Below are 52,519 nucleotides of genomic sequence, written 5' to 3' on the forward strand. Positions count from 1 at the left end.
CGCCCACGGCGACGACGGCGACGACAGCGTTCACGGGCGCGGCCGCGCGGGAGGCGCGCGCCGGTGACGGTACGCGCGCCGTACGCGCCGGGCTCCCGGAGCCCGTGAAGTACGAGCCGACGCTCCCCGGCCCCGTCTTCGCCGCGCACTACCACCTGCCGGGGGAGCCCACGGGCCCGTACACCTACGGCCGCGACGAGAACCCCACCTGGACGCGGCTGGAGCGCGCCATCGGTGAGCTCGAACGTCCGGAGGGCCGGGAGGAGGACGTGGAGACGCTGGTCTTCGCCTCCGGGATGGCCGCGATCTCCGCGGTGCTCTTCTCCCAGCTCCGCGCCGGTGACGCCGTGGTTCTGCCGGACGACGGCTACCAGGCGCTGCCCCTGGTCCGCGAGCAGCTCACGGCGTACGGCATCGAGGTACGCACCGCGCCCACCGCCGGTGACGCGCAGCTCGGCGTGCTCGACGGCGCCCAACTGCTCTGGCTGGAGACGCCGTCGAACCCGGGCCTCGACGTCTGCGACGTCCGCCGTCTCGCCGACGCGGCGCACGCGCGGGGCGCCCTGGTCGCCGTCGACAACACCCTCGCCACGCCCCTCGGCCAGCTCCCGCTCGACCTCGGCGCCGACTTCTCCGTCGCCAGTGGCACCAAGCAGCTCACCGGCCACGGCGACCTCCTGCTCGGCTACGTGGCCTGCCGTGACGCCGGGCGTGCCGCCGCCGTCCGGCGCTGGCGCAAGATCGTCGGAGCGATTCCCGGGCCCATGGAGGCCTGGCTGGCGCACCGCTCGCTCGCGACCCTCCAGTTGCGCGTCGACCGGCAGGACGCGAACGCCCTGGCCGTCGCCGAGGCGCTTCGAGGCCGTGCCGAGGTGACAGGACTGCGGTATCCGGGGCTGCCGGACGACCCCTCGTACGGGATCGCCGCGCGGCAGATGCGGCGCTTCGGGTGCGTGGTGTCGTTCGCGCTGCCGTCACGCGCGCGTGCGGAGCGCTTCCTCGACGCGCTGCGGCTCGTGGACGACGCGACGAGCTTCGGCGGCGTACGCTCCACGGCCGAGCGGCGCGGCCGCTGGGGCGGGGACGCGGTTCCGGAAGGGTTCATCCGCTTCTCGGCCGGGGCGGAGGACGCCGAGGACCTGGTGGCGGATGTGCTGCGCGCGCTGGACGAGACGGCCGGCTGACTTCTGCGCCCCACGAGGAGGCAGAACCGCCGCGCGCGCCCGGGCCCCTCGTACGCGGCTACGCACAACGGACGGTCCGAGCCTCCCCCCTCGTGGCTCGGACCGTCCTCGGTTCCCTGCGTGAAGAACCGCGCGAACAAGGCTAGTTGACTCTGTGTCAGTGTCCAATCACGGTAGCGACAGCAACCTATCGACAAATTTATAGTGGGGATGCGCCGGGGGCCGACACGGAGGAAGGGTGAGGACATGGATCTGGCCCTGCTGCGCACATTCGTCACGGTGCACCGGGCTGGGTCCTTCACGCGTGCCGCCGCCCTCCTGGGACTCTCCCAGCCCGCGGTGACGTCCCAGATCCGCACGCTGGAGCGCCAGTTGGGCCGTCCGCTCTTCCTGCGCCAGGCCCGCGGAGTCACCCCGACGACCATGGGCGACGAGCTCGCCCACAAGGCCGCGCCGCACCTCGACGCCCTGGTGGAGATCGCCGAGGCCGGCATCGACGAGGACTCGTCGGTCCGTACGCTGCACCTCGCGGGGCCACCGGAGTTCACGGCGGAGCGCGCTCTCCCCTCCCTCACCTCGCTGGCCGGGGGCGACGGCCAGCGCATCGCGCTGCGCGCCTCCTTCGGCAACGCCGAGGAGGTTCTGGAGGGGCTCGCCGCCGGACACCACGACCTGGCCATCACCACGGCCCGCCCCCGCGGGGCTCTGCTCACCGCGACGCCGCTGTGCGACGAGGAGCTCGTGCTGGTGGCGGCGCCGCGCTGGGCGTCCCTCATCGGGCCCGGCAAGCTGCGCCGCAAGGGTGCTCTCACCGTGGAGAACCTGCCGGTGGTGGAGGTCCACGAGTCGCTGCCGTTCGTCTCCCGCTACTGGGCCGCGGTCTTCGACTCCCGCCCGGCCGCGGCCGGCGCCGTCATCGTGCCGGATCTGCGCGCCGTCCTGGCCTGTGTGATCCAGGGCGCCGGGCTCGCCGTCCTGCCTCGCTATCTGTGCGCGTCCGCCCTGGAGCGGGGCGAGATCGCGGCGCTGCTCGACCCCGCGGTGCCGCCCCTGCGCACGTACTTCCTCGTCGTACGCACCGGCACACTCGCCATGCCCCCCATCGCGCGGGCGCACGCGTGGCTGCTGCGTGCTGCGGTCGGCTGGACGTAGGGCTGTACCCGGCCGGTTCGCGATGTTTCACGTGGAACAGTGCGGGCCACATTTCCCCCATGACCGTCCGACCCGTGGTCAAGCGCACCGCACGTGCCGTCCTTCTGGACGGAGACGACCTGATCCTCATCAAGCGGACCAAGCCCGGCGTGGATCCGTACTGGCTCACTCCGGGCGGCGGGGTGGAGCCGGAGGACGCGACCGTGGTGGACGCGCTCCACCGCGAGGTGCACGAGGAGCTCGGGGCGAAGATCACCGACGTGGTGCCGTGCTTCGTGGACACCCTTGAGCACATCGGCGAGGACGGCGGCGCCACCGGGGTGAAGGTGCAGCACTTCTTCGTCTGCCGCCTGGAGTCCATGGACCCGGCGCAGCGGCACGGCCCCGAGGTCGAGGACCCCTGCGGCGAGTACGAGATCGTCCGGGTGCCCTTCACCCGCGTCGGGATCGCCTCCGTCCATCTCGTACCGCTGTCCCTGCGGCACTACCTGGACGGCAACATCGAGGGCGTACGGGCCATGCACGCGCCGGACCTGGGCTGAGGACCACCTCGCCAGGGGCCCGAACCGAACCCGCCGTCAGTCCCCCGCCACCACGAGTTCCTCCACCGCGTCGTGCCTGATCCTGCCCGCCGGTATGCCCGCTCGCCGCAGCGTGTCCACGCCGCTGCGGATCATCCCGGGCGGGCCCGACAGGTACGCGTCGTACTCGTTCCACGGACCGTACGCGCGCACGGCGTCGGGGAGCTGGGCGCGGTTGTCCACGACCGGGCGGACGGCCAGCCAGGGGTGGGAGCGCTGCAGCCGCAGCATGGTGTCGATGTCGTACAGGTCGTGGTCGGTGCGGGCGCCGTAGAAGACCTCGACGGGCCTGCGCCTGCCGTGCTCGGCGACGTCCTCCACGAGGGCCTTGATGGGGGCGATGCCAGTGCCGCCGCCGACACAGAGGAGGCCGCTGTCGGTGCTGTGGTCGACGGTCATGGAGCCCGTCGGCGGACCGAGCCGCAGCACGTCACCGGGCCGGGCGCGGTGCACCAGCGCGTTCGAGACCCAGCCCGCCGGGACCGCCTTGACGTGGAACGAGAGCAGCCCGTCGGAGCGTGGCGCCGACGCGAAGGAGTAGTGCCGCCAGATCCGCGGCCACCAGGGGGTCTCCAGGCTCGTGTACTGCCCGGCCAGGAACGGGTACGGCTGGTCCGGGCGGACGGTGATGACGGCGATGTCGGAGGTCCGCGGGTCGTGCGAGACGACCTCCGCGTACCACCACGCGGGCGCGCGCAGCTCGTCCTCGGCAGCCGCGTCGATCATGATCTGCGAGATCGTCGTGTACGTCCTGACCCACGCGGCCTCGGTCTCGTCGTCCCAGCTCGCGCTCGCGTACCGGGTGAGCGCCCCGATCAGGCACTCCCCGACGGCGGGGTAGTGGACGGACCTCGTGCCGTACTTGCGGTGTCCGCGGCCGAGGTGGCCCAGGTGCTCGGCGAGTGCGTCGCCGTCGTCGATGTGTTCCGCCGCCGTCAGCAGGGCCGCCAGGAGGCGGTCCCGCTGGGTGTCCATCGCCGCGGGGAACAGCCCGCGCAGGTCGGGGTGGCGGGTGAAGAGCAACGCGTAGAAGTACGAGGTGACCTTGTCGGCGATGGGCGCGATCTCGGCCATCGTGCGCCGGACGAGGACGGCGTCGGGGGACGGGGTGCCGAGGGACGCGGCCTTGGGGGACGCGGCCTTGGGTGGCGCGGCCTTGGGTGGCGCGGCCTCGGGGGACGCGGCATCGGAAGGCGCGGCACGGGAGGACAGGGCGCCCGAAGGCGTGGCGCCGGGTGGCGCCGGACTGCCCGGCGGCGCGGCTGCCGTACGAGGCGGGCTTTGGGCGGCGGGCTGCTGGTGGGCTGCCGGGGCCGTCGCCGGGATGCGCTGAGCCGTCGCCGGGGTGTCCGGAGGCGTCGCCGCGGTGTCCGGAGCCGTCGCCGCGGTGTCCGGAGCCGTCGCCGCGGTGTCTGGAGCGGTCGTCGGCCCGGCGGAGGAGGCAGGTGCTATTCGCCCCGACACATCATCGGTGTCGGGGGCCCCGGCCGTCCGTCCGGCCGGGGGGCCGATCGCTGCCGCGCGCCGTCCTGGCGGTGCCGGACACGGGCTGCTCGTGGGTTTATGCGGGGCGGGGCCCGTCGTCTCCGCTCCGTCCCCGCCGCCGGAGGCCGACTGCTCCTCCTCCGGCTGCTCCTGCGGTTTCCGTGGCGTGAACCAGCCGCTGCCGCTGTTCCCGGAAGTGCCCTTGCCCGCCGACGTGGTGGTCGGAGCGTCCATCCTGTGCCTCGCCTCGAACATCTCTCAGTCGGTCCGCGCACTTCCTCGCCGGGAGGTGCTTGCTTCCCCGCCTTGCCTCGGCAGCCGTTGTCGATCACATTGAACCCGGCGTCCTACGCCTTACGGACAAGTAGGGCACCAATGTGATGTGGGTCGCAGTCACCTCAGCGGCAGCATGGCATCGGTGTTCTGTGCCTGGCGCGTATAGCCGGAAGAAGGGGTTCTCGATCTCCCTACCCCGTTAAGCTCTGTCGATCTGTGTGCGTGCCTTCCCGTCACGCCTTCCGGCCGCCCGGGGACGCGCAGCGGAACGCGGCGGCGTGCACTCTCCCCGACCCTACTGGCACTCGTCGAACACACAAGTGCCGCTGCTTCACTCGAAGTTCCGGGATCCTCACACTTCTCCTGCCTCCCTTACCGGCGTGTGCACCAGTTCGTACGCCTTCCGCAGATCCCGGCCGACGTAGGAGTGGGTGGCCAGGTCCGCCAGCCGCGCGTCCGCGTTCACGGCCACCGAAACGGGCACCGCAGCGAACAGCTCCAGGTCGGACAGCGAGTCGCCGTAGGCGACGCAGTCGGCCTGAGCGACATCGAACTCTTCACAGAGCCGGTTCGCGATCTTCACCTTCGCCGCCCCGTTGAGGATGCCCGCGGGATCCACCGGTCCGGAGAACGGCACGGCGGGGAACCGGGAACCGTACGCGGCGTGTGCGCCCCAGCCGAGCAGCCGCTCCACGAAGAAGGAGGGCGAGAGGGAGATGACAGCGCAGTAGTCGCCGCCCGCACGGATCTCGGACCAGGTCTCCTGGATGCCCGACAGCCAGGGCGCCCCGTCGAAAGCAGCCGCCACATGGGCCTCGGTGAGCTCTGCCCACAGCGTGTGCACCCGTACCGCGTACTGCATCGAGTCGGTGTGCCCCGCCACGAAGTCCGCCTCGAGCGCGGCGATCTCTCGCTCCAAACCCAGTTGCCGGGATATCTCCACGGGTGCCGCGGTGCCGTACAGCAGGGTCCCGTCCAGGTCGAAGAGGTGAAGGCGCGCCATGTACGCCGAGGCTAGTACCCGGGGTTACTCCCGCTGTCAGACGCTGGGGCCCGCCTCCCCCGGCACGGTGTTTCACGTGAAACTACGCCGCCCCGCTCGCCGGGCCACCCTCGTTGTCCATGTCGCCGCCTCGGCCGGCTGGCTCGGGCTCACCCTCGGGCTCGTCGCCCTCGCCACGACCGCGCTCGCCACCGCGTCCCATCCCACCGTCGAGGCCTCCGTCCGCGCGATGAAGGTCTTCACCGACTGGCTCGTCCTGCCCCTGGCGTTCCTCACCTTGCTGAGCGGCCTGCTGCTCTCGCTCGGAACGTCCTGGGGGCTCGCACGTCACCGCTGGGTCTACACGAAGTTCTGGCTGACGCTGGTGACGACCACCGCGTCCGTCTTCGCGCTGCGCCCAGGGATCGACGAAGCTGTCGGCACCGTGGCCGCGGGCCGTCCGCTCCCGAGTACGTCCGACCTCATCGCGGGCCCCCTCGTCTCCCTCGGCGCCTACCTGTTCATGACGGCGGTCTCCGTCCTCAAGCCCTGGGGCCCGACCCGGCGCGGCCGTCGCCTGCGTACCGCTCAGCAGCGGGAGCAGCGGCAAGTTGGCCAAAAGCAGCGTGCTTCTCCCCACAAAGAGGTGGACGCCGAGGCGATGCGTCAGACAGCCTGACCCGCGTGTCGACACCTACCCTCTCCGCACTGCCCATCCGCAGGCTCACGCCCCGCGACCTCACCGCCTGCGCCGATCTGTCCGAGGACCGCGGCTGGCCCCGCGAGGAACACAAGTGGGGCCTGCTGCTCTCGGCCGGGACGGGCTACGGCATCGATGACCCCGACGGCGACGGACTGATCGCCGCGTGCGTCGTGACCCGGTACGGGGCGTACGAGAACCCAGAGCTCTCGGCGATCGGCATGGTGCTGGTCGCCGAACGGCACGCCCGCCAGGGCATCGGCCGTCGGCTGATGCGTTCCGTCATCGAGGCGGCGGGCACCACTCCGCTCACCCTGCACGCGACGCCGCACGGCCGCCCTCTGTACGAGCAGCTCGGCTTCAAGACGACGGGCCGGGCAGAGATGGTCCGCGGCCGCTTCGACGCCGATGCCGGGGAGGCGCCGACCTCAGGCATCACCACCCGCGCGGCGACCGCCGAGGACCTGCCCGTCCTGGTCCGGCTGGACACCGAGGTCTTCGGCCTGGACCGCACCCCGATCGTCACGCGCCTGCCTGCCTTCACCGACCAGCTCCGGGTCGCGGAGGCGGACGGCGAGATCATCGGCTACGCGGGGGCCTGGCCGAACATGGAGACCCATGTCGTCGGCCCGCTCATCGCCCGGGACACGGACACGGCCAAGGCGCTCATCACCTCCCTGGGCGCCCGTACCGACCGGCCGCTGCGTACGGACATCGACGTACGCCACGAGGAGTTGCTCACGTGGGTCAAGGCGCGCGGCCTGGAGTCCGTCGCCTTCAACGCCGTCATGACGTACGGCGTTCCGGAGCTGCCCGGTGACTGGACACGCCGGTTCGCTCCGCTGACGGTGGCGGCGGGCTGAGGCACCACGAACCCGGGGCCGCGGCGGCCTGCGGACAGGCCGAAGCCCGCGCTCACCTGCCGTGGTACGTCCGGCGGTGAGGGCGGGCTGTTCGCTGGGCCCGGTCCGGCGGCCCCTGCGCGGGGTGGGCGAAGGGGTCAGGTGAGCCCCGGACCGGGTGGCGGTGGAGCGAGGGTCAGGCGAGGGCCTGCACCGCCGCGGTCGCGAAGCCGTGATCCTGCTCCGGGGCGCCGCCGCCGACGCCGATAGCGCCGATGAGCCGGCCGTCACGGTGGACGGGTACGCCGCCCGCGATGAACAGCAGCGGCCGGTCGAGGGCCGTCGGCAGCGTGTGGAAGAGGCCGCCGGGCTGGACGGCGTCCACCAGGTCGGCGGTCGGGGTGTTGAGCTGGAGCGCGGTGTACGCCTTGCGGGTGCTGGTCTCGCCGGAGATCAGCACGGCCCGGTCGTCACGCCGGAAGGCCAGGAGGTGGCCGCCGGCGTCGAGGACGGTGACGCTGACGGTGACCCCGGCGGCCTCGGCGGCACGGCGGGCTGTGGTCACGAGGGCCTCGGCGTCGGTGATGGTCAGCGGCGCGACGGCGGTGGGGGCGGGGGTGGTGCTCATGAGGGGTGTGTCTCCTTGGGGAACGGTGTTTCAGTGGTGGACGGCCTGCGCGCGCTCGGCCACGGGGGTGGCACCCGCGATGACCGGGGAGGGCGCGGCGGACCGGCGTTCGAGGGCGGCCGACAGGACGGCCAGGACGAGGGCGGACCCGGCGAGCAGGGCACCGACCCAGTTCGGGGCGGTGTAGCCGAGGCCCGCGGAGATGACCACGCCGCCGAGCCAGGCCGACAGGGCGTTGCCGAGGTTGAAGGCGCCGATGTTGACGGCGGAGGCGAGCGTCGGCGCCCCTGAGGCCTGGTCGAGGACCCGCTTCTGCAGCGGCGGCACGGTCGCGAAACCCAGGGCGCCGATGAGGGCGATGGTGACCACCGAGGCGATCTGGTTGTGCGCGGTGAGGGTGAAGACGGCGAGCACCAGGGCCAGGCCGCCGAGCGAGACGTACAGCATGGGCATCAGCGCGCGGTCGGCGAACCGGCCGCCGATCAGGTTGCCGCCGACCATGCCGAGGCCGAACAGGACGAGCAGCCACGTCACGGAGGAGTCGGAGTAGCCGGCGACCTCGGTCATCATGGGCGTGATGTAGGTGATGGCCGCGAAGACGCCGCCGAAGCCGAGGACGGTCATCGCCATGGCGAGCAGGACCTGCACGTTGCGGAAGGCGCCGACCTCGTCGCGCAGCCGTACGCCCTCGGGCTTGGGCAGGTCCGGTACGAGCTTGGCGACACCGGCGAGGCCGAGCACGCCCAGGGCGGCGACGATGACGAAGGTGACCCGCCAGCCGACAGCCTGGCCGACGAACGTGCCGAGGGGTACACCGACCACGTTGGCCACGGTGAGGCCCGAGAACATGGTGGCGATGGCGCCGGCCTTCTTCTCGGGCGCGACCAGCTCGGCCGCGACGACGGAACCGATGCCGAAGAAGGCCCCGTGGGCGAGCGAGGCGACGATGCGGCCGGCGAGCATGACGCCGAACGCCGGCGCCACGGCCGAGAGCAGATTGCCCGCGATGAACAGGCCCATCAGCAGCATGAGCATCCGCTTGCGCGAGATGCGGGTGCCGAGCGCGGTCATCAGCGGGGCGCCGAGGACGACGCCGAGGGCGTAGCCGGTCACGAGGAACCCCGCGGTGGGGATGGAGACGTCGAAGTCACCCGCGACCTCGGGAAGCAACCCCATGATCACGAATTCCGTGGTTCCGATTCCGAAGGCCCCGATCGCGAGGGCCAGAAGCGCGAGAGGCATGGAGGTATACCTTCCAAACGGTTGCGGGAGCGCTTAACGTGCGTCCACAATAGTTGCATGCGCGGGATATTTGCAAGCGCTGGATATTGCGGTGGTGGACTATCCTGGACGCAGCAGCTCCGGGACGCAGGAAGACGGAGGAACAGGTATGACGGCGACCGACCCCGCACTCACCGCGCTCGCCCAGGGCTGGTGCGCGCTCTCCCTGCTCCACGGGAAGATCGAGTCCCATGTGGAGCGGGCCCTCCAGGCCAAGCACGGCCTGAGCGTGCGGGAGTACAGCCTTCTCGACGTCCTCAGCCGCCAGCACGACGGCGAAGGCGGGCACCTGCAGATGAAGCAGGTCGCCGACGCCGTCGTCCTCAGCCAGAGCGCCACCACGCGCCTGGTGACCCGCCTCGAGGAGCGGGGTCTGCTCTCGCGGTACCTGTGCCCGACCGACCGGCGCGGCATCTACACAAACGTCAGCGAGAGCGGTGCCGAGCTCCTCGCCCAGGCCCGGCCCACCAATGACGCCGCCCTGCGCGAGGCCCTGGACGAAGCCGCGAAGAACCCTGAGCTCGCCCCGCTGGTCCGGGCGGTGGAAGCGGTGCACGCACCGGCGTAGGCCGCAGGCCACCGGGGCAGGACTCGCGCTCTGTCCCGGTGGCTCTCAGGGGTCTGTCCCCGGTGGCCCGGTCCGCAGGGGCTCGCTGTCGGCGATGCGGCGCGCAGCCGGTCGGGGCCGCAGCCCGCCGCCGCTCGCAGCCGCGCTCCGCAGCCGGTCGGGGCCGCGGCTCCGCAGGCGCTCCGGCCGCATCAGTCGCGGTCCCGGAGCGCGGGACCCGGGTATGGTCCCGGGGCGCGGGCCCCGAGTGCGGTCCAAGAGCGCGGTCCCGGGGTGCCTTCAGCCGACGCCGCCCGGAGAGGGGGCTCCCGTAGGCTGCGGCCATGGGAGATCTTGAAATACGCCCGGCCGTCGCCGAGGACATCCCCGCGATCGTGGCCATGCTCGCGGACGATCCGCTGGGCGCACAGCGCGAGTCACCGGACGACCTCAGCCCGTACGGCCCCGCGTTCGAGCGGTTGGCCCAGGATCCGAACCAGCACCTGACCGTCGCCGTCCGCGAGGGCCGCGTGATCGGCACGCTGCAGCTCACGGTCATCCCGGGCCTGTCCCGGAAGGGCGCCACGCGCTCGATCATCGAAGCCGTACGGGTGCACGCCGACGAACGCGGCAGCGGTCTCGGCACCCAGCTCATCGAGTGGGCCGTGGCGGAGTCGCGGCGGCTCGGCTGCCACTTGGTGCAGCTCACGTCGGATGCCAGCCGCACCGACGCGCACCGCTTCTACGAGCGCCTGGGCTTCACGGCATCGCACGTGGGCTTCAAGCGGCAGCTCTGACGCGGGCCGACACGGGCGAGCGCGTGCAGGCACTGAGCTGAGGTCAGGTCGTCCTGCTCACGGTTTCACGTGAAACAGGACGGCCTGGCCCGTGCTCTGCTCAGGCGAGGCCTCGCCAGCCCTCGGGGTCCACCCCGCCCGGCACGGGGGCGTTCTTGTCATACGGCTCGCGCGTGAAGACGAATGACCCGACGTCCAGGTGGCTCACTGTGCCGTCCGCCCTCCGGACGGCACGCAGCCGCTCCCCGGCGTAGTAGCCGTCGAGCCCTGTCCACGTCCCGTCCCCGTTCGGCCCGAAGCGTGAGCCACGGCCACCGCCCGTGAGGGGGCCCAGCCGGACCTCGCCACCCGCCGCCAGACGCAGCCCCTGCACGCTCGTCCCCCAGTACCAAGGGCCGACCAGCTCCAGGAGCGACGGGTCCACGTCGGGCAGAGGCCGCCACGGCTCCGGGATACGCGGCTCCGCTTCCGCCACGATCCGCACGAGCTCGGCCGCCACGGTCGCCACCGCCGGTCCGGAGGTGCAGTTGGCCAGGACGATCGTCGCGATGTCCTCCTCCTCACAGGTCCACAGACTGGCGAGGAAGCCGGGGAGCGAGCCGGTGTGGCCCACGAGCGCACCACCGCCGTACCGCACGATGCCGAGGCCGAGCCCGTAGGTCTGCTCCGCGTCCCCGAACTCCGCGACGGCCGCAGGCATCTTCATCTCACGGACCGATTCCGCACAGAGCACACGGTCGTCGCCTCGCATCAGGAACACGGCGAAGCGCGCCAGGTCCGCCGTCGTCGACCACAGTTGCCCGGCCGGAGCCATGAGCCCCAGGTCCTCCAGGGGTTCGGGCAGCAACACGTCGGCCCACGGGTGCACCGCCCAGCCACCCGCGTGCGGAGCCATCGGCTGGCCGCTCGTACGGTGCAGGCCGAGCGGTTCCAGGACCTCCCGGCGCAGGACGTCCTCCCACGGGGCACCGCGCAGCGCCTCGATGAGCGAACCGAGCAGCGTGTAACCCGGGTTCGAGTAGTGGAAGCGGCGCCCGGCCGGATGCCTGAAGGGCTTCTCGCCGAGTACGTCGCGCAGTTCCGGCCGCAGTGACGCAGAACTGCGCTCCCACCACTCTCCAGGCGTCTCGGCCGCGAGCCCGCCCCGGTGGGCGAGGAGCTCGGCGATGGTGACCTCGCCGACGCCGGTGTCCGGCAGATGCTTCTCCAGCGGGTCGGACAGATCGAGGAGTCCCTCGTCGCGCAGGCGCATCACGAGCACGGCCGTGAACGTCTTGGTGATCGATCCGATGCGGTACTGCACGTTCTGATCCGGTGCATGGCCGTCGACGGACGTACGCGCACCTGTCCACACCAGCTCGCCCCCACGCACGACAGCAGCGACCAGGGACGGGGCGCGTCCTTCGGTCTGCGCGGTCGCGATCCGGTGCAGCAGGGCCCGGCGCGTCGAGGGAAGCAGCTCTTGTTTCGTCATGGAGCAAGTTCATACGGGCAAAGGCGCAGCGTCGAGTCAATTCCTTTGACACACGGGCACCTCTGGTGCACGTCGCGCGTCAAGGGGTCGGTTCGGTTCCGAACAGGGCTGCGCCATGTTTCACGTGAAACACTCCTTGCCCGGTCGGCGAGTCCGCGTTCTGCCCACGGTTAAGATCCGCCCGTTCCCGGCTTGGTGATCACTACAGTCCCGTCCCATGACGACGATGACGACGCGTACGGTCGAGTATCCGGCCGACGGCTTGACGATGATCGGGCACCTTGCGCTCCCTGCCGGTGTCGACCGGCGGCCCGCGGTGCTGCTCGGACCAGAGGGCATCGGGCTCAGCGACGTCGAGCGCCGCCGGGCCGATGCTCTCGCCGAACTCGGATATATAGCGCTGGCCTTCGACCTCCACGGCGGGCGCTATTTGGGCGACCCCGAGGAGATGCTGGCCCGGTGCCTTCCGCTGCTCGCGGACCCCGACCGGATGCGGGGCATCGGCCACGCGGCACTCGATGTGCTGCGCGCCGAACCACGGACCGACCCCGATCGCATCGCCGCCATCGGTTACGGCACCGGGGGCGCCATCGCGCTGGAACTCGGACGCGACGGCGTCGATCTGCGCGCGATCGGAACGGTCAACGCACTCACCACGGGCCGCCCGGGCGAGGCAGCACGCATCCGCTGCCCCGTGTGGGCCGGGGTCGGCTCGGAGGACCCCATCATGGCCGCCGAGCAGAGGGACGCCTTCGCCGCGGAGATGCAGGCCGCGGGCGTCGACTGGCGCATGGTGGTCTACGGCGGCGCCCTGCACGCCTTCCACCATCCGCCGGTCGACCACACCGTGCGCCCCGGCGTCGGCCACCACCCGCGGCATGCCGAGCGGGCCTGGCGCGACGTCGTCGACCTGCTCACCGAGTGCCTGCCCGTGGCGGAGGCGGTCTGAGCGGCGGCTGCCGCCCGCGGTTCTGAGCGGCGCCGCCGAAAGGCCGACATCGCCGGGCGCAGGCCTGAGAGCGAGCGCTCGTCACGTCCGGCCGCGAGGCGAGCTTCGTAGCGCCAGGCCCCGGATTGAGCCTTCGTAACGCCCAGCCTCAGCGCGATCCCAGGTAGAGCACGGCCTCAGCGCGAGCCCTCGTAACGGGTGACGAGCGCGGCGGCACGGTCCCGCAGGGCGGTGCGCAACGACTGCGGGGACAGCGCTTCCGCGTCCATGCCGAGCTGCCACAGCGCCCATTCGGCATGTCGTGCGTCCTGGAAGGTCACCTCCAGCCGCAGCCAGCCGTCCGCGTCGGGCTCCTCCGCGCGCACGGCAAGCGCGGTGTCCAGCAGCTCCTCCCGCCGCTCCGGGGCCACCCGGAGCAGCACGGTGGCGTGGTCGCCGCCGGAGAGGAACCGTGCCGAGCGTTCCCGCCAGATCCCGTCCAGGTCGACCCGGGGCGGTCGCTGGGTCTTCTCGGCGAGCTCCTCGGCGGCCAGCACCCGCGACAGGCGGTAGGTGCGGTCCTCGCCGGATCTGATCGCCAGCAAGTAGCCCCGGTCGCGCACGGTGACCAGGCCGACCGGGTCCACCGTGCGCCACCGCGCTGCCTGGCCGGTGGCCGCGTAGTGGATGCGCAGCTTGTGCCCGGTGAGCACCGCGCGCCGGACCGCGATCATGGTGGCGTCGGGGACTTCCTCAGTCATCAGCCGGCGTGCCAGCAGGTCGGTCTCCGGGTCGACGAGGAAGCGCTGCGCCGCGTCGCTCGCGGTGGCCCGGTGGGTCTCGGGCAGCGCGTCGAGCACCTTGCGCATCGCCGACGTGAACGCCGAGCCGAGGCCGAAGACCTGCTCCCCGCGGGCCGCTCCGGCGGTCAGCAGGGCGAGGGCCTCGTCGTGGTTCAGACCGGTGAGCTCGGTGCGGAACCCGGGCGCCAACGCGAACCCGCCGTAGCGGCCACGCTCGGCGTAGACCGGGACACCGGCCGCCGACAGCGCCTCGATGTCACGGAGCACGGTGCGGGTGGACACCTCCAGCTCGCGGGCCAGCGTGTCCGCAGTCAGCCGACCGCGCTGACGCAGCAGCAGCACCAGCGAGACCAAGCGGTCGGCACGCATGCGAAAACTCTATCGATATACGTGACGGGAGATGTCACGTTTCGCTGCGAGGCTCGTCGCCACGACGTCGAAGCCACGGTTGCGGAGCCGGTGGCCGGCGTACTCCCTCTGCAGCGAACGGAGCTGGCATGGCGATGGAACGAACAGCGGTCAACCCGGTGGCATGGTCCCTGGGGATGGGCTTCAACCAGGGCGAGGTCGTCTCCGGGCACACCCGGACCTTGTACATCTCGGGCCAGACGGCGCTGAACGGCGACGGCAAGCCCCAACACGACGGTGACATGGCGGCGCAACTGGCGCTGAGCCTCGACAACCTGGTGGCCGTGCTGGAGGAGGCCGACATGACGCTCGCCGACCTGGTCCGGCTCAACGTCTACACGACCGATGTCGACCTGCTCCTCCAGCACTACGGCGTCCTGGCCGCACGGTTGGGCGCCGCCGGGGTGGCGCCCACCACCACGATGCTCGGGGTGGCACGGCTGGCGATCCCCGGTCAGATGGTCGAGCTGGAGGGCACCGCCGTCGCGTGACGCGACCACGCCGCCACCACCGCACCGGGCCCCGGCACCGGCCGGCACCGCCCCCACGACACCCCGGCCAGGCGGACGTACGGCGAAGGCGAGCAGATCACGTCTGCGCCATGTCCACGAACCGGGAGTAGTGGCCCTGGAAGGCGACCGTGATCGTGGCCGTCGGACCGTTACGGTGCTTGGCCACGATCAGGTCCGCCTCGCCCGCGCGCGGCGACTCCTTCTCGTACGCGTCCTCGCGGTGCAGCAGGATCACCATGTCCGCGTCCTGCTCGATGGAGCCCGACTCACGCAGGTCGGACACCATCGGCTTCTTGTCCGTGCGCTGCTCGGGACCTCGGTTGAGCTGGGAGAGCGCGATGACCGGGATCTCCAGCTCCTTCGCCAGCAGCTTCAGGTTTCGCGACATGTCCGAGACCTCCTGCTGACGGCTCTCGGCGCGCTTCGAACCGCCGGACTGCATGAGCTGGAGGTAGTCGATGACCACGAGCCGCAGGTCGTTGCGCTGCTTCAGGCGGCGGCACTTCGCCCGGATCTCCATCATCGACAGGTTCGGGGAGTCGTCGATGTACAGCGGGGCGGCCGAGACCTCGGGCATGCGACGAGCCAGTCGCGTCCAGTCCTCGTCCGTCATCGTGCCGGAGCGCATGTGGTGCAGGGCCACGCGCGCCTCGGCCGAGAGGAGGCGCATCGCGATCTCATTGCGGCCCATCTCGAGCGAGAAGATGACGCTCGGCAGATTGTTCTTGATCGACGCGGCCCGCGCGAAGTCGAGGGCCAGGGTGGACTTACCCATGGCGGGCCGGGCCGCGATGACGATCATCTGGCCGGGGTGCAGGCCGTTGGTGAGCGAGTCGAAGTCGGTGAAGCCGGTGGGCACACCGGTCATCTCGCCGCTGCGCGAGCCGATCGCCTCGATCTCGTCGAGGGCGCCCTCCATGATGTCGCCGAGGGGCAGGTAGTCCTCGCTGGTGCGCTGCTCGGTGACGGCGTAGATCTCGGCCTGGGCGCTGTTGACGATCTCGTCGACGTCGCCGTCCGCCGCGTATCCCATCTGCGTGATGCGCGTGCCCGCCTCGACCAGGCGGCGCAGGACCGCGCGCTCGTGCACGATCTCCGCGTAGTACTCCGCGTTGGCCGCGGTCGGCACCGTCTGGACCAGCGAGTGCAGATACGAGGGGCCACCGACCTTGGTGATCTCGCCGCGCTTGGTGAGCTCGGCGGCGACCGTGATCGGGTCGGCGGGCTCGCCCTTGGCGTACAGGTCAAGGATCGCGGTGTAGATCGTCTCGTGGGCGGGCCGGTAGAAGTCGTGGCCCTTGAGCACCTCGACGACGTCGGCGATGGCGTCCTTCGACAGCAGCATGCCGCCGAGCACGGACTGCTCCGCGTCCAGGTCCTGCGGTGGCACGCGCTCGAAGGAGGGGCCGCCGCCGTCCCAGCCGCGCTCGTGCTGCTCCTCGCGGCCGCGGTCGCCGTCACGGCGCGGGCGGGACACGGGCAGCCGATCCCCCGGTCCGCTGTCGGCCCACGGGTCGTCCAAGGGCTCGGAGATGCTCACCGGGCCGCCTCCTCCCGTCCGCCGCGCGGACCTCGCCGTGCCCTCTTTCCTAAGGCACGACACTGACAAATAAGGGGGCCCGGCTCCGGTTCTGACGCGTCGGATTTGCGGGGTTTCCGCGGTGGCAGGACGAGGCGGGCGCCGCACAACGGTAGGCCCGCGGGCACCGTCAGCCAATCTGGTTATCCACAGGCGGTGTGGATGAACGGCCCGATGCTGTGGAGAACCCCGGGAAACCTGTGCACGGGCCGGTGGACAGCCCTGTGAACAAGCCCTCAAGGCACTTTTCGTGACCGCCCTGACCTGCGGTTTTCCCGTCCACCGGCTGTGCAGAAGAAAAACTTCCCCAGTCGGCCCAAGAACCTGTCGAACGACGCCCGATCCACCGGCCGACCCCAGACCAAGTAAGGGTCCTAAGTCAATTGCATCTCTTACCTGTGGAAGATTAGATTGGTGCTCATGACACAGGCTCCCGCGGCACCCGAGGCCGTCCGGCGACGACACGACCGAGAGATCGTCGCACTCGCCGTCCCCGCCTTCGGCGCCCTCGTGGCCGAACCCCTCTTCGTCATGGCCGACAGCGCCATCGTCGGCCACCTCGGCACCGCGCAGCTCGCCGGTCTCGGCATCGCCTCGGCCCTTCTGACAACCGCCGTCAGCGTCTTCGTCTTCCTCGCGTACGCCACCACGGCCGCCGTGGCCCGGCGCGTCGGCGCCGGCGACCTGCCCGCCGCCATCCGGCAGGGCATGGACGGGATCTGGCTCGCCCTGCTGCTCGGCGTCGCCGTCATCGCCGTCGCCCTGCCCACCGCCCCGGCGCTCGTGGACCTCTTCGGCGCCTCGGCCGCGGCCGCACCGCAGGCGGTCACCTACCTGCGGATCTCCGTCCTCGGCATCCCCGCGATGCTCGCCGTCCTCGCCGCCACCGGTGTGCTGCGCGGCCTCCAGGACACCAAGACTCCGCTGTACGTCGCCGTGGGCGGCTTCATCGCCAACGGTCTGCTCAACGTGCTCCTCGTCTACGGATGCGACCTCGGCATCGCCGGCTCCGCCTGGGGCACCGTCCTCGCCCAGTGCGCCATGGCCGTCGTCTATCTCGCCGTCGTCGTCCGCGGTGCCCGGCGCCACGGTGCTTCCCTGCGCCCGGACGCCGCAGGGATCAGAGCCTGCGCGCAGGCAGGCGTTCCGCTCCTGGCCCGCACGCTCTCCCTCAAGGCGATCACCATCATCGCCACCGCCGTGGCCGCCCGACTCGGCGATGCCGACATAGCGGCCCACCAGATCGTCCTGTCCCTGTGGAGCCTGCTGTCCTTCGCCCTCGACGCCATCGCGATCGCCGGGCAGGCCATCATCGGTCGCTATCTGGGAGCCGGTGATCCACAGGGCGCCCGCGACGCCTGCCGCCGCATGGTCCAGTGGGGATTCGTCTCGGGCATCGTCCTCGGACTGCTGGTCGTCGTGGCACGGCCGGTGTTCGTCCCGCTCTTCACCAGCGACGCCGCCGTCCAGGACGCGGCGCTGCCCGCCCTGATCGTGATAGCCCTCGCCCAGCCGATCTGCGGCATCGTCTACGTACTGGACGGCGTCCTCATGGGCGCGGGGGACGGGCCGTACCTGGCCTGGGCGATGCTCATCACCCTCGCGGTCTTCGCTCCCGCCGCCCTGCTCGTCCCCACTCTCGGCGGAGCGCTGACCGCCCTGTGGGTCGCGATGACGCTCATGATGACCGTGCGCCTGATCACCCTGTGGCTGCGCTCCCGCTCGGGCCGCTGGATCGTCACGGGAGCCACGCGCTGAGGCAGGTACCTCTGCCAGGAGCTGCGCCGCCCTGAGCTTGCTGGGCGGACCATCCCGCACCCTCGCGATGTTTCACGTGAAACAGGGGCCCGCCACACGGCAAGCGCGGCCCTGCACAGCAAGGGAGCCGCTGCACCACAAAAGCAGCCTCCCTCTACCGCGCAGGCCCCACCACACGGCAAAGGGGCCGCACCCAGTGGGTGCGGCCCCTTCACTCAGTCCTGCGAGCGCAACGCTCAGGCAGCGACGACCTCGACGTTGACCTTCGCGGCAACCTCGGGGTGCAGACGCACGGACGTCGTGTGGGCGCCCAGCGTCTTGATCGGCGCGCCCAGCTCGACACGGCGCTTGTCGACCTTCGGGCCACCGGCGGCCTGGATCGCCGAAGCGATGTCAGCCGGGGTGACGGAACCGAAGAGACGACCGGCGTCGCCGGAGCGGACGGCCAGGCGGACCTTGACGCCCTCGAGCTGGGCCTTGATCTCGTTGGCCTGCTCGATGGTCGCGATCTCGTGAATCTTGCGAGCACGACGGATCTGCTCGACGTCCTTCTCGCCACCCTTGGTCCAGCGGATCGCGAAGTTCCGCGGGATCAGGTAGTTGCGAGCGTAACCGTCCTTGACGTCGACGACGTCGCCGGCGCCACCGAGGCCGGAGACCTCGTGGGTGAGGATGATCTTCATATGTCGGTCACCCTTCCCTTATCGCGCGGTGGACGTGTAGGGCAGCAGCGCCATCTCACGGCTGTTCTTCACAGCCGTGGCGACGTCACGCTGGTGCTGGGTGCAGTTGCCGGTCACGCGGCGGGCACGGATCTTGCCGCGGTCGGAAATGAACTTCCGCAGCATGTTCGTGTCCTTGTAGTCCACGTACGTGACCTTGTCCTTGCAGAAAGCGCAGACCTTCTTCTTCGGCTTGCGCACAGGCGGCTTCGCCATGGTGATTCTCCTGTGTGATCAAGAAGTGTGGGTACGACCCGCCTTCTCGCTCCCGAGGCCGTGGCCCGGGGCCTAGAAGGGGGGTTCGTCCGAGTAGCCGCCACCGGAGCCGCCGGAGCTTCCGCCCCAGCCGCCACCGCCGCCGCCCTGCTGGCCGCCGCCGGCCGGCGCGCCGGTCGCCCACGGGTCGTCGGCGGGAGCACCGCCGCCACCCTGCTGGCCACCGCCGGGGCCACCACCCCAGCCGCCGCCCTGCTGGCCGCCGCCACCGCCGCCGTATCCGCCCTGGCCACCGCGGCCCGAGGTCTTGGTGACCTTGGCCGTGGCGTTCTTCAGGCTGGCACCGACCTCGTCGACGTCCAGCTCGTAGACCGTGCGCTTGATGCCCTCACGGTCCTCGTAGGACCGCTGCTTCAGCCGGCCCTGCACGATGACGCGCATGCCTCGCTGGAGCGACTCGGCGACGTTCTCCGCCGCCTGACGCCAGACCGAGCAGGTCAGGAACAGGCTCTCGCCGTCCTTCCACTCGTTGGTCTGCCGGTCGAAGGTGCGGGGGGTGGACGCGACGCGGAACTTCGCGACCGCCGCACCGGACGGGGTGAAGCGCAGCTCGGGGTCGTCGACAAGATTGCCGACGACCGTGATGACGGTCTCGCCTGCCATTGGGGGAACCTCTCGGCGGGTTTGCTGCTGGCTGCTGGTGCTGCTACTCGGATCCCGAGTGCCGTCGAGCCCGGGGGCTCAACGGATCTGAGCCGGGGCTCAGTGGGTCTCGGGACGGAGGACCTTGGTCCGGAGGACCGACTCGTTCAGGTTCATCTGGCGGTCGAGCTCCTTGACGACCGCAGGCTCGGCCTGCAGGTCGATGACCGAGTAGATGCCCTCGGGCTTCTTCTTGATCTCGTACGAGAGACGACGACGGCCCCAGGTGTCGACCTTCTCGACCTTTCCGTTGCCCTCACGGACGACGGAGAGGAAGTTCTCGATCAGCGGGGAGACAGCGCGCTCCTCGAGATCGGGGTCGAGGATGACCATCACCTCGTAGTGACGCATGTGGAACCCACCTCCTTTGGACTCAGCGGCCACGGTCGTTCCGTGGCAGGAGGGTCGTGATGCGTACGCAACGGTATCGGCCGCCACTGACAATCGCGTCCCCCGAGCGGACGTCCGAGGGGGGAGGCGTGTCCTGTGGCCGTACCAGTCGGGGACTGGTCTGGGCAGACACCGGTGCAGACGGTACAGAGTACCCGCACGGAGGCTTCCGGTTGAAATCCGGCGGCGGAGGGGGAGAATCTGTACACATCGGGTGTGTAGGGCGCTACGATGCGCTGCTCTCCGCAGGAGGTGCCTCCATGGCACAGACAATGCGACGTGACGCCGCCGGTTCCCTCTTCGCCACCGACGGCAAGCCTCATCCGCTCCAGGACACACTGCTCGGCGTGACGCTGGTGCTCGGCGCCATCGCCTTCGTGACCGCGATGTTCCACCACCTCCACCTGCTGAGTTCCTGGACCGGCCTGGTGGGGATCTGCACCGGCGCGTACGGACAGTTCATCTCGGTGACGACGCGGGAGCGCTTCTTCCTGATCGTCGGCCTTGGCGCCAGCGCGGTCGGCTTCCTCCTGGGCATGGCACACGGCGGCCTCTTCGGCGGCCTCTGGTGACCGGCGGCGGCCGCGGCTGACCGCGGCCGGGCCGCACGGCACGATCCGGACCGGCGACCGACCGGTCCGCACCACCCCTGGTCGGACACCGGCCAGGGGCGAAGGTGCGACAGGCCCAGACGACGCGCTCGCGGGGCGCAGTAGGCTTCGGCGCTAGAGCCGGAGCCCCTGTACCCATGGGGACACACCAGCCCGAGGAGCGCCGCGAATGAGCCTGACCCTGAGGACCATCAGCCGAGAGCAACATCTGGCGTACATCCAGAGCCTGCCGTCGGCGAGCCATTGCCAGGTCCCCGCATGGGCAGACGTGAAGAGTGAGTGGCGTTCGGAGAACCTCGGCTGGTTCGACGACCGGACCGGTCACCTGGTGGGCGTGGGCCTGGTGCTCTACCGCCAACTGCCCAAGGTCAAGCGCTATCTCGCGTACCTCCCCGAGGGCCCGGTCATCAACTGGTACGCCCCGAACCTGGACGACTGGCTCCAGCCGATGCTCGCGCATCTGAAGAAGCAGGGCGCCTTCTCCGTGAAGATGGGCCCGCCGGTCGTCATCCGCCGCTGGAACGCCCCCGCGATCAAGGCGGGCATCCAGAACCCGGACGTGAAGCGGCTGCGCGACATCGAGCCCACGACCATCGAGCCGCGCGCCTTCGAGGTCTCCGACAAGCTGCGCCGCATGGGCTGGCAGCAGGGCGAGGACGGCGGCGCCGGCTTCGGTGACGTCCAGCCCCGCTACGTCTTCCAGGTCCCGCTGGCCAACCGCTCGCTGGACGAGGTCCTCAAGAACTTCAACCAGCTCTGGCGCCGCAACATCAAGAAGGCGGAGAAGGCCGGCGTCGAGGTCGTCCAGGGCGGCTACAACGACCTGCCCGAGTGGCAGCGGCTGTACGAGATCACGGCGATCCGCGACAAGTTCCGGCCGCGGCCGCTGAGCTACTTCCAGCAGCAGTGGCGGGCCCTCAACTCCGAGGACCCCAACCGCATGCGGCTGTACTTCGCGCGCCACAACGGCGTGAACCTTTCGGCGGCGACGATGCTCGTCGTGGGCGGGCACGTCTGGTACTCCTACGGGGCGTCCGACAACATCGGCCGCGAGGTCCGGCCCTCGAACGCGATGCAGTGGCGGATGCTGCGCGACGCCTACGCGCTCGGCGCCACCGTCTACGACCTGCGCGGCATCTCCGACTCGCTGGACGAGACCGACCACCTCTTCGGCCTGATCCAGTTCAAGGTCGGCACCGGTGGCGAGGCCGTCGAGTACGTCGGTGAGTGGGACTTCCCGCTGAACAAGCTGCTGCACAAGGCGCTCGACATCTACATGTCGCGTCGCTGAGCACGCAGTTCCTGTCTCCATTCCTTCCATACCTCTGTTACACCGCTGCCACGAGAAAGGTTCCGGGACCAGCCATGGCGCTCACGCTCTATGTCGACACCGCGCGCTGGCGGGCACACCAGAAGCACGTGCTTGACCAGTTCCCAGGCATCGTCCCGGTCTGCAAGGGCAACGGCTACGGCTTCGGCCACGAGCGCCTCGCGGAGGAGGTCACGCGGTTCGGCGCGGACATCCTCGCCGTGGGCACGACGTACGAAGCGGCACGGATCAAGGACTGGTTCAGCGGCGACCTGCTGGTCCTCACGCCGTTCCGGCGGGGCGAGGAGCCCGTACCGCTGCCCGACCGCGTCATCCGCTCCGTGTCGTCCCTGGACGGCGTGCACGGGCTCGTGGGCGCCCGTGTCGTCATCGAGGTCATGTCCTCCATGAAGCGGCACGGCGTCAGCGAGCAGGACCTGCCGCACCTGCACGCCGCGATCGAGGACGTGCGCCTGGAGGGCTTCGCGATCCACCTGCCCCTCGACCGTCCCGACGGCTCGGACGCCGTCGAGGAGGTCGCCGCGTGGATGGACCGCCTGCGCGCGGCGCGCCTGCCGCTGCACACCATGTTCGTCAGCCACCTCAAGGCGGACGAACTGGCCCGGCTGCAGCAGCAGTTCCCGCAGACCCGTTTCCGCGCGCGCATCGGCACGCACCTGTGGCTGGGCGACCACCACGCGACCGAGTACCGCGGCGCCATCCTGGACGTCACGCGCGTCGCCAAGGGGGACCGTTTCGGCTACCGCCAGCAGAAGACGGCGTCCGACGGCTGGCTGGTCGTCGTGGCGGGCGGCACCTCGCACGGCGTCGGCCTGGAGGCGCCCAAGGCGCTGCACGGGATGATGCCGCGCGCGAAGGGCGTCGCCCGTGCGGGCCTCGCGACGGTCAACCGCAACCTGTCGCCGTTCGTCTGGGGCGGCAAGCAGCGCTGGTTCGCCGAGCCGCCGCACATGCAGGTGTCGATCCTCTTCGTGCCGTCGGACGCGCCGGAGCCGCACGTGGGCGAGGAACTGGTGGCGCACCTGCGGCACACCACCACGCAGTTCGACCGCATCGTCGACTACTGAGCACACGCGGCACTTGTGCCGAAGGGCCGGACGCGAGACCCCTCGCATCCGGCCCTTCGCCGTTCCCCGCCGCCTTCGGCGCCCAGGCCCTGCGGCGTTCCGCCCCTGCGGCATACCGACCCGAGGCGTGTTCGCTCAGGGCGAACGGTCTCCCGAGGACCCCCACTTCACATACGCCCCTTCGTGGTCAGGCGTTCCGGACCGCGAGGAGTCCGCAGCAGGGCCGAGGACGAACACGTCCGGTGCCCCGTCGAGGACTCCGCCCCCGGGGTCGTCCTCCCCGGTCCGCCGCACCACGTCGCGCTCCGGCATGAGGATGTCCCGTACGACGACCGCGCACAGGTACAGCGTCCCCAGCAGATGGACGGCGATGGCCACCTGGTAGCCCTCGGTCGGGAGGCCCCTGTGGGCGTCGCCGCTCGTCGTGTACGCGAGGTACATCCAGATGCCCAGGAAGTACGCGACCTCGCACGCCTGCCAGACGAGGAAGTCCCGCCAGCGCGGCCGGGCCAGTGCGGCCAGCGGCACGAGCCACAGCACGTACTGCGGCGAGTAGACCTTGTTGGTGAGGATGAAGGCGGCGACGACCAGGAACGCGAGCTGGGCGAAGCGCGGGCGCCGGGGCGCGGTGAGGCCGAGCACGGCGACGCCGAGGCAGGCGAGCAGCATGAGGGCCATCGCCAGCTTGTTCACGGTGTCCGTGGTCGGCGGGTCGTCCATGCGCTGGGAGAGGATGAGCCAGAACGAGCCGAAGTCGACGCCCCGCTCCCGGCTGAAGCTGTAGAACTTCGCCCAGCCGTCCGGCGCGAGCAGCATCACCGGCAGGTTCACCACCAGCCAGGCGGCGGCCGTACCGGCGCACGCGGCCACGGCCTCCCGCCACTTGCCCGCCCGCCAGCACAGGACGAGCAGTGGTCCGAGGAGCAGGACGGGATAGAGCTTCGCGGCCGTCGCCAGCCCCAGGAGGAGGCCGAAGGCCACCACTCGTCCGCGCGACCACATCAGCATCGCGGCGGCCGTGAGGGCGACGGCGAACAGGTCCCAGTTGATGGTGGCCGTCAGGGCGAAGGCGGGGGCCAGGGCGACCAGCAGGGCGTCCCAGGGGCGGCGCCGGTGGATGCGGGACACGCAGACGGTGATGACGGCCGTGCAGACCATCAGCATCCCCGCGTTGACCATCCAGTAGACCTTCTCCTGGTGCTGGAGGCTGCCGCTGCCCGGCGTCAGCCAGGCGGCCACCTCCATGAAGAGCCCCGTCAGCACCGGGTACTCCAGGTACCGCATGTCGCCGGGCAGCTTGTCGAAGTACGGCACGAGTCCGTCGGCGAAGCCACGGCCCTGGTAGAGGTGGGGGATGTCGGAGTAGCACGCGTGGGTGTACTGCGAGCTCGCGCCGACGAACCAGGCGCCGTTGTAGCAGGGCGCCTTCTGCACCATGCCGAGGGCGAACATGCCGAGGGCGACCAGGGCGATGACGCGCACGGGCGTCCACCAGGTCGTCAGGAGGAGCGCTCTGCGGCCGACGGGCCCGCCGATCAGCTCGCTGCCGGCGGCGGCGACCTCGTCCTGCCGCGAGGGCAGCGCGGGCTGCGGCTCGCGCTCGCTCGCGGAGGGGTGAGCGCGTGTGGGGGGCGTCTTCTCTGCGCTGGGCATGGCGCACATCCTGCCGTACGGACCCTGCCGGGCCCCGGAACCAGACGGCGTCGGGTTCCGCGGGCGGCCACGCTGGGGCGGCAGCCCTGGAGCCCTCTGAGCGGCCGAAACCCCTGACCAACCCGAGACAGGGCCAGCAACCCCGCGGACACGGCTCCAGGGCCGTCTGGAGGCTCGGACACGGGCAAGGCCGCCGCACCCGTCAGGTGCGGCGGCCTTGTTTCACGTGAAACACACGCGGCGAGCGTCAGTCGTCGTCCCCGCCGGTCGGCCCGGCGAAGATGCCCCCTCCGTTGTCGCTGTGACCGTTGCCGCCATTGCTGCCGTTGCCGTTTCCGTTTCCGTTGCCACCGTTGGCATCACCTGTGGGTGGTGGTGTCTCACCGCCCGGGTCTCCGATGACGCCACCGTTGTCGTTCCCGCCGTCCGTGGCCCCGCCGTCGTCGTCCCCACAGGCGGGGTCCGACTCCTTGCAGGTCTCGGTCGGGTCGGGGGAATCCGACGGGGTCGGCGTCTTGGACGGTGACTTGGTGGGGGTGGGCGTCGGGGTCGTGCTCGGCTCCGGCTCCTCCTCCGTCTGCGTCGGCTTGGGAACGACCGGCTGGCCGACGACCCTGCCGATGGGCTCGGGCGTCGGGAACGTCAGCACGGGCTCACCCTTGAGCGCCTGGGACATGTAGTCGTGCCAGATCTCCGCGGGGAACGAGGCACCGTGGATCTTCTGCTGCCCGCCCGTGCCGAACATCTCCAGGAACTGGCGCTTCTTGTTGGACTCGTCGTCGTCCATCCGGTACATGCTGATCGCCGTGGACAACTGCGGGGTGTAGCCGACGAACCAGGCGGACTTGTTGCCATCGGTCGTACCGGTCTTGCCCGCCACCTGGCGGCCCGGCAGCCGTGCCGACTTGCCCGTGCCGTCCTCGACCACGGTCCGCAGCACGTCCGTGACGTTGTCCGCGACCTCGGGGGAGAAGGCGACCTTCGTCTTGGTCGGGTGGCGGTAGATCGAGTCGCCTTCCTTCTCCACCTCCTTGACCGAGAACGGGTCGTTCTGCTTGCCGCTGGCCGCGAAGGTGGCGTAGGCGCCGGCCATGCGGATGGCGCTCGGCGAGGAGGTCCCGAGGGAGAACGACGGGTACGTGGCGCCCGCCATGGAGTCGTCGTCCTTGAGGCCCGCGTCTATGGCGGCGGCCTTCACCTTGTCGAGCCCGACGTCCATGCCGAGCTGGACATAGGCCGAGTTGACCGACTCCCGCATCGCCTCCCGCAGGTCGATCCGGTAGGAGGGCGGGTTGTAGGACTGCTGGCCGTCGTTGGCCTGCAGCCACTCCTTGCCGTCCTTGTCGGTCCAGACCGTGCCGTCGTAGTTCTTGATCTTGAGCTTGTTCTTGCCGCTGTACAGGCTCTTCGGGTTGATGATGATGCGCTGGGCGTCGCTCTGCTCCGCCGGGCCGGTCTTGTCGCGGATGCCGTTCTTGAAGGCCGCCGCCAGCACGAAGGGCTTGTACGTGGAGCCGACCTGGGCACCGGTCGTGTCGGCGTTGTTGGTGAAGTGCTTGGTGGCGTCCTCACCGCCGTAGATGGCCTCGATCGCGCCGGTCTTCGGGTTCACCGAGGCACCGCCGAACTGGACGTGCGTGTCCTTCTCGGGGCGCAGCTTCGGCTTGATGTTCTCCTTGCGGACCTTCTGCACGGCCTTCTCGAGCTTCGTGACCTTCTTCTTGTCGAAGGTCGTGTGGATCTCGTAGCCGCCCTGCTCCAGTTGCTGGCTGGTGATGTTGGTGTTGTTGATGATGTACGCCTTGGCGAGCGAGACCAGGTAACCGATCTGGCCGCTCAGCTTGACGTTCGAACGAGGGTTCTCAAGCTTCGGGAACTCGGTGTACTTCTCCCGTTCGGACGCCTCCATCCGGCCGTCCTTGACCTCCTCGTCGAGGATCCACGCCCAGCGCTTCTTGGCCCGCTCGCTGTTCGCCTTCTGGTTCGCCGCGGGGTCGATCTCCGGGTAGCCCGCCGGGTCGTAGTACGTGGCACCCTTGAGCACCGTCGCGAGCAGCGCGCACTGGCTGGGGTCCAGGTCCTGCGCGTCCTTGCCGAAGTAGGCGCGCGCGGCGGCCTGGATGCCGTAGGCGTTGCGGCCGTAGTAGGCGGTGTTGAGGTACCCCGCCATGATCTCTTCCTTGGGGACGGTCCGGCCGACCTTTATGGAGATGAAGAGCTCTTTGAACTTCCGGCTGAACGTCTGCGACTGGTCGTCGAGCCGGGCGTTCTTCACGTACTGCTGCGTGATGGTCGAGCCGCCCTGGGTCTGACCGCCCTTGGCCATGTTGACCATGGCGCGGGCGATGCCCATCGGGTCGACGCCCTTGTCCTTCTCGAACGTCTTGTTCTCCGCCGAGATGACGGCGTTGCGCATCGCCTCGGGGATGTCCTCGTACTTGATGATCTGACGGTTGGTCTCACCGCCGGTCGCGACCATCTGCGAGCCGTCGGCCCAGTAGTAGACGTTGTTCTGGGCCTTGGCCGCGTCGGCGACGTTCGGCACCTCCACGAGGGCGTAGGCGATGCCCGCGACCGCCAGCAGGCTGCCGAAGAAGCCGACGATCAGGCTGGCGACCAGCCGCCACGACGGGATCCAGCGCCGTGCTCCGCTCCGGCCCGCGCGCGGGTAGTCGATGAAGCGCTTCTTGACCGGGTAGGCGCGCGCCCGGCCGCGACCCGCACCACCGTCCGCCGGTGGCCGACGCCTGCCACCGCCCACGGCCCCGTTGCGGGCAGCGCGCCTGGCCTCGGCGCGCCCCCCGTAGGGCCGCTCACCCCCCTCGGACGCCCCAGCCCCGTACGACGCGGGCCCGTGCGGCGAGGACGGTGATCCTGTGGCGTCACGTGGTGCTGCGCGGCGGCCGGACGGCGTGCCGGACGCACCTCGCCTGGCCGCTGCACGTCCGCCACCCTGCGGCGGTTTGCGACGGTGCTCGCTCATCGAACGATTACTCCTCGGGCAGGCGCGGTGGTCCGCACCTGGAAACGGCAGCTGGTTTCCGGTCCCCCCGATGCGCGGAAGAGTTCATTCCGGAACTCGCCCGCACAGCACCGGGGACGGTGACGCCACCCCGCGTCACATGGTTCCCGGCGGTATGCATGGCGCACAGACTACGCACCGTCAAAACCCTCTTAGGACCGAAGTTCACCCCAAATCAGGCAAGTTACATCCTACGAATCGGTGATGTGACGCCGTTCACCGTTCCCCCTCTTGTCGCAGCAGGCACGCCGCCCTATCGTCGTGATGTATCGAGTCGATACATCAGCTCGGCATAAGGGCCGCGGCGGGCAGACCAGGACAGACGGGAGGAGACCATGAGCAGGCGCTCCGGCATCCTCGAGTTCGCGGTCCTCGGCTTGCTCCGCGAGTCCCCGATGCACGGCTATGAGCTGCGCAAACGGCTCAACACATCGCTGGGTGTGTTCCGCGCCTTCAGCTACGGGTCGCTGTACCCCTGCCTGAAGACCCTGGTCGCCAACGGCTGGTTGATCGAGGAGTCGGGCACGGCCTCCACGGAGGCCATGACTCCACTCTCCGGGCGCCGCGCCAAGATCGTCTACCGGCTGACCGCGGAAGGTAAGGAACACTTCGAGGAACTGCTCTCGCAGACCGGCCCCGACGCGTACGAGGACGAGCACTTCGCCGCCCGCTTCGCCTTCTTCGGGCAGACCTCGCGGGACGTGCGGATGCGGGTGCTCGAAGGGCGCCGCAGCCGCCTGGAGGAGCGCCTCGAGAAGATGCGCGCCTCCCTGGCCCGCACCAGGGAGCGCCTCGACGACTACACGCTTGAGCTGCAGCGCCACGGGATGGAGTCCGTGGAGCGCGAAGTGCGCTGGCTGAACGAGCTCATCGAGAGCGAGCGCGCGGGGCGCGACCAGCGGTCCGGCCCCGCGAGCTCCGCACAGCAGAACAGCACATCTGGGGAGTCGGACGTCCTGCCCCGGCGGCGGGGGGACAACCCGCCGCCGGATACGTCCGACGACACCGCCAAGTGACGCCCCGCACTCCGCGGGGTGTCATCCGGAATACCGAGATCACACAGGGAGCAACCGGAATGGGTTCGGTTCGCGTAGCCATCGTCGGCGTGGGCAACTGCGCCGCCTCGCTGGTCCAGGGCGTCGAGTACTACAAGGACGCCGACCCGGACACCAAGGTCCCGGGCCTGATGCACGTCCAGTTCGGTGACTACCACGTCAAGGACGTCGAGTTCGTGGCCGCCTTCGACGTGGACGCGAAGAAGGTCGGCCTGGACCTCGCGGACGCCATCGGTGCCAGCGAGAACAACACCATCAAGATCTGCGACGTGCCCCACACGGGCGTGCAGGTCCAGCGCGGCCACACCCACGACGGTCTGGGCAAGTACTACCGCGAGACCATCGAGGAGTCCGCCGAGGCCCCCGTCGACGTCGTCCAGGTCCTCAAGGACAAGCAGGTCGACGTCCTCGTCTGCTACCTGCCCGTCGGTTCCGAGGACGCGGCGAAGTTCTACGCCCAGTGCGCCATCGACGCCAAGGTCGCCTTCGTCAACGCCCTCCCGGTGTTCATCGCCGGCACCAAGGAGTGGGCGGACAAGTTCACCGAGGCCGGCGTCCCGATCGTCGGTGACGACATCAAGTCGCAGGTCGGCGCCACCATCACGCACCGCGTCATGGCGAAGCTGTTCGAGGACCGCGGTGTCCGTCTTGAGCGCACGATGCAGCTCAACGTCGGCGGCAACATGGACTTCAAGAACATGCTGGAGCGCGACCGCCTCGAGTCGAAGAAGATCTCGAAGACGCAGGCCGTCACCTCGCAGATCCCCGACCGCGAGCTGGGCGAGAAGAACGTCCACATCGGCCCGTCCGACTACGTGGCGTGGCTCGACGACCGCAAGTGGGCCTACGTCCGCCTCGAGGGCCGCGCCTTCGGCGACGTCCCGCTGAACCTGGAGTACAAGCTCGAGGTCTGGGACTCCCCGAACTCGGCCGGTGTCATCATCGACGCCCTGCGCGCCGCGAAGATCGCCAAGGACCGCGGCATCGGCGGCCCGATCCTGTCGGCGTCCTCGTACTTCATGAAGTCCCCGCCGGTCCAGTACTTCGACGACGAGGCCTACGAGAACGTCGAGAAGTTCATCAAGGGCGAGGTCGAGCGCTGAGCGCCCTCGACCCGCGGTGAGTAGGGGTCCCCGGACGAACGCGTCCGGGGGCCCTCGCCGTATGTGAGGCTGTCCCCCATGGCTGTCGTCGGTGACCTGCGCGTTCTGCTGCGCTTCCGCGACTTCCGGCGGCTGCTGGCCGTACGGCTCCTGTCACAGGGCGCGGACGGCGTCTACCAGGTCGCGCTCGCCACGTACGTGGTCTTCTCGCCGGAGAAGCAGACGTCGCCCGCGGCGATCGCGTCGGCGATGGCGGTGCTGCTGCTCCCGTACTCGCTCGTCGGCCCCTTCGCCGGTGTGCTGCTCGACCGCTGGCGGCGGCGCCAGGTCCTGGTCCACGGCAACGTGCTGCGGGCCGCGCTGGCATCCCTGACGGCCGTCCTGATGTTCAGCGGCGCCCCGGACTGGCTGTTCTACGCCTCCGCGCTGTGCGTCACCGCCGTCAACCGCTTCGTGCTCGCGGGGCTCTCCGCGGCCCTGCCGCGCGTCGTCGACACCGATCGCCTCGTCATGGCCAACGCGCTGTCGCCGACCGCCGGGACGCTGGCGGCGACCGCGGGCGGCGGCCTCGCCTTCGTCGTCCGCGTCGTCGTGGCCGACTCGGACGCGGCCGTCGTCCTGCTCGGCGCCGCGCTCTACCTGTGCTCCGCGCTCGCCGCCCTGCGCATGGCCCGCGAACTGCTCGGGCCCGACAGGCCGCCGGTGCGCCCGCGGCTCGTGGCCGCGCTCGCGGGCACCGCGCGCGGCCTCCTCGCGGGGGTACGCCACCTCGCGGCCCGGCGCCCCGCCGCCCACGCCCTGGTGTCGATGACCCTGATGCGGTTCTGCTTCGGCGCCCTGACGGTGATGGTGCTGATGCTGTGCCGGTACGCGTGGTCGTCGGGGGAGCCGGGCGGGGACGACGGGCTCGCGCTGCTCGGGATCGCCGTCGGGGCTTCCGGTGCCGGCTTCTTCGTCGCCGCCGTGGTGACGCCGTGGGCGGCCGGCCGCCTCGGCGCCCGCGGCTGGATGGCGGTCTGCGCGGCTGCCGCCGCGGTGCTCGGCCCCGTGCTCCTGCTGCCGTTCGCCCCGGTCCCGGTCCTCGCGGCCGCCTTCGTCATCGGGTTCACCACCCAGGGCGCGAAGATCGCCACGGACACGGTCGTGCAGTCGACTGCCGACGACGGCTTCCGCGGCCGGATCTTCTCCCTGTACGACGTGTTGTTCAATGTCGCCTTTGTCGGAGCGGCGGGCGTGGCGGCCCTCATGCTGCCCCCGGACGGCAAATCGGCCCCGTTGGTTGCGTCCGTGGCCCTGATCTACGCGGCGATTGCTGCCACTCTGGCCAGATTTGACGCCCAGTAAGTGTCACATCAATGCCACAGAGGCCCGCTGAGCTACGTCACGCGCACAGGAGCCGGATAGCTTACGGAGGTCTTTTCGCGCCATCGCGCTTCCGTCCCAGCGTCATGCTTCTTCTAGGGGGATCCCCGTGTCCACTCCGCCGCCCCAGGGCCAGAACCCGTTCGCCCAGGGCCAGCAGCCCTACGGCCAGCCGCAGGACGCGGGCGCTCCGCAGTACCCGGGCGCGGCCCCGTACGGCCAGACGCCCCCGCCCTACCCGCAGCACCCGGGGGCGCCGCAGCAGGGTGTCCCCTTCTACCAGGGCGGCCCGGACCCGATAGCGCCGCCCAAGAAGAGCAAGAAGAAGTTCATCATCATCGGCGTGGCCGTCCTCGGCATCCTCGGCCTCGCGGGTGCCGCCGTCGTCGCCGGCCAGGACGAGGCCGCGGCCGCCGAGGTCGGGGACTGCATGAGCATCGGCAACCCGGACAGCAGCACGGACCCGGACCTGAAGATCGTGGACTGCGGTGACACGAAGGCCAAGTACAAGGTCATACAGAAGAAGGAGAGCGGCTCCTGCGACCGTACGAAGTACGCGGAGTACCGGGAGACCGGTGCCGGTGACGACTTCACCCTCTGCCTGCGGCCGCACAAGCCGTAAGGCCGTGGAGCAGCCGGCCGCGTCGTAGAGCTGGACCGCGCCTTAGAGCAGCGGACCGTGCCGTAGAGCCGTAGACCGTAGAACCGTAGCCAGTGACCACCCCATGGTGGTGGTCCGAGGCGCCGAGGGGCCATGTTTCACGTGAAACATGGCCCCTCGGCGTATCTGTGCCGCGCGTGCGACATCTCTCCCTATGTCCCTTGACGCGCGAAAGGGGCGGTGTTTCACGTGAAACACCGCCCCTTTCGCCGTAAGCCGCCCGTCAGCTCTCCGCGGCCCACCACTCCTTGAGCGCCGCGATCGCCGCGTCGCGCTCCATCGGCCCGTTCTCCAGGCGCAGCTCCAGCAGGAACTTGTAGGCCTTGCCGATCACCGGGCCCGGGCCCACACCCAGGACCTCCATGATCTCGTTGCCGTCGAGGTCGGGGCGGATCGCGTCCAGCTCCTCCTGCTCCTTGAGGCGGGCGATGCGCTCCTCGAGGCTGTCGTACGCCCGCGACAGCGCGCTGGCCTTGCGCTTGTTGCGGGTCGTGCAGTCGGAGCGGGTCAGCTTGTGCAGCCGCTCCAGGAGCGGGCCCGCGTCGCGCACGTAGCGGCGTACGGCGGAATCCGTCCACTCGCCGGTGCCGTAGCCGTGGAAGCGCAGGTGCAGCTCCACCAGGCGGGAGACGTCCTTGACGAGCTCGTTGGAGTACTTGAGCGCCGTCATCCTCTTCTTGGTCATCTTGGCGCCCACCACCTCGTGGTGGTGGAAGGAGACCCGGCCGTCCTTCTCGAAGCGACGCGTCTTCGGCTTGCCGATGTCGTGGAGCAGCGCGGCGAGCCGCAGCGTCAGGTCGGGCCCGTCCGTCTCCAGAGCCATCGCCTGCTCAAGGACGATCAAGGTGTGGTCGTAGACGTCCTTGTGGCGGTGGTGCTCGTCGCGTTCCAGGCGCAGCGCGGGGAGCTCCGGCAGGACGCGGGCGGCGAGGCCGGTGTCCACCAGGAGGGCGAGGCCCTTGCGCGGGTGCGCGGAGAGGATCAGCTTGTTCAGCTCGTCGCGGATGCGCTCGGCGGACACGATGTCGATGCGCTCGGCCATCGCCGTCATCGCGGCGACGACGTCCGGGGCCACGTCGAAGTCGAGCTGCGCGGCGAAGCGCGCGGCCCGCAGCATCCGCAGCGGGTCGTCGGAGAAGGACTCCTCAGGGGTCCCGGGGGTGCGCAGGACCCGCTCCGACAGGTCGTCGAGTCCGCCGTGCGGGTCGATGAACTCCTTCGCCGGGAGCGCCACGGCCATCGCGTTCACGGTGAAGTCACGGCGCACGAGGTCGTCCTCGATGGAGTCGCCGTAGGACACCTCGGGCTTGCGCGAGGTCCGGTCGTACGCCTCCGAGCGGTAGGTCGTCACCTCGATCTGGAAGCGCTGCTCGGCGCCGTCCGCGCGGGCGTCCTTCTGGCAGCCCACCGTGCCGAAGGCGATCCCGACCTCCCACACCGCGTCCGCCCATGGACGGACGATCTTCAGTACGTCCTCGGGGCGGGCGTCCGTGGTGAAGTCGAGGTCGTTGCCGAGCCTGCCGAGGAGCGCGTCCCGGACCGAACCGCCGACCAGGGCGAGCGAGAACCCGGCCTCCTGGAAGCGGCGGGCGAGGTCGTCCGCGACAGGCGAGACGCGCAGCAGCTCGCTCACAGCGCGGCTCTGCGCTTGGCTCAGGGCACGGGGATTGTCTTCGTTGGCGTTCGGCACAACAGAAAAGGGTACGTGCCCCGGCGGCCCCCGGCTTCCTCGATTTCCACCGCCCCCGCGTCGGCCGTCCACGGCGCTCACCTCGGCCCTTCCAGCCACCCCGGCACGGTCTTCCGATCTTGTGGAGCGGTCCGCGGCACTTAGGCCCTGCGCGTCTCGTTACCATGCGTGGACGCAGCAACCGACAACCACCGACACAGCGGACGACAACGAGGGACGGGCAACGCGTGGCCGAGGCGGCAGACTTCCCGGGGACCGGCCCCTCACCTGCCCACCGATGGTTCCGGCGGGCAGCGACACTGCTGGTCGGAGGGGGTCTGCTGGCCGGTCTGCTCCACCTTCCCGCGGACTCCGCCGCGTACGCCGCCGTGCCGGTGTCGGGCCAGGCCGCGGCAGGCGCGAAGACCGCCGGTCAGGGCGCGCCGGGAAGCTCCGCCCAAGGCGTACGCAACGCCTCCGGCACCGCCGTGCGGACGGGCTTCAAGGCCGACACCACCGGCTCCCGGACGGTCGACGTCTCCCTGGACTCCCTGACGCCCGGCGCCCCCCGCAAGGGCGACACCGTCACGGTCTCCGGCACGGTCACCAACGAGGGCCGTCAGCCGGTGACCAAGGCGCAGGTCGGCCTCCGTCTCGGGGCGCCCCTGGGCGGGCGGAGCGCGATCGACGCCGCCGCGCAGCGCGAGGGGTTCCAGCCGGGCTCCGACGGCACCGAGGTCGGCGGCAAGTACATCCAGAAGTTCGCCAAGCTCGCCCCGGGCGTCCCGCAGCGCTTCAGCGTCTCGGTGCCCGTCAGCGCCCTCGACCTGGGCATCGACGGCGTCTACCAGCTCGGCGTGGCGCTGACCGGCCAGACGGCCGCCCAGCCGTACCCGCAGGTCCTCGGCATCGAGCGGACGTTCCTGCCCTGGCAGGACGGCGCGGCCGAGACGAAGACCAGGACCACGTACCTGTGGCCGTTGATCTCCACCACCCACCTCACGGCCCGGACCCGCTCCGACGAGCAGCAGACGCCCGTCTTCACGAACGAGGACCTCGCCAAGGAGATCCAGCCCGGCGGCCGCCTCGCCCAGCTCGTGACGCTCGGCAGCCAGCTCGACGTGACCTGGGTGATCGACCCGGACCTGCTGGTGTCCGTCGACGCGATGTCGGAGAAGTACGACGTCGAGGGCCCCGACGGCACGACGGTGCCGGGCCGGTACCAGTCGGTCGCCAAGCAGTGGCTCAACGAGCTGCAGAAGACGGTCAAGGGCAAGAAGGTCGTCGCGCTGCCCTTCGCCGACCCCGACCTCGCCTCGCTCGCGCACAGCGGCAAGGCCGTCTCCGGGTCCCTCGGCCACCTCAAGGAGGCCACCGAGGTCGGCCTCGACGCGGTCACCTCGATCCTGCACGTCAAGGCGACGGCCGACTTCGCGTGGCCCGCTGAGGGTGCCGTCGACCCGTCGATCGTCGACGTCGCCACGTCGGCGGGCGCCCGCCGGGTGATCGCCCGCAGCGACAGTCTGCGCGAGACCAACAACCTGCCCTACACGCCCAGCGCGGCCCGCCCCATCGGCGGCGGCACCACGGCCCTGGTCGCCGACGCCCGGCTGTCCACGGCCTTCCAGGGCGACATGACGCGGTCCGAGGACGCGACGCTGGCCGTCCAGGAGTTCCTGGCCCAGAGCCTCATGGTCACGCTCCAGGACAACAGGCAGCGCCACCTCGTCGTCGCCCCGCAGCGCACGCCCACCGCGAGCCAGGCCCAGGCGATGGCCACGGCCCTGAAGGCCCTCGACGACGAGCGCTGGTCGCAGCCGCAGGACCTGGCCGCGGCCGCGAAGGCCAAGCCGGACCCGGCCGCCACCACGCAGGTGCCGTCGGCCGCCGCCTACCCGGCGTCGCTGCGCAAGCAGGAGATGCCCCGGTCCGCGTTCGAGAAGCTCCGGATCACCAAGGACAAGCTCGACCGGTTCAAGATGATCCTGTCCGAGCCGGACCGCGTGATCACGCCCTTCGGGCGGGCCATGGACCGCGAGATGTCCACGTCGTGGCGTGGCCGCCCCGCTGAGGCGCGCGGCTTCCGCGAGGGCGTGCGGCAGTACCTGACCGGCCTGATGCACCAGGTCGGGCTGATCAAGAAGTCCAACGCGAAGCTGTCGGGACGCAGCGCGACGATCCCGGTGACGGTCCAGAACAACCTGGTCCAGGGGGTCGACCACCTCGTACTCCGGCTGACGTCGACGAACCCCACGCGACTGAAGATCGGCGACGGCCTCTACGAGGAGCAGCCGGTCAAGATCACGGGCGGCGGTCACACCCAGTCCGTCAAGTTCACCACCACGGCCAACGCCAACGGCCGGGTGCCGGTCTACGCCCAGCTCTACACCGAGGACAACCAGCCCTACGGCGAGGCCGTACGGTTCGAGGTCAACGTCACCGAGATCACCCCCACGGTGATACTGGTCATCGCCGGCGGCGTCCTGCTGCTGGTCCTCGCCGGGTTCCGCATGTACACCCAGCGCAAGCGCGCGGCCCGGCTCCAGGCGGAGACCGGCCCGGACGGCGGCTCCGACGGGGACGACGGCATCGCGTCCGGCACCACCCCCGGCAGCGGTTCCGACGGCGGCGATCCCGAGCAGCCGAGTGACCCGGCGCCGGACACCGCTCCCGAAAGCACCGAGGCATCGCAGACGGGTGAGAGAGTGGACCGTTGAGCGATGTCGTGGCCGGTGGGCCCGCGGACCATGAGGTGGGGTAAACCATGAACGCGCCGTACGACGGTGAGCGCGGCCAGGGCGCGGGCGGCTCCGGCGCGGCCGGGGGCCGACCTCCAGGCCCTCATGACGAAGGCCAGGTGCCGCAGCAGCAGGCACCCGACGCCTACCTCCAGGACGCCTACGCGCAAGACCCCTACCGGGCCCAGGACCTCTCGGCCCAGGACCCGGTCACCGAGGCGCTCTACGACCACGCCGCGCACCCCCCGCCCCCGCCCGGCACGTACCAGGACCCCCAGCACCTCTACGCCCAGCCGCCGCCGTCACCGCACGCCCCGGACCCCCGTGTGTGGGCGCAGACGCCGCCCCCGGAGCCGGACGGCGTGACCATGCACCTCCCCTACGGCGACGACCCCCGTACGACGCAGTACGTCGGCGTCGACGACCTGGTCAGCCAGGCCGGGGAGGAGCGGCACCAGCCGGACGCCTTCGCGCACCTCTTCCGCGACCAGCAGAGCAGCGGCTACCCCAACCCGCGCGGTGGCGCGCCGCACGAGCAGGACCCGCACCTGGGCAGCGGCTACCGCCCCGACCCCCGCGGCGAGGCGCACCAGCCCGGGGGCTACCCCGGCCAGGGCCAGTCCGGCTACCCCGGGCAGCAGGGCGCCGGGCACCATGACCCGCGGCAGGGCGGTTACGACCAGGGCCGGCAGGAGCCCGGCTATCCCGACCAGGGCACCGCGTACCCCTACCAGCAGGGCGCCGCTCCCTACGCCGACCAGCAGGGCGGTGCGCAGTACGCGTATCCGCAGCAAGACCAGTACCACCCCCAGAGCGGCACCCCGTACGTGAACCACCAGAACGCCCCCTACGCCCACCAGCAGCAGGGCGGCTACTACCAGGACCCCGACCCGCAGGGCGGCCCGTACCAGGACCCCCAGGCGTACGACCCGCAGTACGACATCGTGCGCCCGCCCGCGGAGTCCCCCACCGTGCCCGTCCCGGCGGCGGAGCCGACGCCCGCCCCGGCCGCGCCCCCGGTGAAGTCCGGCGGCCGCGCGTCCAGCCTGCTGAAGTCCAGCGCCGTGATGGCCGCGGGCACGATGGTCTCCCGGCTCACCGGCTTCGTCCGCTCCGCGATGATCGTCTCGGCCCTGGGCATCGGCCTGCTCGGCGACACCTTCCAGGTCGCCTACCAGCTCCCGACGATGATCTACATCCTCACCGTGGGCGGCGGCCTCAACTCGGTCTTCGTGCCGCAGCTCGTGCGCGCCATGAAGGACGACAAGGACGGCGGCCAGGCGTACGCCAACCGCCTGCTGACCCTCGTCATGGTGGCGCTCGGCGTGCTCACCGTGATCGGCTGGTTCGCGGCGCCCTTCCTCGTGCACCTGCTGTCCACCCCGGTCGCGAGCGACCCGGACGCGAACGAGGTCGGAGTCACCTTCGTCCGCTACTTCCTGCCCTCGATCTTCTTCATGGGCGTCCACGTCGTCATGGGGCAGATCCTCAACGCACACGGCAAGTTCGGCGCGATGATGTGGACGCCGGTCCTCAACAACATCGTCATCATCGCGACGCTCGGCATGTTCCTGTGGGTGTACGGCACCTCCGAGAAGTCCGGCATCCGCGTCACGAACATCCCCGACGACGGCGTGCGCCTCCTCGGCGTCGGCGTCCTGCTCGGGCTCGTCGTCCAGTCGCTGGCGATGATCCCCTACTTGCGCGAGACCGGTTTCAAGCCGCGTCTGCGCTTCGACTGGAAGGGCCAGGGCCTCGGCAAGGCGGCCATGCTCGCCAAGTGGACGTTGTTCTTCGTCCTCGCCAACCAGGCCGGCGCGATCGTCGTGTCCCAGTTGGGCACCGCGGCGGTCAAGCACTCCGGCATGGACGGCACCGGCTTCTCCGCCTACTCCAACGCCCAGCTCATCTGGGGCCTGCCGCAGGCCATCATCACCGTCTCGCTCATGGCCGCCCTGCTGCCCCGCCTGGCGCGCTCCGCGCACGAGGGCGACACCGGCGCGGTCCGCGACGACATCTCGCAGGGCCTGCGCACCTCGGCCGTCGCGATCGTGCCGGTCGCCTTCAGCTTCGTCGCGCTCGGCATCCCGATGTGCACCCTGATGTTCGGCTCGTCCGGGATCAACGGCGCCACCCGCATGGGCTACATGCTGATGGCCTTCGGCCTCGGCCTGATCCCCTACTCCGTGCAGTACGTCGTCCTCCGCGCCTTCTACGCGTACGAAGACACCCGCACCCCCTTCTACAACACCGTCATCGTGGCCGCCTTCAACGCCGCCGCCTCCGCGCTCTGCTACGTGGTGCTGCCCGCCCGCTGGGCCGTAGCCGGCATGGCCGCTTCGTACGGCCTCGCCTACGCGATCGGGGTGGGCGTCGCCTGGCAGCGGCTGCGCAAGCGGCTGGGGGGCGACCTGGACGGTGCGAACGTGGTGCGTACGTACGCCCGCCTCGTGATCGCCTCGGTGCCGGGTGCGATTCTCGGCGCCGCGACCGGGTACGCGATCACGAAGGCGATGGGGCAGGGCGTCATCGGCTCGCTGGCCGCGCTGGTCGCCGGCTGCGCCGTCCTCTTCGGGGTCTTCTTCCTCGTCGCGCGGCGCCTGCGCATCCAGGAACTCAACTCCCTCGTCGGTACGGTACGGGGGCGCCTGGGACGCTGAGGCACGGCAGTCCGCACAACCATCGTCGGCCATCGCGTGTCGTGCATAGCGGCGGACTGTGGGCACAATTGGCTTTGGCGTCTGACGAAGCGCAACGGATGGGGAGGCAGGAACGACGGTGGCGGAACGGAGCACGGCTGCCGTCGACGTGGCAGATACCAGCGGTGACCAACCGCTGACCGCGAAGGCGGAGCAGGCCACGGCCGACGGGGTGGCCCAGACCCGGGAGCGGGACACGGCGGACGACAGCGCGGCGAAGAAGAAGGGGCGCTCGACCCCGCCCGGGGCGACCACACCCCCCGAACTGCACAGCGGGCACAAACTCGCCAGGCGCTACCGCCTCGAGGAGTGCGTCACCCGTCTGGACGGTTTCAGCAGTTGGCGCGCGGTGGACGAGAAGCTGCGCCGGGCGGTGGGCGTGCACGTGCTGCCCGCCGACCACCCCCGCGCCCGCTCGGTCCTCGCCGCGGCCCGGTCCGCCGCGCTCCTCGGCGACCCGCGCTTCGTGCAGGTCCTGGACGCGGTCGAGGAGAACGACCTCGTCTACGTCGTGCACGAATGGCTTCCGGACGCCACGGAGCTGACCACCCTCCTCGCCTCCGGTCCGCTGGAGGCCCACGACGCCTACCAGCTCGTCCACCAGGTCGCCCAGGCCATGGCGGCCGCCCACCGCGAAGGCCTCTCCCACCTTCGTCTGACGCCCGGGGCGGTCCTGCGCACGTCCTCCGGGCAGTACCGCATCCGCGGCCTCGCCGTGAACGCGGCGCTGCGCGGCATCAGCTCCGAGACGCCCCAGCGCACCGACACGGAGGCCGTCGGCGCCCTGCTGTACGCCGCCCTGACCCAGCGCTGGCCGTACGAGAACGACGCGCACGGCCTGTCCGGGCTGCCCAAGGACGTCGGCCTGATCCCGCCGGACCAGGTCCGTGCCGGTGTGCACCGGGGTCTGTCCGAGCTCTGCATGCGCGCGCTGGTCAACGACGGCGCGACCGCGTCCCGCCAGGAGCCCGCCTGCGCCACGCCGGACGACCTGGTGAAGGCCATCGGCGAGATGCCCCGCGTCCGCCCCCCGGAGCCGGCCTTCGCGGCTCCGCCCGAGTACCAGCGCCCGTCCTTCCAGCAGGGCTCCTACGGCCGCACCGCGCAGCCGCCGGGCGTGACCCAGCCCGTCCCGCCGCCGCCCCCGCTGCAGAGCCGCACCGGCAAGGCGCTCAAGTGGGCGGTCTCCGCGCTGCTCATCGCCGCGCTCGGGCTCGGTAGCTGGCAGCTCGCGGACGCCCTGATGGACCGCGACGGGAAGTCGGGGGACTCCGGGACGACGCGGACGTCCGAGGGCGGCGACAAGAACAAGTCCAGGCCCGGAAAGCCGATCCAGGTCGCGAACGCCCTGGCGAGCGGCATCGGCGGTGCGTTCAAGAAGTCCTACGAGAACGGCTCCTCGCTCTGGCGCACCTCGACGTACCAGGACGGGCCGCGCCTCGCCCCGTACCAGCCCGGCGCCGGCATCGTCTACGACCTGGGGTCGACGAAGGAGATCTCCGACGCGGAGATCGAGCTGCTTTACAGCGGCGATCGCACCTCGATCGAGCTGTACGCGTCCGATTCGATGGCGCCCAAGGGGCCCGTCGACTCCATGAAGAAGCTCGGCAAGGGCTCCACAACCGGCTCCACCGTGAAGCTCAGGGCGGACGCCAAGGTGAAGACGCGGTACGTGCTCCTCTGGGTGACGGAGGTGCCGAGGGTCGCGGCCGAGCAGTACCGCGAACCCGGCTTCCGCCAGGCCATCAAGAACGTGCGGTTCAAGGGCTTCAAGGGCTGAGGACCGGCACATCTCACCAGGGGGAGGGGGTTGGAGGTGGACGACGCCGCGCGCGGCGAGCTGAGCGACCAGGACCTCCTGTCCCGGCACGTCGCCGGTGACACGGATGCCTTCGGGGAGCTCGTCCGCCGCCACCGCGACCGGCTGTGGGCGGTGGCCCTGCGCACTCTGGGAGACCGTGAGGAGGCCGCGGACGCCGTCCAGGACGCCCTGGTCTCCGCCTACCGCGCCGCCCATACGTTCCGCGGCCAGTCCGCCGTGACCACCTGGCTGCACCGCATCACCGTGAACGCCTGCCTCGACCGGGCGCGCAAGGCCGCCTCCCGGAAGACCTCGCCCGTCGAGGACACCGAGCGCCTGGACCAGCTCCTGGAGCCCCACGAGTCCGCGGCGGCGCCGGTCGAGCGCGGTGACCTGCACCGCGAGCTCCTGCGGGCGCTGCGCACCCTGCCGCCGGACCAGCGCGCCGCCCTCGTCCTGGTGGACATGCAGGGCTACCCCGTCGCCGAAGCGGCCCGCGTCCTCGACATCCCCACCGGCACGGTGAAGAGCCGCTGCGCCCGGGGCAGAGCGAGGCTCCTGCCCCTCCTGACCCATCTGCGGACCGAACCGCCGGGCGAGAGCGGCGCCGGCAGCCCGGGCACCCAGGGTGGCGGCAAAAAGGCCGGCCCAGGAAGGAACCGGACGCAGGGGACAACCGTCCCACCGGCAGCGGGCCCCTCGCGTACGGAGGGTCCCCAGGACCCGGGACCCGGCGATTCAGCGGCAGTGAAGGGCGGAGGTGGGCGAGCGTGACCACGACGACGGACTCGGCTGGGCACCCGGACGTCTCCGAGATCTCCGACCTCACCGAGGGCCTGCTCTCCCCGTCCCGCACCCACGACGTGCGGCGCCACCTGGACGACTGCGCGCTCTGTACCGACGTCTACGACTCCCTCGAGGAGATTCGCGGCATGCTCGGCACGCTCCCCGGCGTCCCACGCATGCCCGCCGACGTCGCGGAGCGCATCGACGCGGCACTGGCGGCAGAGGCACTCCTGGATGCCACGGCGACCGACGGAGCGGGTACGCCCGCACGCGGTGCCGAGACGGCCGAAGCAGTCAGTCAGGCGGCGGCCAGCGAGTCCGTCGTCGATGTTTCACGTGAAACATCGACCGCCGGGGCGAGCACACCGGACTCCGACTCGACGGTCTCGGACCCGGTACCGGACACACCGGACGACGCCTCGGACGCCTCGGGCGCCTCGGGCGCCTCAGGCCCGTCGGCCACGTCCGGCAAGCCGGTGGCCTCTGTCGGCGCCACCCCGGGGAGCGGTGCTCCACGGCCCGCCGGGCACGCCCGTGCGGCCACCGGTCCGGGGCGCGGCGGGCGTCTGCGGGGCAGGCGGCGCCGTACTGCCGTCCTCGGTGCCGTCGTGGGCGCGGCCGCTCTGAGCCTGGGCACGCTGCTGATCCAGCCGTGGGACACCGGCTCGAAGGGCACCACGGCCGGCCGGTCGGAGGGCGCGCACACGTTCTCCGAGGACAAGCTTGAGGACCGGGTCAGCAAGCTCCTGGCGAAGGAGCCGTCGATCACGGGTGTCGGTACCCCGGGTCCCAAGTCGAGCGTCGGCTCCCAGTCGAGCCCGAACGGCCCGAAGAAGGGCTCGACGATGCAGGACGAGTACGTCCAGGTGCCGGCCTGTGTCGAGCGGGGCCTCGACGGCCGCACCCCGCTGGCCGCCGACAAGGGCACGTACAAAGGCAAGAGCGCCTACCTCGTCGTCGTTCCGCACGACTCCGACGGCGCGAAGGTGTCCGCGTACATCGTCGACGCCTCCTGTGTGAACGCGTCCTCGTCGCCCGACGCGACCGGCAAGGTGCTGCTCACCGAGTCCTACGCCCGGAACTGAGCGGGCCCCTCCGCGAGCCCCGGGCCTTGCCCGCGCGCCTCGTCGGACACGCCGGACGTCGGCGCCGGTCGGACGCGCCCCTGCGAGCCGCGTGCGCCGCTTCCGTGTGCTCGGACACGTTTGGGAATGCGCGCCCCGTAGGATCCGTTGGGTGGGGTGAGAGCCCTGAGACAGGCACCCGCCAGCAGTACGCAGCAGTCTTCAGAGACGAGGAATCAAGCCGTGACCGACGTCCGTAACGTGATCATCATCGGCTCCGGCCCCGCCGGCTACACGGCGGCGCTCTACACCGCGCGCGCGTCCCTGAAGCCTCTGGTGTTCGAGGGTGCCGTCACCGCGGGCGGCGCGCTGATGAACACCACCGAGGTGGAGAACTTCCCCGGCTTCCAGGACGGCATCATGGGCCCGGAGCTCATGGACAACATGCGCGGGCAGGCGGAGCGCTTCGGTGCCCAGCTCGTTCCCGACGACGTGGTCTCCGTGGACCTCACCGGTCAGATCAAGACGGTCACGGACACGGCCGGCACCGTCCACCGCGCGAAGGCGGTCATCGTGGCGACGGGTTCCCAGCACCGGAAGCTGAACCTGCCGAACGAGGACGCGCTCTCCGGCCGCGGCGTCTCCTGGTGCGCGACCTGCGACGGGTTCTTCTTCAAGGACCAGGACATCGCCGTCATCGGTGGCGGTGACACGGCGATGGAGGAGGCGACCTTCCTCTCCCGGTTCGCCAAGTCCGTCACCATCGTCCACCGTCGCGACAGCCTGCGTGCCTCCAAGGCGATGCAGGAGCGCGCCTTCGCCGACCCGAAGATCAAGTTCGTCTGGGACAGCGAGGTGGCCGAGATCAAGGGCGAGCAGAAGCTCTCCGGTCTCACCCTGCGCAACGTCAAGACGGGCGAGACGTCCGAGCTGCCGGTGACCGGCCTGTTCATCGCGATCGGCCACGACCCGCGCACCGAGCTCTTCAAGGACCAGCTCACGCTGGACGGCGAGGGCTACCTGGTGGTCGACGCGCCGTCGACCCGGACGAACGTCCCCGGTGTCTTCGCCGCCGGTGACGTCGTGGACCACACCTACCGCCAGGCGATCACCGCGGCGGGCACCGGTTGTGCCGCCGCTCTGGACGCCGAGCGCTTCCTCGCCGCCCTCGTGGACAGCGAGAGCGCCACCACTGCCGCTGTCTGATTCCCCCTCCCGCCCCACCGCACCATGTGAGGAGCCCGCCGTGGCCGACCTGAAGAACGTGACCGACGCCTCCTTCGAAGAGGACGTCCTCAAGAGCGACAAGCCCGTCCTGGTGGACTTCTGGGCCGCCTGGTGCGGTCCGTGCCGCCAGATCGCGCCGTCGCTCGAGGCCATCGCCAAGGAGCACGGCGACAAGATCGAGATCGTCAAGCTCAACATCGACGAGAACCCGGGCACGGCCGCCAAGTACGGCGTGATGTCGATCCCGACGCTGAACGTCTACCGCAACGGCGAGGTCGCCAAGACCATCGTCGGCGCCAAGCCGAAGGCCGCCATCGAGCGCGACCTGGCGGACTTCATCTCCGAGTAAGGCACCGTCTCATCGGTGCCGACCGCGACGGCGGCACGCGATGTTTCACGTGAAACACGAAGGGGCCGACCCAGAGGGTCGGCCCCTTCGCTTGTCCCGGTGCGGGTCCAGTCCCCTCGGGACGGCCGCGTCACCGCCATCGCCGTCAGCTCGTCGCCCCTGTCAGAGGGGCCGGAGGGCTGGTTCCTTCTGTACCGCTCCGAGGAGACGGTCGAGGGCCATCTCCACGTCTTCCTTCCACGAGAGCGTGGTGCGCAGCTCCAGCCGCAGACGGGGGTAGGCCGGGTGCGGGCGGACGGTCTTGAAGCCCACCGCGAGGAGATGGTCGGCGGGCAGCAGGCAGGCGGGCTTCTCCCAACGGGCGTCGCCGAACGCCTCGATGGCCTTGAAGCCACGGCGCAGCAGATCCTTCGCGACCGTCTGCACGATGACGCGGCCGAGACCCTGCCCCTGGTAGCCCGGCATGATCCAGGCGGTCATGAGCTGGACGGCGTCAGGCGAGACGGGGCTCGTGGGGAAGGCCGTGGACCGCGGCACGTAGGCGGGCGGCGCGTAGAGCACGAAACCCACCGGAACCTCGTCGACGTAGACGACGCGGCCGCAGGACCCCCACTCCAGCAGGACGGCGGAGATCCACGCTTCCTTCTCCAGTTCGGGCGTGCCCGCCTTCAGCGCGGCTTGGCCGCTGACCGGGTCCAATTCCCAGAAGACGCACGCGCGGCAGCGCTTGGGAAGGTCCGGAAGGTTGTCCAGCGTGAGCGGTACGAGCCGTCGCCCCATGAAGGCGGTTCCTCACTTCCTTCGCCCGCGGCGCCACGAGCAGCCGTCAGTGCGCTCCGTTCCCTGAGCAGGCTTCCGACGAACCCACCGACCGCGCCCAGTCCGAGCCCGGCGGTCACCAGTCCGGTGCGGCTCACCGTTCGCATGGCCCTGCCTCCCCTTAGCGGTGCCGTCAGGTGATGCGCCATACCGAACGCATCGTATCCACGAAGTGATTGCATCGATACCGGAAGAAAGCAAAGAGCGGGCCGTGTTCCGGCACACACCGGACACGGCCCGCTTCCCTGAGCGTCACGCGGCTGCGCCACGTCGCCCGCCGACCTGACAGACGCTTGCGACGGAGAGCTCTGAGGCTCAGTCCTGCTCGTCCCCGGTGGCGTCCTCGACCTCGGCCAGGCCTCGCTTGAGGACCTGTCCCTCCTCGGGAGCGAGCGTGGAGAGGATGCGCTCCAGGTCCTCCAGCGAGGCGAAGTCGACGACGATCTTGCCCTTCTTCTGACCGAGGTCGACCCGGACCCGGGTCTCGAACCGGTCGGAGAGGCGCGTGGCGAGGCTCGTCAGAGCGGGGGACACGCGCGTCCCGGCCCGGGGCCCCTTGGCCTTCGGCTTCGTCTGGGGCCGCGACCCCATGAGGGTCACGATCTCCTCGACCGCCCGCACGGAGAGCCCCTCGGCCACGATCCGGTAGGCGAGCCGGTCCTGCTCCTCGGGGTCCTCGACGGACAGCAGCGCCCGGGCATGGCCCGCGGACAGCACACCCGCGGCGACGCGGTTCTGTACCTTCGGCGACAGCTTCAGAAGGCGCAGCGTGTTGGAGACCTGCGGCCGGGAACGGCCGATCCGGTCCGCCAACTGGTCATGCGTGCACTTGAAGTCCTTCAGGAGCTGGTCGTAGGCCGCCGCCTCTTCCAGCGGGTTGAGCTGGGCGCGGTGCAGGTTCTCCAGCAGCGCGTCCAGGAGGAGTTTGTCGTCCTCCGTCGCCCGCACGATGGCGGGGATGGCTTCCAGGCCGGCCTCCCGGCACGCGCGCCAGCGCCGCTCGCCCATGATGAGCTCGTACCGGGACGGCCCGAGCTGCCGTACGACGACGGGCTGGAGGAGCCCGACCTCCTTGATCGAGGTCACCAGCTCGGCGAGGGCGTCCTCGTCGAACACCTCGCGCGGCTGTCGCGGGTTGGGCGTGATGGAGTCGAGCGGCAGCTCCGCGAAGTGCGCCCCGGCCGGCTGGCGCAGTTCCTCCACCGTGTCGTGCGCGGGCTCCTCCGTCTCCCGTGGCACGAACCCGGAGCCCTGCGGCAGCGAGGCCACCTTGGCCGCTGCCACCCCGCGCTCCGCGGTCAGCACGGGCACGGCGGTGGGCGAGGTGGACACCCCGTTCGTACTCGGCGCGACCGACTTCTCTGTGGGAGCCGCAGGGATCAGAGCGCCGAGGCCCCGGCCCAACCCTCTCCGTCGCTCGCTCACTGGATCCCCTCCGTCATGGTGTGCTGGTCTTTCTGCGTGCCCGTGGCACCGTGCTGCACGTCGTACCGTACGCCGACCCCGCGCAACGCGATCTCTCGCGCCGCCTCGAAGTACGAGAGGGCACCGCTGGAGCCTGGATCGTAGGTCAGCACGGTCTGGCCGTAGCTGGGAGCCTCGGAGATGCGCACGGAACGCGGGATGCTCGTCCTCAGCACCTCGTCACCGAAGTGGCTCCGGACCTCCTCGGCCACCTGGGAGGCGAGCCGGGTCCGGCCGTCGTACATGGTGAGCAGGATCGTCGACACATGCAGACGCGGGTTGAGGTGACCGCGCACCAGGTCGACGTTGCGCAGGAGCTGACCGAGGCCTTCCAGGGCGTAGTACTCGCACTGGATAGGGATCAACACCTCCGCACCGGCCACCAGGGCGTTCACCGTCAGCAGCCCCAAGGAGGGCGGGCAGTCGATGAGGATGTAGTCCAGCGGCTGCTCGTACGCCTGGATCGCCCGCTGCAGTCGGCTCTCGCGGGCCACCAGCGACACCAGCTCGATCTCCGCACCGGCGAGATCGATGGTGGCCGGGGCGCAGAACAGGCCCTCGACATCCGGGACCGGCTGCACGACCTCGGCAAGAGGCTTGCTCTCCACCAACACGTCGTAAATGGACGGCACTTCGGCGTGGTGGTCGATCCCGAGGGCTGTGGAGGCGTTCCCCTGCGGGTCCAGGTCGATCACCAGGACGCGCGCGCCGTGCAAGGCCAGCGAGGCGGCAAGGTTGACGGTGGTCGTCGTCTTGCCCACTCCACCCTTCTGGTTGGCGATGACCATGACGCGGGTCTGCTCGGGCCGCGGCAGGCCCTCGCCCGCGCGTCCGAGAGCTTCCACCGCCAGTTGGGCAGCGCGACCGATGGGGGTGTCGTCCATCGGGCTCGGTGTTTCACGTGAAACATCCTCCCCCGCCGACTCGGTACGGGGACCGGGGACCGGTTCGGTCATCGGTCCCGCGATGTTGGCGTCGGACCGCAAGGATTCACTCTCCTCGACTTCAGGCTCGCAATGAACAGAGCCTCCCATGCTTTCGGGGTCGTGAACCAGCGAGGCCCGGTCTTCTGTGGACGAATCCGTCTCTGTGGACAACTCCGTTCCCTTATCGAGGGAACCAAGTGGCCGACGCTCGCGAGGTTCGGCAGCGCGACCGCGACTGATGATGCCATGCAGCAGTGAGCGACGTTTCACGTGAAACACGATGCACGGCAACCGGGGTGCCGCTGGTGCGACACCCCGGTATGCGTACGTTTGACAGCTTTTGTGGAGTACGGCTCGTCGTCCAGAACGGATCAGCGACGACGGCGGGTCCGACCGGTCCGCGCGGCCTTGGCGCGCTTGGCGGCGAAGCGCACACCGCCCGGGCTCTCGCCCACCTCGACGCGTACGACGGTGGACAGCGGGTCCACGATCCCCTCGCCCACCTGAACCACGGACACGGATTCGGCACCGAGCTTGCTCAGCGCGGCTCCCGCCGCCTTGACCTCTTCCTCGGCGGTGTCGCCCTTGAGCGCCAGCATCTCGCCGTAGGGACGCAGCAGCGGGACACCCCACCCGGCGAGGCGGTCCAGCGGGGCCACGGCGCGCGCGGTCACCACGTGGACGGGCGGCAGCTTACCGAGGACCTCCTCGGCACGGCCACGGACGACAGTCACGTGGTCCAGGCCCAGGAGCTCGACGACCTCGCTGAGGAAGTTCGTGCGCCGCAGCAGCGGCTCAAGGAGCGTGATCTTGAGGTCCGGGCGCACGAGGGCGAGCGGGATACCGGGCAGCCCGGCACCGGAGCCCACGTCGCACACCGTCACGCCCTCGGGGACCACCTCGGACAGCACGGCGCAGTTCAGCAGGTGCCGCTCCCACAGCCGGGGAACCTCGCGGGGGCCGATGAGGCCACGCCGCACTCCCGCCTCGGCGAGCAGCTCCGCGTACCGGACCGCGTCCGGGAACCGCTCACCGAAAACCGTGCGCGCCTGCTCCGGCGCCGGGGGGAGCTCCGCTTCCTCCGTCACGGGGACCGTCCTTCCGTACCGCACTGGGTCGCTGACTATCAGGCTGACAAAGACCGGCCCCGTCTGCGAACAGACGGGGCCGGGAACGAGCTGTCGATCAGGCGGGGAGAACCACGACGAAGCGCTGCGGCTCCTCGCCCTCGGACTCGCTGCGCAGGCCGGCGGCCTTGACCGCGTCGTGCACGACCTTGCGCTCGAAGGGCGTCATCGGCTGGAGCCGCACCGGCTCGCCGGAGCTCTTCGCGTCCGCGGCGGCCTTGGCGCCCAGCTCGGACAGCTCCTCGCGCTTCTGGGCGCGGTAGCCCGCGATGTCCAGCATCAGACGGCTGCGGTCGCCGGTCTCCCGGTGCACCGCGAGCCGGGTCAGCTCCTGGAGCGCCTCCAGGACCTCACCGTCGCGGCCGACCAGCTTCTGCAGGTCGCGGCTGCCGGTGTCGCTGATGATCGACACGGCGGCGCGGTCGGCCTCGACGTCCATGTCGATGTCGCCGTCGAGGTCGGCGATGTCCAGCAGACCCTCGAGGTAGTCCGCCGCGATCTCCCCCTCCTGCTCGAGGCGGGTGAGGGTGTCGCCGGCCTCAGCGGCGGAGGTGGTGGTGCCTTCCGTCACGGGATGGACTCCTTCTACTTCTTGGACGGGTGCTTGGGCCGCTGTTGGCCCTTGCGCTGTCCGGACTTGGCTTTGCTGCGGGTGCCCTGGCCGGGCTGACCGCCCTTGGTGCCACCGGCGGTCTTGCCCTTGGCCGGCGTGTTCTGCGGCGTGTCCTCGGACTTGGTCAGCGACGTCTTGGCGTCGGCCCCGCCGGAGGCCGCGGAGTCCGTCGAGGCGTCGTCGGCCTTGGCTCCGCTCGCGCCCGTGCCGGCCTGGCGCTTGGACTTGCTCTGCCGCTTGGGCTGCTGCCGCTTGGGCGCAGCGGCGGGCGCACCGTCCTCGGTCGTGGTGGCAACGGTCTCGCTGACGATCACGGTGCCGTCGGCCTGGGCGGCGAAGCCCGCCTTGTTCAGGCCGTTGATGAACTTGCGCTCGTACTCGTTGCGGTCGCGGCCCTTGGCGACGATGGCCTTGACGGCCCGGGTCTGGCCGCGGCCGCGGGTCTTGCCCGCGGTGGTGATGTGCTTCTGCAGGCGCTCCAGGTACGCGGCCTGGGCCTTGGAACCGGGGGTCGGGTTCTGGCGGATCACGTACATCTGCTGGCCCATGGTCCACACGTTGGTGGTCAGCCAGTAGACGAGGACACCGACCGGGAAGTTGATGCCGAAGACGGCGAACATGATCGGGAAGACGTACATCAGCATCTTCTGCTGCTGCATGAACGGCGTCTTCACCGTCGTGTCGACGTTCTTCGTCATGAGCTGGCGCTGCGTGAAGAACTGCGACGCCGACATCAGGATGATCATGAGCGCGGTGACCACGCGCACATCGGTCAGCGAGGCGCCCAGCGAGGCGACCTTGTCGGCGCTGTCCGTGAACTTCACCGCGAGCGGGGCACCGAAGATGTGGGCGTCACGAGCGCTGTCGAGAAGCTGCTGGTCGATGACGCCGACCTTCTTGTTCGACGCGATGCCGTTGAGCACGTGGTACAGCGCGAAGAAGAACGGCGACTGCGCCAGGATGGGAAGGCACGAGGAGAGCGGGTTGGTACCCGACTCCTTGTACAGCTTCATCATCTCTTCGGACTGACGCTGCTTGTCGCTCTTGTAGCGTTCCTGGATCTTCTTCATCTCGGGCTGCAGCGTCTGCATGGCCCGGGTCGCCTTGATCTGCTTCACGAAGAGCGGGATCAGGCAGATGCGGATCAGGATCACCAGGGACACGATCGACAGGCCCCAGGCCCAGCCCGTATCAGGGCCGAAGATCGCACCGTACAGTTTGTGGAACTGCACGATGACCCAGGAGACGGGTGTCGTGATGAAGCTGAAGAAACCGGCAATCGTGTCCACTAATCAGGCTCCTTGAGCATGGGACGGGGTCTCGGCGGCCGGGCTCACGGGAGCCGGGGGAAGGTCCCCGGACGGCACGCCAGCGGCGGAGGGCCCGCCCTTGCGTGCGCGCCAGGAGGCGCGCAGCATCTCGTGCCACCGCGGACGCTTACGCGGCGGGACATGGTCGACACCACCGAGCGACCACGGGTTGCACCGCAGGATGCGCCAGGCAGTGAGCGCCGTTCCCTTGATCGCGCCGTGGCGGTCGATGGCCAGATAGCCGTAGTGGGAGCACGACGGGTAGTACTTGCACACCGGGCCGAGGAGTGGACTGATCGTCCACTGGTACAGCTTGATCAGCGCCAGCAGCGGGTACTTCATCGCGCGCCCCCTCCGAGGAGGCGCCGCAGGGCGGCGTCCAGGTCGTCGGCCAGCTTTGCGTAGGTGGCGTCGCCCGCGCCGGGCAACGCTCGTACGACCACCAGGCTACCGGGGGGAACCAGGGCCAGTCGGTCGCGCATCAGATGGCGAAGTCTGCGCTTGACCGTGTTGCGTACGACGGCTCCACCCACGGCCTTGCTCACGACGAAACCCGCACGCGTCGGGGGAACGCTCTCCCCTGGCACGTGCGGGTCCGTTGCACCGCTGCGTAGGTGGACGACGAGTAGCGGGCGACCGGCCCTGCGTCCTCGGCGTACCGCGGTCGCGAAGTCCTCGCGCCGCCTCAGCCGATGCTCGGTAGGCAGCACGACGTCATGACCTAATGCGCTTAGGCGGACAGGCGGGCGCGACCCTTGCTGCGGCGGGACGCCAGGACGGCGCGGCCGGCACGGGTGCGCATACGCAGCCGGAAGCCGTGGGTCTTCGCGCGACGACGGTTGTTCGGCTGGAAGGTGCGCTTGCTCACTCGGGGGCTCCAGTAATGACTCGTGTGGTGGCGGGTATCGCCTGGCTGTCACCGTGCGCCCACGAGAAGCTCACAGAAGCTCACGTAGTAGGCACCGAGTGCACCGCTTCACAATCACAGACCGTGATCTTTGCCCATCGGAGGCAGGCGGCAGCAGCCATCGACAACTCGACCTGGTTACGGTACGCGGGGCTACGCCATCCGGTCAAACCAGCGGTCGGGGGGAGACACTGTGCACAGCCTGTGGACAACAACTTGAACCGCACCCGTCGCCCTGACTACCGTGGCTGAACTCCGATTCGTTCCCTTCCCCCCGCCCCTGTCGATTTCCGTCCCGACCCGTCCCAAGAACCACACCTTCGTGGGACCTGTGAGAGAGCGTGCCCTGTGGCTGACGTACCTGCCGATCTTGCCGCAGTGTGGCCAAGGGTTCTCGAACAGTTGCTGGGCGAAGGCCGGGGGCAGGGCGTCGAGGCGAAGGACGAGCACTGGATCCGGCGGTGCCAGCCGCTGGCGCTCGTCGCCGACACGGCGCTGCTGGCCGTGCCCAACGAGTTCGCCAAGGGCGTCCTGGAGGGCCGTCTCGCCCCCGTCGTCAGCGAGACGCTGAGCCGCGAGTGCGGGCGTCCGATCCGCATCGCGATCACCGTCGACGACTCCGTGGGCGAGCCCCAGACGCCGCCCGCGCCGCCGGTCCAGCACCACCAGCAGCGCTACGAGGAGCAGCCCTCCCGGTACGAGGAGCAGTCGTCCCGCTACGAGGAGCAGTCGTCCAGGTACGAGGAGTCACCTCGGTACGAGGAGCCCGAGCTGCCCCACGGCTCCAGTCAGGGCCATGACACGTATGACGGCTACAGCCGCCGCCCCGGCGACGAGCGCCCCGCGAACCCGCGCTCCGAGCAGATGCCGACGGCCCGGCCGGCCTATCCGGACTACCAGCGTCCAGGCGCCTGGCCGCAGCAGCCCCAGGACGACTACGGCTGGCAGCAGCAGCGGCTCGGCTTCCCCGAGCGCGACCCGTACGCGAGCCCCGGGCAGCAGCACGACTACCGCTCGCAGGAACGCTCGCCGTACGACCGGCTCTCGGAGCGCCAGGGGCAGGAGCGCCACGACCGGCGCGAGCGCCACGACCTGCCCGAGTCGTCCAGCGGCGGCTCCTCGGCCGCGGGCCCGCGCGACGGCGGCGATCGCGGTGGCCGCGGGGGCCGCGGCGGCCCCGGGGGCCACAACGGCCCCGGTGCCCCCGTC

Annotated in this window: 47 protein-coding genes and 1 pseudogene (1 of these 48 running past the window's edge); 25 read left to right on the forward strand and 23 right to left on the reverse strand. The window is 70.4% G+C overall.

What is annotated here, in order from left to right:
* From IE330_RS04645 to IE330_RS04655, 3 genes are all read left to right on the forward strand, one after another.
* On the forward strand, positions 1 to 1,184 hold the 3' portion of the coding sequence (locus tag IE330_RS04645; protein WP_229925384.1) for a cystathionine gamma-lyase. Its footprint begins 88 nt before the window's first position; 1,184 of the gene's 1,272 nt are visible here — the last part of the coding sequence; the start codon falls outside the window, past its left edge; it ends in the stop codon at positions 1,182 to 1,184.
* Positions 1,185 to 1,430: 246 nt separating this feature from the next.
* Positions 1,431 to 2,336 carry a LysR family transcriptional regulator gene (locus IE330_RS04650; RefSeq protein ID WP_190134554.1) on the forward strand — a complete coding sequence of 302 codons (906 nt, stop codon included), beginning with the start codon at positions 1,431 to 1,433 and terminating at the stop codon, positions 2,334 to 2,336.
* A gap of 59 nt (positions 2,337 to 2,395) precedes the next feature.
* Positions 2,396 to 2,878, forward strand: a complete 483-nt coding sequence (locus IE330_RS04655) for an NUDIX domain-containing protein (protein WP_190134555.1) — start codon at positions 2,396 to 2,398, stop codon at positions 2,876 to 2,878.
* 36 nt (positions 2,879 to 2,914) lie between these two features.
* Here the strand turns inward: IE330_RS04655 and IE330_RS04660 are convergent, their stop codons facing one another.
* Entirely contained in the window at positions 2,915 to 4,636 is a 1,722-nt protein-coding gene (locus IE330_RS04660) for a globin domain-containing protein (RefSeq protein WP_190134556.1), read from the reverse strand.
* Positions 4,637 to 5,030: 394 nt separating this feature from the next.
* A complete protein-coding gene (locus IE330_RS04665) occupies positions 5,031 to 5,681 on the reverse strand; it encodes an HAD family hydrolase (protein WP_190134557.1) in 651 nt (216 codons plus the stop codon).
* Positions 5,682 to 5,757: 76 nt separating this feature from the next.
* Between IE330_RS04665 and IE330_RS04670 the strand changes: the two genes are divergently transcribed.
* Both IE330_RS04670 and IE330_RS04675 read left to right on the forward strand, forming a co-directional pair.
* A complete protein-coding gene (locus IE330_RS04670) occupies positions 5,758 to 6,339 on the forward strand; it encodes a DUF2269 domain-containing protein (protein ID WP_190134558.1) in 582 nt (193 codons plus the stop codon).
* 5 nt (positions 6,340 to 6,344) lie between these two features.
* Entirely contained in the window at positions 6,345 to 7,223 is an 879-nt protein-coding gene (locus IE330_RS04675; RefSeq protein ID WP_190134559.1) for a GNAT family N-acetyltransferase, read from the forward strand.
* A 175-nt stretch (positions 7,224 to 7,398) separates the two neighbouring features.
* Here the strand turns inward: IE330_RS04675 and IE330_RS04680 are convergent, their stop codons facing one another.
* Together IE330_RS04680 and IE330_RS04685 are read right to left on the reverse strand one after the other, a co-directional pair.
* On the reverse strand, positions 7,399 to 7,830 hold the full coding sequence (locus IE330_RS04680; RefSeq protein ID WP_190134560.1) for a GlcG/HbpS family heme-binding protein: 432 nt from the start codon (positions 7,828 to 7,830) through the stop codon (positions 7,399 to 7,401).
* A 30-nt stretch (positions 7,831 to 7,860) separates the two neighbouring features.
* Positions 7,861 to 9,072 carry an MFS transporter gene (locus IE330_RS04685; protein WP_190134561.1) on the reverse strand — a complete coding sequence of 404 codons (1,212 nt, stop codon included), beginning with the start codon at positions 9,070 to 9,072 and terminating at the stop codon, positions 7,861 to 7,863.
* A 148-nt stretch (positions 9,073 to 9,220) separates the two neighbouring features.
* Here IE330_RS04685 and IE330_RS04690 point away from each other — a divergent pair, with 148 nt between their 5' ends.
* Both IE330_RS04690 and IE330_RS04695 read left to right on the forward strand, forming a co-directional pair.
* Positions 9,221 to 9,679: a MarR family winged helix-turn-helix transcriptional regulator gene (locus tag IE330_RS04690; protein ID WP_190134562.1), complete on the forward strand. Its 459-nt coding sequence runs from the start codon at positions 9,221 to 9,223 to the stop codon at positions 9,677 to 9,679.
* A gap of 323 nt (positions 9,680 to 10,002) precedes the next feature.
* A complete protein-coding gene (locus IE330_RS04695; RefSeq protein ID WP_190134563.1) occupies positions 10,003 to 10,455 on the forward strand; it encodes a GNAT family N-acetyltransferase in 453 nt (150 codons plus the stop codon).
* Between the two features lie 100 nt (positions 10,456 to 10,555).
* Here the strand turns inward: IE330_RS04695 and IE330_RS04700 are convergent, their stop codons facing one another.
* Positions 10,556 to 11,929: a serine hydrolase domain-containing protein gene (locus IE330_RS04700; protein ID WP_190134564.1), complete on the reverse strand. Its 1,374-nt coding sequence runs from the start codon at positions 11,927 to 11,929 to the stop codon at positions 10,556 to 10,558.
* A 217-nt stretch (positions 11,930 to 12,146) separates the two neighbouring features.
* On the opposite strand from IE330_RS04700, the gene IE330_RS04705 reads away from it, so the two are divergent.
* The gene (locus tag IE330_RS04705) at positions 12,147 to 12,878 is read left to right on the forward strand and encodes a dienelactone hydrolase family protein (protein ID WP_190134565.1); all 732 of its coding nucleotides are present in this window, start codon (positions 12,147 to 12,149) and stop codon (positions 12,876 to 12,878) included.
* A 176-nt stretch (positions 12,879 to 13,054) separates the two neighbouring features.
* Here IE330_RS04705 and IE330_RS04710 read toward each other — a convergent pair whose 3' ends face one another.
* The gene (locus IE330_RS04710) at positions 13,055 to 14,029 is read right to left on the reverse strand and encodes a helix-turn-helix transcriptional regulator (protein WP_190134566.1); all 975 of its coding nucleotides are present in this window, start codon (positions 14,027 to 14,029) and stop codon (positions 13,055 to 13,057) included.
* A 134-nt stretch (positions 14,030 to 14,163) separates the two neighbouring features.
* Here IE330_RS04710 and IE330_RS04715 point away from each other — a divergent pair, with 134 nt between their 5' ends.
* The gene (locus IE330_RS04715) at positions 14,164 to 14,559 is read left to right on the forward strand and encodes a RidA family protein (RefSeq protein ID WP_190134598.1); all 396 of its coding nucleotides are present in this window, start codon (positions 14,164 to 14,166) and stop codon (positions 14,557 to 14,559) included.
* A 97-nt stretch (positions 14,560 to 14,656) separates the two neighbouring features.
* Here IE330_RS04715 and dnaB read toward each other — a convergent pair whose 3' ends face one another.
* The gene (gene dnaB, locus IE330_RS04720) at positions 14,657 to 16,120 is read right to left on the reverse strand and encodes a replicative DNA helicase (protein WP_190134567.1); all 1,464 of its coding nucleotides are present in this window, start codon (positions 16,118 to 16,120) and stop codon (positions 14,657 to 14,659) included.
* A gap of 459 nt (positions 16,121 to 16,579) precedes the next feature.
* Here dnaB and IE330_RS04725 point away from each other — a divergent pair, with 459 nt between their 5' ends.
* Positions 16,580 to 17,917, forward strand: a complete 1,338-nt coding sequence (locus IE330_RS04725) for an MATE family efflux transporter (RefSeq protein ID WP_190134568.1) — start codon at positions 16,580 to 16,582, stop codon at positions 17,915 to 17,917.
* Positions 17,918 to 18,153: 236 nt separating this feature from the next.
* On the opposite strand, the gene rplI is transcribed toward IE330_RS04725, so the two are convergent.
* From rplI to rpsF, 4 genes are all read right to left on the reverse strand, one after another.
* Positions 18,154 to 18,600 (reverse strand): 50S ribosomal protein L9, encoded by a 447-nt coding sequence (gene rplI, locus IE330_RS04730; RefSeq protein WP_190134569.1) that lies wholly within the window; start codon positions 18,598 to 18,600, stop codon positions 18,154 to 18,156.
* An 18-nt stretch (positions 18,601 to 18,618) separates the two neighbouring features.
* Positions 18,619 to 18,855: a 30S ribosomal protein S18 gene (rpsR, locus tag IE330_RS04735; protein WP_003949403.1), complete on the reverse strand. Its 237-nt coding sequence runs from the start codon at positions 18,853 to 18,855 to the stop codon at positions 18,619 to 18,621.
* A 72-nt stretch (positions 18,856 to 18,927) separates the two neighbouring features.
* On the reverse strand, positions 18,928 to 19,518 hold the full coding sequence (locus IE330_RS04740) for a single-stranded DNA-binding protein (protein ID WP_190134570.1): 591 nt from the start codon (positions 19,516 to 19,518) through the stop codon (positions 18,928 to 18,930).
* Between the two features lie 99 nt (positions 19,519 to 19,617).
* Positions 19,618 to 19,908 (reverse strand): 30S ribosomal protein S6, encoded by a 291-nt coding sequence (gene rpsF, locus IE330_RS04745; RefSeq protein WP_006604399.1) that lies wholly within the window; start codon positions 19,906 to 19,908, stop codon positions 19,618 to 19,620.
* Positions 19,909 to 20,207: 299 nt separating this feature from the next.
* On the opposite strand from rpsF, the gene IE330_RS04750 reads away from it, so the two are divergent.
* The 3 genes from IE330_RS04750 (at position 20,208) to IE330_RS04760 (ending at position 22,955) form a co-directional block, all read left to right on the forward strand.
* Positions 20,208 to 20,519, forward strand: coding sequence for a hypothetical protein (locus tag IE330_RS04750; protein WP_190134571.1), 312 nt, complete (start codon positions 20,208 to 20,210; stop codon positions 20,517 to 20,519).
* Between the two features lie 208 nt (positions 20,520 to 20,727).
* A complete protein-coding gene (locus IE330_RS04755) occupies positions 20,728 to 21,849 on the forward strand; it encodes a lipid II:glycine glycyltransferase FemX (RefSeq protein WP_190134572.1) in 1,122 nt (373 codons plus the stop codon).
* Between the two features lie 74 nt (positions 21,850 to 21,923).
* The gene (locus tag IE330_RS04760; protein ID WP_190134573.1) at positions 21,924 to 22,955 is read left to right on the forward strand and encodes an alanine racemase; all 1,032 of its coding nucleotides are present in this window, start codon (positions 21,924 to 21,926) and stop codon (positions 22,953 to 22,955) included.
* Between the two features lie 135 nt (positions 22,956 to 23,090).
* Here IE330_RS04760 and IE330_RS04765 read toward each other — a convergent pair whose 3' ends face one another.
* Together IE330_RS04765 and IE330_RS04770 are read right to left on the reverse strand one after the other, a co-directional pair.
* Positions 23,091 to 24,617, reverse strand: coding sequence for a glycosyltransferase family 87 protein (locus tag IE330_RS04765; RefSeq protein ID WP_190134574.1), 1,527 nt, complete (start codon positions 24,615 to 24,617; stop codon positions 23,091 to 23,093).
* Between the two features lie 238 nt (positions 24,618 to 24,855).
* Complete coding sequence (locus IE330_RS04770) at positions 24,856 to 27,591, reverse strand: transglycosylase domain-containing protein (RefSeq protein WP_190134575.1); 2,736 nt, start codon at positions 27,589 to 27,591, stop codon at positions 24,856 to 24,858.
* A gap of 374 nt (positions 27,592 to 27,965) precedes the next feature.
* Between IE330_RS04770 and IE330_RS04775 the strand changes: the two genes are divergently transcribed.
* The 4 genes from IE330_RS04775 to IE330_RS04790 all read left to right on the forward strand — a co-directional run bounded on the left by IE330_RS04775 (position 27,966) and on the right by IE330_RS04790 (position 31,772).
* Positions 27,966 to 28,646 (forward strand): PadR family transcriptional regulator, encoded by a 681-nt coding sequence (locus IE330_RS04775; protein WP_190134576.1) that lies wholly within the window; start codon positions 27,966 to 27,968, stop codon positions 28,644 to 28,646.
* 59 nt (positions 28,647 to 28,705) lie between these two features.
* On the forward strand, positions 28,706 to 29,788 hold the full coding sequence (locus IE330_RS04780; protein ID WP_190134577.1) for an inositol-3-phosphate synthase: 1,083 nt from the start codon (positions 28,706 to 28,708) through the stop codon (positions 29,786 to 29,788).
* 78 nt (positions 29,789 to 29,866) lie between these two features.
* Positions 29,867 to 31,132: an MFS transporter gene (locus IE330_RS04785; RefSeq protein ID WP_190134578.1), complete on the forward strand. Its 1,266-nt coding sequence runs from the start codon at positions 29,867 to 29,869 to the stop codon at positions 31,130 to 31,132.
* 127 nt (positions 31,133 to 31,259) lie between these two features.
* On the forward strand, positions 31,260 to 31,772 hold the full coding sequence (locus IE330_RS04790) for an LppU/SCO3897 family protein (protein WP_190134579.1): 513 nt from the start codon (positions 31,260 to 31,262) through the stop codon (positions 31,770 to 31,772).
* Between the two features lie 262 nt (positions 31,773 to 32,034).
* Here IE330_RS04790 and IE330_RS04795 read toward each other — a convergent pair whose 3' ends face one another.
* Positions 32,035 to 33,501, reverse strand: a complete 1,467-nt coding sequence (locus IE330_RS04795) for a CCA tRNA nucleotidyltransferase (RefSeq protein WP_190134580.1) — start codon at positions 33,499 to 33,501, stop codon at positions 32,035 to 32,037.
* Between the two features lie 227 nt (positions 33,502 to 33,728).
* Here IE330_RS04795 and IE330_RS04800 point away from each other — a divergent pair, with 227 nt between their 5' ends.
* The 7 genes from IE330_RS04800 (at position 33,729) to trxA (ending at position 44,144) form a co-directional block, all read left to right on the forward strand.
* Entirely contained in the window at positions 33,729 to 36,197 is a 2,469-nt protein-coding gene (locus IE330_RS04800) for a DUF6049 family protein (RefSeq protein ID WP_190134581.1), read from the forward strand.
* Between the two features lie 47 nt (positions 36,198 to 36,244).
* Positions 36,245 to 38,878 carry a murein biosynthesis integral membrane protein MurJ gene (gene murJ / locus IE330_RS04805; RefSeq protein WP_190134582.1) on the forward strand — a complete coding sequence of 878 codons (2,634 nt, stop codon included), beginning with the start codon at positions 36,245 to 36,247 and terminating at the stop codon, positions 38,876 to 38,878.
* A 118-nt stretch (positions 38,879 to 38,996) separates the two neighbouring features.
* Positions 38,997 to 40,697, forward strand: a complete 1,701-nt coding sequence (locus IE330_RS04810; protein WP_190134583.1) for a protein kinase family protein — start codon at positions 38,997 to 38,999, stop codon at positions 40,695 to 40,697.
* 36 nt (positions 40,698 to 40,733) lie between these two features.
* Positions 40,734 to 41,492 carry an RNA polymerase sigma factor SigM gene (gene sigM, locus IE330_RS04815; RefSeq protein ID WP_190134584.1) on the forward strand — a complete coding sequence of 253 codons (759 nt, stop codon included), beginning with the start codon at positions 40,734 to 40,736 and terminating at the stop codon, positions 41,490 to 41,492.
* On the forward strand, positions 41,489 to 42,589 hold the full coding sequence (locus IE330_RS04820; protein WP_190134585.1) for an RsmA family anti-sigma factor: 1,101 nt from the start codon (positions 41,489 to 41,491) through the stop codon (positions 42,587 to 42,589). The genes sigM and IE330_RS04820 overlap by 4 nt, the downstream gene beginning before the upstream one ends.
* Before the next feature lie 222 nt (positions 42,590 to 42,811).
* Positions 42,812 to 43,774 (forward strand): thioredoxin-disulfide reductase, encoded by a 963-nt coding sequence (gene trxB / locus IE330_RS04825; RefSeq protein WP_190134586.1) that lies wholly within the window; start codon positions 42,812 to 42,814, stop codon positions 43,772 to 43,774.
* A 40-nt stretch (positions 43,775 to 43,814) separates the two neighbouring features.
* On the forward strand, positions 43,815 to 44,144 hold the full coding sequence (gene trxA / locus IE330_RS04830; RefSeq protein ID WP_308438981.1) for a thioredoxin: 330 nt from the start codon (positions 43,815 to 43,817) through the stop codon (positions 44,142 to 44,144).
* Between the two features lie 162 nt (positions 44,145 to 44,306).
* Here the strand turns inward: trxA and IE330_RS04835 are convergent, their stop codons facing one another.
* The 9 genes from IE330_RS04835 to rpmH form a co-directional block, all read right to left on the reverse strand.
* Positions 44,307 to 44,924 (reverse strand): GNAT family N-acetyltransferase, encoded by a 618-nt coding sequence (locus tag IE330_RS04835; RefSeq protein ID WP_190134587.1) that lies wholly within the window; start codon positions 44,922 to 44,924, stop codon positions 44,307 to 44,309.
* Between the two features lie 354 nt (positions 44,925 to 45,278).
* The gene (locus tag IE330_RS04840; RefSeq protein WP_190134588.1) at positions 45,279 to 46,388 is read right to left on the reverse strand and encodes a ParB/RepB/Spo0J family partition protein; all 1,110 of its coding nucleotides are present in this window, start codon (positions 46,386 to 46,388) and stop codon (positions 45,279 to 45,281) included.
* Positions 46,385 to 47,461, reverse strand: a complete 1,077-nt coding sequence (locus IE330_RS04845) for a ParA family protein (RefSeq protein WP_190134600.1) — start codon at positions 47,459 to 47,461, stop codon at positions 46,385 to 46,387. Before IE330_RS04845 ends, IE330_RS04840 begins: the two co-directional genes overlap by 4 nt.
* Before the next feature lie 263 nt (positions 47,462 to 47,724).
* Positions 47,725 to 48,441 (reverse strand): 16S rRNA (guanine(527)-N(7))-methyltransferase RsmG, encoded by a 717-nt coding sequence (gene rsmG, locus IE330_RS04850; RefSeq protein ID WP_190134589.1) that lies wholly within the window; start codon positions 48,439 to 48,441, stop codon positions 47,725 to 47,727.
* Between the two features lie 97 nt (positions 48,442 to 48,538).
* A complete protein-coding gene (locus IE330_RS04855) occupies positions 48,539 to 49,051 on the reverse strand; it encodes a Jag family protein (protein WP_190134590.1) in 513 nt (170 codons plus the stop codon).
* A 14-nt stretch (positions 49,052 to 49,065) separates the two neighbouring features.
* Positions 49,066 to 50,382: a membrane protein insertase YidC gene (gene yidC, locus IE330_RS04860; protein ID WP_190134591.1), complete on the reverse strand. Its 1,317-nt coding sequence runs from the start codon at positions 50,380 to 50,382 to the stop codon at positions 49,066 to 49,068.
* A 3-nt stretch (positions 50,383 to 50,385) separates the two neighbouring features.
* Positions 50,386 to 50,745 (reverse strand): membrane protein insertion efficiency factor YidD, encoded by a 360-nt coding sequence (gene yidD, locus IE330_RS04865; RefSeq protein ID WP_190134592.1) that lies wholly within the window; start codon positions 50,743 to 50,745, stop codon positions 50,386 to 50,388.
* Positions 50,742 to 51,113: a ribonuclease P protein component gene (rnpA, locus tag IE330_RS04870; protein WP_190134593.1), complete on the reverse strand. Its 372-nt coding sequence runs from the start codon at positions 51,111 to 51,113 to the stop codon at positions 50,742 to 50,744. Before rnpA ends, yidD begins: the two co-directional genes overlap by 4 nt.
* Positions 51,114 to 51,133: 20 nt before the next feature.
* Complete coding sequence (gene rpmH / locus IE330_RS04875) at positions 51,134 to 51,271, reverse strand: 50S ribosomal protein L34 (protein ID WP_016644655.1); 138 nt, start codon at positions 51,269 to 51,271, stop codon at positions 51,134 to 51,136.
* 387 nt (positions 51,272 to 51,658) lie between these two features.
* Between rpmH and IE330_RS04880 the strand changes: the two are divergent.
* Positions 51,659 to 52,519, forward strand: a pseudogene (locus tag IE330_RS04880) (chromosomal replication initiator protein DnaA); the annotation flags it as partial.

It is taken from the genome of Streptomyces longispororuber (assembly GCF_014656095.1).
Lineage (GTDB): Bacteria > Actinomycetota > Actinomycetes > Streptomycetales > Streptomycetaceae > Streptomyces > Streptomyces longispororuber.

Excerpts from the sequence above, each read along its gene's own strand:
- IE330_RS04700 (WP_190134564.1), bottom strand. The coding sequence starts at position 11,929 with ATGACGAAACAAGAGCTGCTTCCCTCGACGCGCCGGGCCCTGCTGCAC.
- IE330_RS04705 (WP_190134565.1), top strand. The coding sequence starts at position 12,147 with ATGACGACGATGACGACGCGTACGGTCGAGTATCCGGCCGACGGCTTG.
- IE330_RS04660 (WP_190134556.1), bottom strand. The coding sequence starts at position 4,636 with ATGGACGCTCCGACCACCACGTCGGCGGGCAAGGGCACTTCCGGGAAC.
- IE330_RS04655 (WP_190134555.1), top strand. The coding sequence starts at position 2,396 with ATGACCGTCCGACCCGTGGTCAAGCGCACCGCACGTGCCGTCCTTCTG.
- rpsF (WP_006604399.1), bottom strand. The coding sequence starts at position 19,908 with ATGCGTCACTACGAGGTGATGGTCATCCTCGACCCCGATCTCGAGGAG.
- IE330_RS04715 (WP_190134598.1), top strand. The coding sequence starts at position 14,164 with ATGGAACGAACAGCGGTCAACCCGGTGGCATGGTCCCTGGGGATGGGC.
- IE330_RS04755 (WP_190134572.1), top strand. The coding sequence starts at position 20,728 with ATGAGCCTGACCCTGAGGACCATCAGCCGAGAGCAACATCTGGCGTAC.
- IE330_RS04770 (WP_190134575.1), bottom strand. The coding sequence starts at position 27,591 with ATGAGCGAGCACCGTCGCAAACCGCCGCAGGGTGGCGGACGTGCAGCG.
- murJ (WP_190134582.1), top strand. The coding sequence starts at position 36,245 with ATGAACGCGCCGTACGACGGTGAGCGCGGCCAGGGCGCGGGCGGCTCC.
- IE330_RS04690 (WP_190134562.1), top strand. The coding sequence starts at position 9,221 with ATGACGGCGACCGACCCCGCACTCACCGCGCTCGCCCAGGGCTGGTGC.
- IE330_RS04725 (WP_190134568.1), top strand. The coding sequence starts at position 16,580 with ATGACACAGGCTCCCGCGGCACCCGAGGCCGTCCGGCGACGACACGAC.
- IE330_RS04750 (WP_190134571.1), top strand. The coding sequence starts at position 20,208 with ATGGCACAGACAATGCGACGTGACGCCGCCGGTTCCCTCTTCGCCACC.
- rpsR (WP_003949403.1), bottom strand. The coding sequence starts at position 18,855 with ATGGCGAAGCCGCCTGTGCGCAAGCCGAAGAAGAAGGTCTGCGCTTTC.
- IE330_RS04760 (WP_190134573.1), top strand. The coding sequence starts at position 21,924 with ATGGCGCTCACGCTCTATGTCGACACCGCGCGCTGGCGGGCACACCAG.
- IE330_RS04685 (WP_190134561.1), bottom strand. The coding sequence starts at position 9,072 with ATGCCTCTCGCGCTTCTGGCCCTCGCGATCGGGGCCTTCGGAATCGGA.
- IE330_RS04845 (WP_190134600.1), bottom strand. The coding sequence starts at position 47,461 with ATGGGAGGCTCTGTTCATTGCGAGCCTGAAGTCGAGGAGAGTGAATCC.
- IE330_RS04665 (WP_190134557.1), bottom strand. The coding sequence starts at position 5,681 with ATGGCGCGCCTTCACCTCTTCGACCTGGACGGGACCCTGCTGTACGGC.
- IE330_RS04740 (WP_190134570.1), bottom strand. The coding sequence starts at position 19,518 with ATGGCAGGCGAGACCGTCATCACGGTCGTCGGCAATCTTGTCGACGAC.
- IE330_RS04710 (WP_190134566.1), bottom strand. The coding sequence starts at position 14,029 with ATGCGTGCCGACCGCTTGGTCTCGCTGGTGCTGCTGCTGCGTCAGCGC.
- IE330_RS04765 (WP_190134574.1), bottom strand. The coding sequence starts at position 24,617 with ATGTGCGCCATGCCCAGCGCAGAGAAGACGCCCCCCACACGCGCTCAC.
- IE330_RS04835 (WP_190134587.1), bottom strand. The coding sequence starts at position 44,924 with ATGGGGCGACGGCTCGTACCGCTCACGCTGGACAACCTTCCGGACCTT.
- IE330_RS04775 (WP_190134576.1), top strand. The coding sequence starts at position 27,966 with ATGAGCAGGCGCTCCGGCATCCTCGAGTTCGCGGTCCTCGGCTTGCTC.
- IE330_RS04780 (WP_190134577.1), top strand. The coding sequence starts at position 28,706 with ATGGGTTCGGTTCGCGTAGCCATCGTCGGCGTGGGCAACTGCGCCGCC.
- rplI (WP_190134569.1), bottom strand. The coding sequence starts at position 18,600 with ATGAAGATCATCCTCACCCACGAGGTCTCCGGCCTCGGTGGCGCCGGC.
- IE330_RS04650 (WP_190134554.1), top strand. The coding sequence starts at position 1,431 with ATGGATCTGGCCCTGCTGCGCACATTCGTCACGGTGCACCGGGCTGGG.
- IE330_RS04680 (WP_190134560.1), bottom strand. The coding sequence starts at position 7,830 with ATGAGCACCACCCCCGCCCCCACCGCCGTCGCGCCGCTGACCATCACC.
- IE330_RS04695 (WP_190134563.1), top strand. The coding sequence starts at position 10,003 with ATGGGAGATCTTGAAATACGCCCGGCCGTCGCCGAGGACATCCCCGCG.
- yidD (WP_190134592.1), bottom strand. The coding sequence starts at position 50,745 with ATGAAGTACCCGCTGCTGGCGCTGATCAAGCTGTACCAGTGGACGATC.
- IE330_RS04785 (WP_190134578.1), top strand. The coding sequence starts at position 29,867 with ATGGCTGTCGTCGGTGACCTGCGCGTTCTGCTGCGCTTCCGCGACTTC.